Here is a 55,528-nt window from a genome sequence, read left to right as displayed (position 1 = left end):
CGCGAGCAAATCCTGCCCGTTTGCTGTGATCTGCACGACGATGATCGTCGGTCAACTGGCAACCTCTCATTCCTGGTCGTTGAATATCGGTTGGGTCGCTCATCGGTTCCTCATGCCCCCGCATGGGGAGCTTGCTTCCTCACTGGTCTACCCGCCAGTCCGTCCTCCACGAGTCTGATCTCACGTCCTTGAACACGTCGTCGATTCAGCACGGCCGCAGGTTCGCGTCCGTGCTGTAGCGATGGCGATCCATTTGACTGAGGACGAGGTCGCAGACCCGTCCGAATGAGACATTGAACCATGAGAAATTTCACCTTTAACGCGAGGAGCCCGCTCTTCGCCGGCGCATTTCTGTTAGGCACCGCCAACGCTTCGTTGGCGGGAGCGCAGGACTACGAATTCCAAGCCGTCCAGACCGAGATCAAGCAGGGGCCGGCGGCGACCGTGTCCGTACGCCTGATCGACAAGCGCACGGGCAAGACCGTTCCCGACGCCGTTATCTTCACGACGCGGATGGACATGGCTCCCGATGGCATGGAAACGATGACCACAAAGGTAGACCCGGCAACCTCCGGGGAGCCGGGCGTCTACGCCTTTACGACCAATCTTTCCATGGAAGGCGGATGGCGTTTCCAGGTCGCCGCCAAGGTCCAGGGTGAGCCTGAGACCGTCAAGGGCGAAGTCGTCCTGAAGGCTGTCCCGTGAACATCCCGCGCATCATTGCCACGCTCTCCCTCGCCGCGATCGTCGGCGGGGGAGGCTATTGGGCCGGGAAGTACGATGTCGGTGCATTTTTTCAGGGGGGCGTCAAAGGGACCGGGATGGCCGCCGAGGCGGAACCGCGACGCGAAGGAACGGGAGCGGTGATCTATTACCGCCATCCGGACGGGTTGGCCGAATACTCCGCCACGCCAAAGAACACCGATGACGGGCGGCTATTCGTTCCTGTTCGAGCAAGCGAGGACATCAGCCTCGGCCCAAGCGGAGCCGTCGCGCCGTCACCCGATACGGCATCCGTCTCACTCGAGCGTAAAATCTTGTACTACCGCAACCCCATGGGGCTTCCCGACACGTCCAAGGTTCCGAAGAAGGATTCAATGGGGATGGACTATCTTCCCGTCTATGACGGCGACGTCAGCGACAGTTCAACGGTGAAGGTCCCTCTCGGTAAACTCCAGCGGACGGGGGTGAGGACTGCTCTGGCCGAAGTGACAACCGTCAGCCGGAAAATCCGAGTACCCGGGACAGTCACATTGGACGAGCGTAGGGTGAGCATCATTTCGATGCGGGCAGATGCCTTCGTGGAGGACGTGGCGAATGTCACGACCGGCGATGCGATCACGAAGGGCGAAAACCTCTTTCAGTTCTATTCAAAGGAGATCGCCACCGCCGGAGCGGAATACGCAGCCGAGATGCGCAACGGGGCAAAGTCCAACCCTGACTCCGGGGCGGCGCTTCGTTTGAAAAATCTGGGCGTGCCCACGGCAACGATCGGCAGCATCGCGAGCGAGAGGAAAGTGCCGCAAAGTATCGCTTACACGTCGCCGCGTGACGGCGTCGTGCTCGAGCGTATGGCTGTGAGCGGCATGATGGCCGAGGCTGGCGACATTCTTTTTCGCATCGCAGACGTGTCCAGGGTCTGGGTAATCGCCGACGTGCCGGAATATGAGCTAAGCGCGGTCCGCAAGGGAGCCGTCGTTTCCGTGATCGTCCGCAATCTGCCCGGTACGACATTCAAGGGGACGGTCGATCTCATCTATCCCGAGGTCCAGATGCAGACCCGGACGACGAAGGTCAGGATCGAGCTTCCGAACCCTAGCGGCCAACTGATGTCCAACATGTATGCCGAGGTCGAGATCGAAGCCGGATCTGGAAACCCAGTCGTCGCCGTTCCCAACAGTTCGGTCATTGACACGGGCGACCGCCAGCTCGTCTTCATCGATAAGGGCGAGGGCAGGTTCGAACCGATGAACGTCGCGCTGGGTGTCCGAGGTGAGGACATGACCGAGATCACCAAAGGGATCGCCGCTGGCGACCGTGTGGTCGTGTCGGCCAACTTCCTGCTGGACGCCGAAAGCAACCTGAACGCCGCGTTGAGCGCGCTGACAGCGGATGAGGTGAAACCATGATTGCCAACATTATCTCATGGTCCGCCCGCAACTTGGTCCTCATCTTCGTCGGCGCTACTCTTTCCATCGCGGGCGGCGTCTATGCGTTGCGCACGCTTCCGCTCGATGCCATCCCCGACCTCTCAGACGTCCAGGTCATCGTGTTCACCGACTATCCCGGCCAGGCTCCGCAGGTAGTCGAGGATCAGGTCACCTATCCGCTGACGACCTCGATGCTGACCGTGCCGAAGTCTAAGGTCGTCCGTGGGTTCTCGTTCTTCGGCGTTTCGTTCGTCTACGTGATTTTCGAGGACGGAACCGACCCCTACTGGGCACGCAGCCGCGTGCTCGAATATCTGAACGCGGCCGCGAGCCGCCTGCCGGACGGGGTGTCACCGAGCCTCGGTCCCGATGCGACGGGTGTGGGCTGGGTTTACCAATACGCCGTCGTCGCCAAGGAACTGTCGCTGGCCGAACTTCGGTCGCTTCAGGACTGGGTCGTGCGCTTTGCCGTCTCCAAATCCGAGGGCGTTGCCGAGGTGGCCAGTGTAGGCGGCTTCGTCAAGCAGTACTCCATCGTCGTTGACCCGGCCCGCCTGAAGGCCCAGAGCGTCTCGCTTTCCGATATCGCCAACGCGGTCCGCTCCAGCAACCGCGACGTCGGTGGGCGCACGATCGAGCTTTCCGAGTTCGAGTTCATGGTCCGGGGCAAGGGCTACCTGCAGGGCATCAAGGACATCGAGAACATCGTCCTCAAGACGAATGCGGGGGTTCCGCTGCGTCTGTCCGACGTGGCCAGGGTCGAACTGGTCCCAGACGAGCGGCGCGGCATCACCGAACTGAACGGCGAGGGCGAGGTCGCCAGCGGGATCGTCCTTCAGCGAGACGGAGCCAACGCGCTGACCGTTATCGAAAACGCCAAGGAAAGCTTGGCGGCGGTACAAAACAGTCTCCCGGCAGGTACCGAGATCAAGCCCGTTTACGATCGCTCGACGCTGATAGAAGCGGCAATCGAAACCCTCAAAGCCACGCTCATCGAGGAGTCGATCGTGGTCGCCCTGGTGACGATCGCGTTCCTCTTGCACGTTCGCAGCGCGCTTGTGGCGATCATCATGTTGCCTATCGGCATCCTGATGGCGTTCATGGCGATGCGTGCGCTCGGCCTCGGTTCGAACATTATGAGCCTGGGCGGTATCGCCATCGCCATCGGCGCGATGATCGACGCGGCCATCGTCATGATCGAGAACGCCCACAAACATCTCGAGCGTGCGCCACCGGGCAAGCCTCGAACCGAGGTCCTTATCGAAGCGGCGAGCGAAGTCGGCCCCGCGCTGTTCTTCAGCCTGCTGATCATCACCGTGTCGTTCCTGCCGATCTTCACGCTGGAATCGCAGGAGGGCCGCCTGTTCGGGCCACTCGCCTTCACCAAGACGTTCGCCATGGCGGCGGCCGCACTGCTGTCGATCACGCTTGTCCCGGCACTGATGATCCTGTTCGTCCGGGGCCGCATTGTCCCGGAACACAAGAACCCCCTCAACCGACTGCTGATCTGGATATACCGCCCGGTGATCGCTGGCGTCCTGAAGGCCAAGAGCCTTACGATCCTGGCGGCTATCGTAATCCTCGCCGTGACCGTCTGGCCCGTCCAGCACATCGGCAGCGAGTTCATGCCCAGTCTCGACGAAGGTACGCTGATGTACATGCCGACAACGCTGCCCGGCCTGTCGGTGACAAAGGCTGCCGAACTGATGCAGACGCAGGACCGGATCATCAAGTCGTTCCCGGAAGTCGAGACTGTGTTCGGCAAAGCGGGGCGCGCGCTGACGGCGACCGATCCGGCTCCGACGGAGATGTTCGAGACGATCATCACCCTCAAGCCGAAATCCGAATGGCGACCGGGTGTCACCTCCGACAGTCTCAAGCAGGAAATGGACGCTGCCCTCCAGTTCCCTGGCGTCTCCAATGCCTGGACCATGCCGATCCGCGCCCGCATCGACATGCTGTCCACGGGGATCAGGACACCCGTCGGCGTCAAGGTATATGGCACCGAGCTGAAGGAGATGGAGAAGGTCGCCCGTGACATCGAGACAGTCCTCAAGACCGTTCCCGGAACGTCCAGCGCCTACGCCGAGCGTGTTATCGGCGGATACTATCTCGACATCATCCCTGACCGCATGGCTCTGGGGCGCTACGGACTTTCCATCGACGACGTCCAGGACGTGATCGGGATGGCTCTAGGGTCCGAGGTCGTGACCTCGACTGTCGAGGGCAGGGAGCGGTATGGCGTCGCCATCCGTTACCCAAGGGCGTTCCGAAGCGATCCACAATCCATCGCCAGTGACGTCCAGGTCTCCTTGCCGGGTGGCGGTACGGTACCGCTCGGCGAGGTCGCTAAAGTTAAGCTCACCCGGGGTGCGACGACCATACGGACCGAGAACGGCCAGCTAGCCGTCTATATCTTCGTCGATATCGCCAATCGGGACCTCGGGGGTTACGTAGCGGAAGCCCAGGCTTCCGTTGCAGCAAGCGTCGAGATGCCTCCAGGATATTCCGTCGCCTGGAGCGGCCAGTTCGAGTATCTCGAACGGGCGAAGGCCCGGCTGATGATCGTCGTCCCGCTGACGCTCGCGCTGATCTTCCTGCTGCTCTACCTCAATTTCAAGGCGCTGACCGAGACGCTGATTGTCATGCTGTCCCTGCCGTTCGCTCTGGTCGGCGGCATCTGGATGATGTGGTGGCTGAGCTTCAACGCCTCTGTCGCCGTGGCAGTCGGCTTCATCGCGCTCGCTGGCGTCGCAGCCGAGACCGGGGTGATCATGCTGATCTATCTCGACCACGCTCTCAGGGACGAGAGGGCGAAATGCGAAGTCGAGGGCAGGATATTCGGACGGCAAGACCTCAACAGGGCTATCATGTTTGGAGCTGTCGAACGGGTGCGTCCCAAGATGATGACCGTCGTCGCGATCATGGCGGGCCTGGTACCGATCCTTTGGAGCACGGGTGCGGGGTCGGAGATCATGCAACGGATTGCCGTGCCGATGATCGGCGGAATGGTATCGTCCACATTGCTAACGCTAATCGTTATCCCCGCCGTCTACGGGCTGGTCAAGGGCTACGGATTGACGGGTGCGCGCGAGGAAAAGCAAGTCCCGGCATCCTTGGCCGCAAATCGGATTTGAGAAGGAGAACCACGATGAAAAGAAGAGAATTCCTCTGGACACTGGCAGCCATCGGAGCATTGCCCGTTGTCGGAAAGGCGCGGGCAGCCGGCGAAAGCATGGTTGTCTATAAGGACCCGAACTGCGGCTGCTGCCGTGCCTGGGCCGACGCGATGACGAAAGCCGGGTTTGCCGTGAAGGCTGAAGACGTGGACGACATCAATGTGGTGAAGGACCGCTTTAAAGTCCCTGGCGATCTGCGGGGCTGCCACACCGCAGTCGTTGCCGGATACTACTTGGAGGGCCACGTTCCGCTGGAGGCGGTGACGAGACTGCTCGCGGAGAAGCCTGATATCGCGGGTCTCGCCGTACCGGGCATGCCTTTAGGGTCGTTGGGAATGGGGGGCAGCCCCAGCGCGTCGTACGACGTCATGTCCGTTGGGAAGGACGGCGCTAGCACGCTTTACCAGGCGGTCAGGTCAAAAGGCTAGTTTCTCGTAACTTCGCCTGACGCAATATATGCTCGCGAAGACGCCAGCGCAGCAGTCGCCGCCGCGCCGCCCCATCAGGGTGGCTCAAAGATACCGAAAGTGAATGCGGTTGCTTCAGCTAACAGCCTTCGCGGACTAACATGCGATATCCAGGGAGACACGGAAACCACGATTCGCATTTTCATCGGTCGGCATGTGATGCTCATCACCTTCAGTTCCTGCTATGCGTGCCGGTCGATCGTTCGATGTCGCCGGTGTTGAGAAAATCGAGCAACCGCTGACCGTTGACGATCGTCAGGTTCGGGTTCGCGGCTGCAACATCCTTCGCGCCGGCGCCCGTCCGTCCGGTATGGATGAAGATCCCGCTGCAGTCCCGTGCAGCGAGGACAGCGCTGAAGGCCGCCACATGAGCGCGGTTGATGTGTTTGCCGTATCGCTTTGCCTGTAAAAGGTACGTTTCTCCCTCGATAACCACCGAACCATCCAGCCCGCCATCACCGCTATAGGACGCGTTGCGCCGAACGACATGGCCGCGCCGCTCAAAAGCCTCGAGCAAAAGTTCCTCGAATGTCAGGGGATCGATCTTGCGAAGGTAAGCCAAGCGCTGCGGCATTAGCGGAATGGTGTTGATCTTTGCCAGAACGCGGCGGGCCTGGTCCTGCTTGCGGCGGTGACGTCGCTCCTTGGCCTTCGGCCGGAGCAGCCGTCGCAACAGCAGAGCGGCCGCAAAAAGCGCGAGCGCGGCCGCAAGGATCATTATCTCAGAGGGCTGCATGCAGCCCTGCCCTACGGACGCCTGCGGCGGCTTTCCCTGTTATGGTCTGTGCGATGACTGCCAAGTGTTGCTCAACCCTCGCCGCTGCGGTCGCGGCCCCCATCCAACGCCAACCCAATGAGACCGAAATAGAGGCGCGGCTTACGCCGCGCCCCTATCTCAGCGGCCCGCCGTGGGTGTCGGTTTTTTCTCCATCGAGACAACCAGCTTGAAAATCCGCTCAAGACCTTCCGTGTCGAGCTGTCGGATTTCTGAGATCGTATTTTGCAGGAGCCGGGAATGTTCCTGATTTTCGCCCCATAGATGCGGAGCGGCAGGGGCTAGGATTTCCTCTGGCGTGGCGTCCAGAACTTCGCAGAGATGAATTAGCCGGGAGACGGTCAGTCGGGAAACACTCGTTTCGTACCGATGATAGACCGCGTTACTCAAGCCAAGCAGGGGAGCGATTTTAGAACGTGACAAGGACCGTTTATCGCGGGCCTCCCGAATGCTCGTACTGATTTTGTCGTAGAGTTCCGCATTCAGATGGACTTTGCCGTGATAGGGCTTCCGATAGACCGGCTTTTCAAGATCAGGATCCTGGACCAGCTGTAGGCCGAGTTGTTCAACCCAGTTTTCTATCGTTGGACCTGCCATGGTTTTACCGCGCTGTAATTTCTAAGCCTGATTCTTTGTTACCGAATTGGCTATGTGATAGGAACCCAGAAACATAGGTTTTCGGCTAAATTTGGCGCATCGCTTCGCGACCCCGCTCTATGCCTTCGGCACGGAGCCGCTGGAAATGCGTCTCCGCCCTGCGGGTAACGATCGCTTGCGCAGCGCGGCGGTCGCCGCGAAACAAATAATGATTTGCGCCATATTGGGCTATTCACTGGCATTTACAGTTTGATCGCAAGATACCATATTGCATCAAACCGGTCAGGTTGTGACAGGACACTAGCCCGTTCTGCCATGCCGGCAGGGGGCCGCTCTGCCTCGAAACAGGGCGGCCCCTTTTTATTTCTGGGGTACCAACGTCGTGGATATTTTCATTCCAGCAGTCATCGCTTTGGCCGGTTACGTATGGCTCGTGTTGAGAGCGAACCGAACCTTCCACGCCATTCGCAAGGAGCGGTTCGAGCACACAAATCCCGCTGGCGTTCTGCAATTCGACACCTACGAAGAGTTGCGCAAATTCGAGAGCCGCGAAGCCAGCAATCAATTCTGGATCAACGTCGCCGCCGTGCCTGGCGGCGTTATTCCGCTGGCCGCTATTCTCGCCATCATCGCGTCGATCGCTGAGATGTCCTCCTGAAGAACCCTTCCGCGTGGGTAGATCAACGGTGACACCTTCGGTGTCCTGCTTGCTGGATGAGGGAAAGAGGAGCGCTGCCCTCTCTCCCTCGCAAGCGAAAAAACGGTATCCCCGTCCTTCCTTCGCGCTTTGCGCTCCGTGCAGGATCGCCGCTTACGCGCCGACCCTCCGTCTTCGCCTTCGGGCGGGCGAACCCCCTCCGTTTTATTCCCTTGCCACCCTCTCTCCCGCTGCTCCGCGCGAACTCGGGAGCAGGAGCGGGGCTCCTGCCCACGAGGGGCATGAGAAGACCGCTTCGCGGAAATGGAAGGGCTAGACATGACCAAAGCAGCAACCGTTTACCTGTTGGACCCGGAGGCCGGGACCATTCAAACCGTCGAGATCGATGCGCGCAGCGCCTTTGCTCAAACCTACACCTTGATTGGATGCGAGCTGGTTCAGGTGGTGCCGTTCGATAGCCACCATGTGCTCGTCATCGATGAGGACGGGTTACAGGACGGACTAACATCCTTCACCATCGCAGATGGATACCGGCAGCCATTGGCCGGGAAAATTGTCCTTGTCGGTGCACAAAACGGCGAACACTTCACGCCTCTCCAAATCACCATCGAAGACGCCGCCAAGCGGTTCACCGTCTGCAAGCCGGTGCTTGATCCGGTTTTTGCGTCAATCGATGAGACGACCATGAAGGGGGTTATCCTTGCCGGATTTCTGACCGGCCTGCAAACGCGGACCACTCGCACCATGCCCACCGTCAAGGTGGGAGTGAAGAAATGAGCATCACCATTGCATTCTTCGAGCGGGAAGCCGCCGACCGCGTTTTGGAAATCGTAGCAGACACCTTCGCCGCCAAGATCGCGGCGAAGGACATCGAGCATAATTTCAGCTGGCTCACCCACTCGCCCGAACGTCGCGCAGACCGCGAACTTGAGGCGCTGGCCCAGCGGCTGAACGATTTTGCCAACTATGCCATGGACCTTTGGACGGAGGCCGCGACCCCTATTCCCGGTCCCGAAATCGAGGCTTTCACGCGACGGCACATTGACGTCACCCGCAAATATTGGGCAGCGGAAAGCCGTTGCGCCAACTGGATGATAACCGGCCCTGCCCGCTTTCCCGTTGCTCGCAACGAAAAGCGCATGCGGGTTTCCGACGCCCGCCGTGCCGATATCGCCGCCCATGCGGAAAATGCCCGCAAGGCAATCAGGCGCAAGGCATACCCGCACAGAGCGGACGGTGAGCCGATCCGCTCCGGCGACCCCGAAGCATTTCAGCGGATCGCATCGCGCATCGAGGACCTGGCCTTGTCCATCGACAGGATGAAACGCGCCAACGCCATTATTCACCGGATGGAAAAGGACCATGCCAGCGAAGCCGACATATTGGCTCGCGTGGTGTCGGAGACCGGCTTGCAGGAAGAGCAGGCGGCACGGGGCATTGCGCCGTGGCAGAGCAGGCGCGGCTTTTGCACCACCAACACCCGCGCCGAGCTTCGCCGCATGCAGCAGCGCCTAGCGCGCCTCGTGGCGATGAAGAAGCGCGGCGACAGGTCGGAGGAAGTCGAGACGGAGGCGGGAGCCGTGGAGGTGAAGGAAAACACCGAAATAGCCCGCATCCAGATGATTTTTCCCGGCAAACCCGACGAGGAAGCCCGCCGCATCCTCAAATCTCATGGCTTCCGTTGGTCGCCCTCGCAAGGCGCGTGGCAGCGTCACCTTAACGAGGCGGGACGCTATGCCGTCAAAACCGTCTTGAGCAAGATCAGCGGCGCTAGCGCCGCTTGATGGGACAATACCGCTGTTCAGATAACCATTGGCCGCGCCGATCGCGCGGCCCTTTCATCAGGAGGACTGACATTGAGCCGATACCCTATCACCGTAAAATCGGAGCTTCAGACCGATGAAAAAGCCGTAATCGGTTTTGATCCGCCGTTGCGCACGTACTTTTTGCAGGCGTTTCCTGACGAGGCGACGGACGCTTGCGCGTTGTGGCTTGGGGGCTTCCTTGAAGAGTATCCGAGCCTTGAATCTATCATCGATGCGGCTCGCGCCGAGGGCTACACAGTTCACGGCCTGCCCCATGATGTCATCATAGCCCTGACCAAGGAAGGCGGGACGCCGACGCCGCCGAGCATCGGCGAGCGGCTTGGGATCGTTCGCTAACCGACCAATCGGAGCTGATGTTTTTTGGGGCCGGTTTTACCAGACTGGCCCCATACCCATTTCGCAGGTCGGACCCGTGCCGCATCGAGCGGCCCAGGTCCAAGCGAGGGGAGCCCTTGCCCCTCCCCTCGGGCTCCCCTCCCACCCGGTCTTTTCAGTTCTGGGCCGCGTAGAAGAGGGCAAAATTGACCGTCAGCATGACGACGACCGTGCCGATGAAAGCGAGAAAAAAGACGCCGATTTTTTTGAGTAGGCTTTGCGGCTGCTTCTTGCGGCTAAACGCAACGACGCCTGCCGCGCCTGCCGAAATGCCGATGATGGCCGGGAGTGACATCATGTCTTGGACCTTTCGAATGGTCGCACGAGCCCGCTTGTGCGGGAATCCGTGCTTGATTACGATGTAGTTCAAGACGTTCTTAAAGTTGCGCTTCCTAAAACGCCGCAAGGTTAGGTCACGCATGCAGCGACGTTTTCCACCGAAAGACCGGGAAATGATTGCGAGCATATGCAATTCGGGATATTATAATATCCTCGAAAGGATATGTATCATGCCGCTCTACATCAAAGATCCGGAAGTCGATACGCTCACCGAAGAGCTGATCCGCTTGACCAAGACATCCAAGGTTGATGCCGTGAAGACAGCGCTTAGGCGCGAGATCGCCAGCCGCAAGGGCAGCTTGCCCATGCGCGAGCGCCTGGCCAAGTCCCTCGCAATGGCGCGGGACGCTGGTCCCTTTGCGCCGGGGGATCACAAACGCGAAACCGATGAAATGTGGGGCGAAGACTGATGCTGTTCGTTGACGCTTCCGTGGCCGTTGCGATCCTTGCCGGCGAAGACGATGCCAGCGAGCTGATGCAGCGGCTTGAGCAGCATGACGGCCCCTTTTACGTGTCGGCCGTGGTTCGCATGGAAGCCTCGCTTTCGCTGACGCGGCGCATGGCCGAAGCGACCGGCCGCGACCGGCCTGCGACCCCTGAGATGCTCGCGACAGCGCGCAGGATGGTCGATCAATTCTTTGCCGACCTTGAAGCCAAGGAGGCGATGATCTCCGGCGATGTGGGCACGAAGGCGCTGGACGCCGCGCAGCAGTTCGGGAAAATCGTCAATCACCCGGCGAAGCTCAATATGGGCGATTGCTTCACGTATGCCTGTGCCAGAGCCTACCGCACCAAGATTGCCTACAAGGGAAACGACTTTGCCGAAACCGATCTCGGTTGGTGATCGTCAATAGCAACGCGTGAGGTAGTCATGTCTGAAGATGTATCGCAAATTTTCTACACATATTCTCCATGCCGATGGGCCGAAGGCGAACGACGCTGGAAAGATGACGACGCAGGCTTTGATATGTTCGACACATATGAAGCTGCGAAGGAGGACGCGCTACAGCTACGAGAAGACATCGTGCGTCAGGGCGAAACTGAGTGGACACCTGTCCAGATCGAGAAGCTTGTCCTCGCCCCCATGAACAGGGAAAATCTGCTGCTTCTTTTCAATTCGGGCTTTGAGGCCGCTGTCATCGATCACGAAGTATTGGACGTGATCGATTAAGGTCAGCCACGACGAGCGGGATTTTCACATCCGGCGTGGAGCTCCGAGGAGCAAATCCATTTCCTTGGGCGTCAAAACATTGCCGGTTTTCAGAATGTAAGCTGCGATATAGGTCAGCTTCTCATTCACCTCGCTCTCACCCTGCGGCCTGTAATGGAGGATTGCTTGTCGGCTTTCCGCTTCTTGCCTCATCAGAGCGTCCTCACACTGACCGGCGTCTGCCATCGCGTGGAGCGTGGCAATGTGCTGATCAATCAACTCCTCGAGGCAAGTTTCAATGGTCTCCTTGCACACGAGCGCTTTGTGCGTGCGATGACGGGATGAGCGTGGATCGGATGACGACAAATCTATCATGGCTGAACAACTCACTGATCTATGAGCGTCCTAGCGTAGACCACTGCTTGCGGATGAAGGCACGATACACTACGAAGTTCCACGAAACGAAACGAAATCAGCGCCGGTAAGCCTTTGGAGAAGAACGGAAAGTTTTTCATCGCGCCCCCTAAGGATGGGCGTGATTTCAAGGAACTGTTCAAGGACCTAGCCGCTGCGGGGGCTGGACGCCCCCTGGACAGCGACGGCTTTCCATCGGGTCCGTGGACGCCGGAGCTTCTGGCCGAAGCGATTTCGCAGATAGATTCCAATCATGTCGGCGTCGATTTGCGAACGGTACAACTCTGGTTTCAGGAGAACGACAAGGGTGTAAGCGCCGCCAACATTCGCTGGCTTGCGAGGGTTTTCGGATGCGCTGATAAGCAAGCGACGAGCGAATGGCAGATGGAGCTCAGCGCGGCTCAATCCCGATTGGTCGCCAAGAGGCGGGATTCCAAAAAAGCAGACAGCCGTCTCAGTCGCATTCTTGATGTTCCTCTAGCCGAGCTCGAGGCCGTCGAAATCGTCTATGCGGCGCAAGGCGATGCGCAGACCAAAAAGCCACGCTTCAGTCTCGGCCGAATGTCGGAAGCGGTCTTCACGCGCGGCTCGCCCCTGAATCTGCCCGCTTCGGTCTTCGCAGGCGCGTCGGCTCTCGGGTTCTTGGCCTATATCCTGGGCATACACAGCGCGATCTACACCCGCGCCGATGGTATTGTTAAGCAGGTCGGGTTTCTTTGGGCACCCAACTGGACCTTTCTGTTCATGGTCCTCCTGCCCGTGTTTTTCGTGATGGTCACGGAGCTTCTGGTTTACTGGAAAAACAATGGCCGGATGGTGCTGGCAGGCCATGGTGACAGGATCCGGAGCAACCGCGATTGGGAACATCACCTCAAGGCCTATTCCTACTCCTATTGGGCCGTTTTCGTCATCTGCATTCCCTTTGCGGGTATCATCCAGTGGATCGCAGTGGATCTGATACCGCTGCTAAAGGGCGGTGGCGACTACGCGATAAGTTGGGGGACGTTGGCGCTTATTCGGCCCGAGGTGGTCTCGGTCCCAATATCGGTCGTTTTCACCGGCCTTGCATATCTCTACATGTGCCTCTGCTTCTATCTGCTGTTCGCCGGGCTGATCTTGCTCCATACGATCCTCCATGACCTCTGGACGATTGAGGGTGCCACACGGTTGCGTCCAGATGAGTTTGAGCGGGAAGCCGGGGCGATTGCCCTAAGAGTGATGGAGGGAATATTCCGGTGCACCACGGTTGGTATTCTGGTCGCCATCTGCATGAAGCTGCAAAGCGCCTACCTCGCCTCGAACGGCAAGGACATCGTGGCGTGGCTCGTGAACGATAGCTCCGTTGTCTTTGACGGATACGCAAATGGCCGCAATGGCTTCCACTACAGAATGCCAACGCATTTCAGCAGTCTGTTGGTGGCGATCTCGTCCTGTGTAGGCTTCCTGTTCGGGTCAGTTCGGTTTGCTAGACGCTTCCACATGCCGCTGTGGCGGATGTCGGCGGTCGTCGCGTTGCTCATCGCAACCTACATGCTGATCGATGCCTTTGACGGCTTCTCGATCCTCCTTGGTATCGCAACCCTGCTTGCGACATACGCCCTCTTCGATCCGGAGTTCGGGCGGTGGCGCGCAGACGAGATAGAAAGCGATCAACGTGTTTCATAGCTGGCTTGATGGTTGGGACGAGCGGCGCGCGCAGCGTGGTGACGAGGCCAAGAAGGCAACGTCTTTCGTGATCGACGCCGATCGCGCCTTTCCCGGCGCGCAGAGTACTGCGTCTCTGGAAGAATTTTGTCTGCTTGCCGACAAGGCCGCTTCCGATCCGGGTTTCTTCGAGCGACCGAGCGAGAGCGCTGACGGCTTTGACCGAAATGATGGATGGCTCAAGTTCCCGTCCGACATCGCGACCGATGTCGACGAAAACAATACCGTCTGGGCAAAAATCACGGAAAGCGCGTCCAGCAAAAAGGCATTGGTGATTTTCCACCACTGGAATGCAGATGCCCGCAATGCCCAGATCGCGACGTTTTTTTCAAAGCGCGGCATTACCGTGATCGAGATCGCGATGCCCTATCATTTCGAGCGCAGCCGTCCGGGCTCGCTGTATGCCGACTACATCCTCAGCGCCAATCTCGGGCGAACGCTCCAATCCATGAGGCAAGCGGTTTGCGATGGCCGGAAAGTCATTGGCTGGCTGCAAAGCGAAGGCTATCGCGAGATTTCGGTTCTCGGCATGAGCCTGGGCTCTTGGGTCGCAGGATTGATCGCGGCGCACGAGCCCGCCGTGTCGAAAGCCTCGCTGTTTCTGACAGCCGGTAGCCTTGCGGATATGGTTTGGACAGGACGCGCGACACGATCCATTCATGAGAGCCTTGCACCCCATATCCAGCTGAACGATCTCAGAAGAGCGTGGGGACCGCTCAATCTGGAGAACTACGCGCAAAACTTGGCGCGGCCCGATTTAAGGCTTCACATTGTCCTCGCGAAACGAGACACGGTCGTTTTGCCCGATCTATCGTCCCGATTTATGCAGAAGCTCAAGAGTGTCGGCGCTTCGCCTCACATCATGGAACTGAACTGCGGGCATTATTCGCTTGGTATTCCGCCTTACATCCTGCTGGCTGGCCTCAGCTTGAACAGGTTCCTGTCGCGCTGATCAGTTCCACCTTCATGCCTGCTGCGCGCACCCGCTGACCGCGTCGAGCAGCCAGCAAGTGCAATGAGGGAGCCCCTTCGGCCCCTCCCCTCAAACTCCCCTTCTCCCGCACGATGACGACCGAGTGGTGAGCTGGCGGCTTGCCCATATGAGTTCGCGGATATGAAGCAGCCCAGTAACACTTGCCGTTCGCCGGCCCGCCAAACTCATTCTTGATCCGGCCAATATACCCCACGCCGTCGAACCCCTGCCAATCCTAATCAGCCGGCGGGTCGCGCTCGTCGAGCTGCGTCCGTTTCCATTGGCAGCGGGGTTGGTAGGGGCTTCGCCTCGACGCACTTCCACAGATCCTATGTGAGACCTAATGGTCTGGCGGAATGTTTTTGATCCAATTTCGTTAATTCTGGGGTTGAGCCGTTTGTTCGATCTGCTTTGGCTGCATCGCTTTCTCAAATCTCGACAGAAAGCTATCCCCCACGCCGGAAGCAGCAGCGACTAAAATGACCAAAACAGTAATTGCAAGCGTTAGTAGCCAACCGATGACATTCGTGAACAGAGCCATACCAAAGCTCGTTTTAGACGAGACATGGCTTTTCACTCGGCCTTCTACTTCTTGCAGCTTGTCGATTATAGCACTTTGCTGGATGCCCTCGCGGGCGTCTTCCAAAACGCTTGACGCGAACGCACTAAGCTTCTGCTCCGCCGATGAACGGTATAACGCAACAGCGACGACGCCTGGGTTACGTTGTGCGGAAGTAGGGTGCTGCCCTTGGAGGGCGTCTTCAGCGATCGTTTGCTTATAAAGCGCGTAGGCTAACAGCCCGACGACGTCGTCGGGACCATTGACCATATTCTCGAATGCCTTGCTGTAAACTTTTCCATCTGCTTCAGCAGACGAAGAGGATGCTGCAGTCACTTATCATCCCTTCTTGGCGCTATCGATCGCGCGATCGAAAGCATCCTTCCGCATGTGCTGGATCTTCTTTCCGTCAGGAAGAGTGAAGGTCTGAAACATGGGGGACCGAGATTTCTCAGAATCGCGACCTGTGTCAGATCCTGCCGCACCACGCGGGCCGACAGGCTGGAACTGTCCGGTCTTACTGTCGCGACCACCTTTGAAAAAGCTCATGTTTTAGGCTCCTTTGATGACGTTATACCTTGCTCCTCGGTAAGTTTAAATGGGGAGGGTTCGATGCAAGACAAATAAAAACATGCAACGGCGCGGTACGAACGCGAAGCCAAAGGCAAGTCGGAGGGCATAGGGTCATGAAAAGAGAAACGTCAGGTTCAGGTCATTGAGAGCGATGCGGTGCGTTTATGCCGGAGGAAGTCGGTCCCGGCTTCCGCTTCGCGGCGCAAGCTAAGCCTCCTGCGGCTTCCTTTTTTCCGGCAAAAGCGCGTCGAGAATTCCCGCTTTCCCGGCCTGAGGAACGGCCGTCGCTATGCTGAAAGCTCCGATACTCTTCATTGCTCGTTTGGCTCACGGCCAGGGCGACTGGTGATAGAACTAGCTGACGCTCAAAACCTTCTGGCCGATGTATGTACCAACACCACCACCTATGGCCGCTGAGACCACCGTGACCAAGTGCGACGCCTCAAGACTCTGGGCACCCCACACAGATAAACCGGCAAAAAGTCCACCAAAGAGACAGGCAAAGAACGGTTTCATGTAAACCTCCTATCCTCATTTTCACCCGCAATAGTGGCCATGTTCCCGCGATATTGCAAATTCGACAGACAGAAGTCACCTTTGCGCGTGCTGGCGGGCCGCCGTACACTTTCTCATTTGGCTGAATCACCACGAACCAGATCTGCCCGGTAAGCGGAGCGCCCAACACTCGGAGTGCAGCGGGCAGATCGATCCTGGGAACCGGCCCGCCGGTTCACTTCTGCAATGAGCGTCCGAAAAGCGGACGCGCGATTTTTACACATTTCCGCTCTTACGACAGGTCGCGGATCGCCCCAATGGGCAAGCGCGCAAGCGCTGTCCCTCGTCTGGAAAAACGGTTTTCACCGCCGAGCCGGCGAACCTTCCGTGTTTCCCTCCTCTGGACCCATGACCCGCTCCACCCCCTGACGGGAGCGGGCTGCGCCCTCCCCCTTCGTTCCGCCGGATGTGGGGGCACATCCTACGGAACGTAGGCAGAGGCTTCGCCCACTAGCGGGGCTTGCTCCCAAGGAACCGGGAAAACTTTGGAGATTGACCTATGACCGAGATTATCAGCATTCCGCTTAGCAAGCTTGATACGGACCCGAAAAACGTCCGCAAAACCTACAAGGCCGAGGGCGTCGAAAGCCTCGCAGCCTCCATTCTCGCCAATGGCGTTGTTCAGAATATCGTCGTGCGCAAGGCTTCCAAGGGCCGCTATTTCGTTACGGCGGGTGGTCGTCGGCGGGCTGCTCTCTTGCTCCTTGCCGAGCGCGGCCAGATCGCAGCCGATTATGCCGTGAACGCTATCGTAAAGACCGCCGACGAGGCGACAGAGCTTAGCCTGACCGAGAACGTGCAGCGTGAGGAAATGCACCCTGCTGACCAGTATGTGGCGTTTCAGGCCATGGTCAACGAGGGCAAGGCCATCGCGGATATCGCTGCGCGGTTCGGTGTCACTGAAATCATCGTTCGCCGCCGTTTGGCCTTGGCGAAGGTCTCGCCGGTCTTGCTGGCCCTGTTTCGCGACGACGAAATGACGTTTGAGCAGCTGACCGCCTTCACGGTCTGCGATGATCATGAGCGGCAGGAACAGGTCTGGGAGTCTCTTGATCGATGGAGCCGCGATGTATCGCGGATCAAGTCGGCACTGATGACGGACGAGATTGCCGGAACAGACAAGCGTATCACGTTCATCGGTGGCCTTGATGTCTATGAACAGGCAGGTGGCGCAGTTCGCCGCGACCTGTTCGATGCGCAGGGAGGCGGGTTCGCGCTCGACGTAATATTGGTTGAAAAGCTGGTCAGCGAGAAGTTGGCAGCGGTAGCCGAGCCGTTTTTGTCGCAGGGCTGGAAATTTGTCGAAACCCACATGCAGCGGCCCGACTGGATTTTCGGCGTTCCTCGCGTCTATCCGAAACAGATCGAGCTTTCCCCTGATGAACAATCGGAACGTTTGCGCCTGTGCGCCGAGCACGATGAACTCGTAGAGCTCATGGACCGTGACGAGGGCGAGGAAAGCCATTCCGAGCGCATCGATGCCATTAGCGCACGACTGGATGAACTGGACTCGATGCAGGAAGTCTTTTCCGACGAGGACAAGGCGAAAAGCGGGGTGATCGTTTCGTTGGACTACTACGGAAGGGCGGATATTGCCGTTGGCATCCGCAAGCCGGGTGATGACGAACAGACCGAGCAAGCGGAAACGGAGGATGACGATAGCGGGTCCGAGGTTTCCGAGAAGGGTGAGGAAGTCGGCCCGCCGAAGATCGTCCACTCTGCTGTGCTGGTCGAAGACCTGACAGCGCAGAAGACCGCCGCGCTCCGCGTCGAACTTGCCAACAATCCCGATGTTGCTCTGGTCAGCGTCGTTCACGCCATGCTGCTTGATCTTGTTTATCCCGGCACCTATGGCCGTTCGCGAGGAATGACCGCGTTGCAAATCGCCGTGACGCATGAGCGTCTGCAAGGTTCGATGAAAAGACCGGATGCAAGTCGGGCGACCGAGGAATGGGACCGGATTGCCGAGAACTTCGGTTATCATCTCCCCGGCGAGCCGGAAGACCTATGGGAGCATCTCCTCGATAAGCCGCAGTCGGAGCTTCTGGGACTGCTGGCCTATGCCGCTGCGCACACCCTTAACGCTGTCGAGACGAAACATAGCTTCCGCAAGGACGCATGCGCCCACGCCGACCAGATCGGGCGCACCCTAAAGGTTGAAATGACCGACTGGTTCGAGACGACAGCAGAAAGCTATTTTTCGAGCCTGAACCGGGCAGGCATTCAGGCGGCGGTGGCAGAAGTGAAAGGCGCTGATTTCGCTTCGCGTGTCGCAAGTATGAAGAAGGCCGAGGCGGCGGCCTTTGCCGAAACCGCAATCAAAGGGTCCAACTGGCTTCCGTCGCTGGTGCGGATCGCGCCTGATCCGAAGGCCGAGAAGGATCAGACGGAACTCCGTTCGGAGGATGAGCAACCCTTCCCGATGGCAGCGAAATAGCCGCGCTGCTGTCAGCCGGTCACGTCCTCCAGCGTGACCGGCTTCCCTCTCGACACGAGGCAAAGCCATGTTCGATCAAGTCCCCGACCCCACCAAAGCAGCGGAATGCTGCTGCCAATTGATTCAAGCGTACCTGTCCGATCCCGAGCACGTGGATTGGAGTGACGTTCAAACGGCAGTTAACACGGCGCTGGAAGCTTTCAATCTTCCGCCCACGTTCTTCGAAGAACACTTTTAAGCCGTTTGATTCTTGGTTTGTACCGCCCCGCCCGTCTTTGGTCCGACACCAGAGGCGGGCGTTCTGTTGTCCGTAAAATTAGTGCAATACGGAGATGAAACCCCGCTTCTTAGGGGCCCGGATCGTCGCGAACCGCGCCCCTCCGTTGAGAGGAGGCCCAGGCCCCCTCCTCTCAAACTCTCCTTCCCACCCGTGGTCAAAAGCCTTCGAAAGGTGCTCTTAATCGAGAAGCTGCGCCAATTTGGTAACTCAGAGGCCAAGTTGAGGTGCATGTGAATATGACTATGAACCCTTGATTTATAGCCGTTGTGGGGGAATTAACGCCTCTCTATGGCGAATGGAAACTGAGCGAGCGCACAAATCTTGCGCCAAGTTGGATAATCAAGCTATGTATTGCAACTAGCCGGAATCACCTACTGCTCCGGCTCGCACCGTTTTTAATCCAAGTCTGGAGAACACGCAGGCCCAGAAAAGAGAAAACCGCTCCCGAGAAAACCCGGAAGCGGTCTGCAAAAAAACCAAATAATTAAGCAGATTTGTTTTCGCAGACCACCCTTCCCCTGTCAATAAGAAAAACGCCTTCTCGGTGAACGGCGAAGCCTTGTCTGGTCCCTTAAACAGGAGACAGGACAAATGAGGGAAGCCCTCACGAACAAGCGGCTAACTGGCCGCAGAATGACAAAGGAGAGAGCCGAGTTCCGGCGACTGGCACAGTCAACGGAAGTCGGAACGGTGACGCGCGGCCAGTTGGCGGTGTTGTCACAGAGCCTTCCATGCACTGGCCTAATTACCAGTACCGAAAGCCATCTGCTGACTGTGATCATCAACACCGCCCGTGGCGACGCCTTCGACAAGGGCGGGCGACCCATTGTGTTCAAGTCCAACAATCAGCTGGGGTTCGAGATTAACCGCTCACCTGGTCGTGTCAGCCGGATCCTGTCGAGGTTGTTCGACGCCGGGCTCGTTACCATGCAGGACAGCGCGAATTTCAAGCGCTATCCGATCAGGGACGGCGAAGGCGAAATTTCAGACGCGTGTGGCATCGATTTGCGTCTGCTGATTGCCCGCTACCGTGAGCTCGACGCCCTAGTGCGGCAGAAGCGAGAGGAGAAGCGCGCCAGCGATGCCGCTGCCCGCCGCTTTCGCGACGCACTCAGGAGCGCCCGTTACGCGCTGGTGAATGCCGCCGATTTGACGAAAACCGCCCTCGCGAGCCTTGCATCTCGCATCGACCGTGTCGCTGCCTTTGTTGGTATCGCCGGCAGAGCGCCCGCTTTTGTTTTGAGGCGTGCAGCGAGCCTGCTGGAGTGGCTTGTTGGACGCTCTCTCAAGGCATCGAGGCGGCCGCAAAGTGTGTCTGATTATGATAATATGACATGCACGAATGTCGAAAACGACATGCACAAACAGATTACAAACCCCCATCCCTTTGACTTGAGTAAAGAGGAACGGCGTCCGGCTCACGCCGGACAACACAATTCGGTTAAGGCTGGCTACGCCAGCAAGAGGGCTTTTGAAGAAAGCCTGACGAGAGGGTCCGACCCAGACAATAGGCAATCTCGCCCGCAGCAAGGAATTGTTGCTCTTGATGATGTGTGGAGGGCGGCGCCATCGTTGAAAGACTATTTCACAACCGCGCCACGCAGCTGGTCCGACCTTGCCCGCATCGCCCCGCAGATCTGCCGTTTGGCGGGTATCTCAGAGGACGCGAGGCTTCGCGCCGTCGATCAAATGGGCCAGCAGGTCGCCGCGATCGCCGTCGCGGTTACGTTCGAGAAACATTCTCGCCAAGAAGTCAGCTCGCCCGGAGGGTATCTGCGTGCCATGACGGACCGGGCGGCATCCGGTGACCTTCATCTTTCGCGTTCCGTCTTCGGGCTTGCCGCCCGCAACTCTATGGAGGCCTTAAATTGAGAAAAAACCTCGTTTTTTCGGCACTTTTGTTCGCCCTGCTGTTTTCACAACCTGCCGGCGCGGCAGAGTATTCCGGGCAAGCACGCGTGATCGATGGCGACACCTTTAGCATTCGACAGCAGCGGATCAGGATCGCGGCGATTGACGCCTGCGAGCGCTCGCAAAAGGGCTGGAAGAATGGAGCCGAATGGGCGTGTGGTGTGGAGGCTCGCAGCTATCTTTCTCGCCTTATCGACGGGAAGCATGTCACATGCACGATCATTGACGAGGACCAATACCGTCGCCTAGTCGGACAGTGCTTCATCCAGCAAACCGATATCGGCCTTGAAATGGTGAAAGCCGGCCAGGCGCGACTTCTGTTGCAGTATCTACCGCGAGGCAACTCAATGCCTCTTGACGCTTACCATCAGGCCGAAGACAGCGCCCGTGCCAGACGTTTGGGCCAGTGGGCGGCCGAGATCGATGCGCCGAGCAATTATCGCCGTTCCAGTTCTCATCAGTAGCCCAATGACAATTGGATCAGGAACCGTCGAGAACCGCTTTTGGTAGCGCCAAATTGGCTATCTGGCGGGACAAAAAGCCGTTTGTTTCCGGTTGTATGCTTGCGAAAGGTGAATAATATTGGCGCAGGAATATGCGGTTATTGTTGTTGGTCGTACAGGTGATGTTTGGTAGACGCTTTCAGTAGACACCCCTCCAAGGCGGTTGCTCTTGATGCCCGTTCGCACAGCGACGCGGTTTGCGCAAAGCTGGCTGTCTTCCAAATTTCCCCGCCTTCGGCTTCCTCGCGAAGCAAATTTGGCAGCCTTCCAGCCTCCTCCGCTGCGCTTCGGCCTCCGGTGCGCACCGCTTTCCGCTGTGCCTTGTGAACGCTCATCGCAACCACCAAAGAGGAGTGACTACCATGAAAAACATCACCAACTACATCCAGTTCAACGGCGACAACATCGAAACCGCAGACGGTACCGGCCTCATCTCCACCATCGAGCGAGACCTCGAAATCACGGTAACGCCTTTTTCTTCCACCAACGAGAGAGCCCCGACGCACCGCGTTTATGCAACATCTCCCGCAGGTCACAAGCTCGACGTGGGCGGCATCTGGAAAAAAGAGAACGGCGAGGGCAGGCCCTACTACACGATCTCGATCAAGCGCATGGGCTTCAACGCCAATCTAGGCCGGTTCCCCGGCCAGGACGATCCGACCCTTCAGGCAATCATCGAGTGGGAACCACGCGATTGATTGCGCAGAGAAGCCCGGCTCATGACCGGGCCTCTCACCCCGAAATAGCTGAAAATCCGCCAAATAGCTGGATTTTCGGCCCTTTTCGTGTTAGGTTGAACAGTAATTGGAGATTTGTCGATGAACATTCATTCCACCCGTCCCGACCGCTCCCCGGAAGCCGTAGCGGCTCGAAAGAAGAGCACCGATCAGGCTCGCGCCATGAACATCCGCCAAGGCTATCAGGGCGACGACGCTCTGCTCGAAGCGGCGACCGCTGCTTATGTTGCCGGCGATCTCACCCGCGAAGAGTATCGCGCCCGCATCTTGCCGCAGCCCAAGGGCTGATCATTTCATTCAAGTCTCAAGAGGCTCAAGGCCGTCTGCTAGCGCAGACGGCTTTTTGTTGGTTTGCGCATGGCTGAAGAACACCCCAAGGGTTCCTACACTTATCCCAACACGTCAGACGATCCGGATCGCCGGAACGTTCTTCGTAATAAGTTCGGTATCGAATCCAAATCGGAGCTTCGCACAGTGGAGTACCGTGCAACGCAGGACCGAATTTCGGAAATCCTTGAGGGTGATGGTCCCAAGGGGAACTTTGATGCCGCTCATCTCAAGGCGATCCACGGGCACATATTTCAGGATGTGTACGAATGGGCGGGTCATACCCGAAACGAAAGCCCGGTGGTTGACGGAGCTCGTGTCGAGCGGATTGGTGGTCTTTCGAAAGGCGGAACGTCTTTCCTGCATGGTGCTCGGATCGACATGGGTCTGAACGATGCGCTGAAGCCCATCAGCGATCCGCAGGCGCTACGAGCCGCAAGCAGAGAAGAATTCGTTGAGCGGGCCGCAAAAACGCTGTCAGAACTGAACTACGTCCATCCGTTTCGCGAAGGTAACGGAAGGACCCAGGAAACCTTCATCACGGAGCTCGGCCGGCATTACGGGCACGACATCGATATGAGCGTGATCAGCAAAACCCGTATGATCGAAGCGTCCATTGCCACGACAAATGACCCCGCCAGCCAAGCGCTGAAGCACGTCATCGAGGATGCGATCGACCCCAACCGCCGCGAGGCGCTGCGCGGTGCCTTCGCGGATCTGGAGCAGGTCGGCGAGAAGCCTTTCGAGCATTATGTTCGGACTGCCCGCCCGGGCGAAGAAATAGAGGGCCAAGTGTTCGGCCACGACAACCGCGTTGGAACCCTAGTGACCAAGAACGGTATTATCGCTGTCGATCGCGCCGACCTTCCGGAGCGGATTCCGGCCGACGACGAAGAGGTGAAGTTCACCGCCCGCTCTGACTTCAGAACCTTGGGGCGGCCGGCGCAGGAGGCCCAAGCGCAGCCTCAGAGCGTCGAGCAAAAGGCTGAACAAGCACCGCAGCCGTCAAATCAAAACGCAGAGCTCAAGGCCCTCGAAGCGCAGCATCTGGCAGCCCGTCAGCAGCAGAACGACCGGGACGACCGGGATCGTTAGCCCGGCTTCCTACCCGTTGCAGTACCGGCAACCGCAGCGCCGTTAGCGGCCCCTGCTCCCTTGTGTTTGCCGTCTCCCGTTTCGTTGGGTGATTGACGGACAAGCTACGATAGCCCCTCCCCCATTCAACCGCTTCGCGGTCCTCCTCTCCGTTGCGGCCCTCCGGGTGCATGGGCTCGTCTCGGCTATCTCCGTTTTTTGCCGTCAACCAACGAAAAGGAGACGGCTATGCAGAGCAAGGACACCTACCAGCGCATCACGGATGCCATCATCGAGTAGCTGGAAGCAGGAACGAAGCCCTGGATCCGCCCTTGGCGCGGAACTGTTCGCCGCTCGCCGGTACCGCAGCGCGCCACCGGCGAAGCCTATCGCGGCATCAACGTGATCATGCTGTGGCTTTCCAGCCAGCTCGCCGGCTACGACGAGAACACTTGGATGACCTACCGGTAGGCTCAGGATCTTGGGGGCCAGGTCAGAAAGGGCGAACAGGGAACCCTCGTCGTCAAGTACGGGACCTTCACTCCGAAGGAGCAGGAAGCCGACGACAAGAGCATCCCGTACCTGAAGGGCTACACCGTCTTCAACGTCGAGCAGATCGATGGCCTACCCGACCGCTTCACAAGCCCGGTCGAAATCATTCCCGAGGGCTCCATACCGCTCCTCGCGAATGTCGAAGACTTCATTGGTCGAACCGGTGCGAAGATCACCTATGGCGGCAAGCACGCCTGCTATCGTCCAGGTCCCGACGCCATTGAGATGCCGGCGCGTGAACGCTTCCTAAGCGAAGTCCATCTCTACAGCACGGTTCTACACGAGCTCGGTCACTGGACCGGCGCAAAACACCGTCTTGATCGCGATCTTTCCGGCCGTTTCGGCACTGAAACCTATGCCGTGGAAGAGCTCGTTGCCGAACTTTCGGCGGCCTTCGTATGCGCAGACCTTGGCGTTGAGCACGATCCGCGCGAGAACACAGCGACCTATCTCGAAAGCTGGCTGAAGGTCCTTAAGCAGGATAAGCGGGCAATCGTCACAGCCGCTGCCAAGGCTCAGGCTGTTGCGGATTACCTCCATGGCCTTCAAACATAGAGGCCCCCTTGCGCTTGCGATCAACTTTTATATAGCTGCCCTCAGCGTCTTTGCGCGTGCAACGGCATTTTCGAAAGTTTACTGCGGTAAACTTGGGCCAAGTCCAGTGTGTATGTTAACTTCTCGTTAACCTTGTTTCGCTTGCCAGACTCGTAGAATCGCGTCTAAATGCACTTTAACGGCTGTTGTAGGCTTTTAAACGCATTTGAGGTTTTTCGCGGTGAATGTCGCACATATCGAAAAGACAGCGATTTCTGAAGTTGACCAACTCATCATTGGTCAGGCGAAGGAACTGTCTGAGAAGTTAAAGCAGCACCGGCTCGAGATGTATCCTCCGCGGGCCATGAAGGACCTCCGGGAGTTTCAGCTCGCAGAAGCCGCACGGTATGTAGGCGTTACTAGTGGCTACCTAAGGAATCTCTCGCTAGAGGGAAGGGGCCCAACGCCTCAAGTTACACCATCAGGCCGCAGGTCCTACACCGCGGAACAGATGGAGGAGATGCGTCAGTTTCTTGAGCAAAGTGCGCGACCTGGAACCCACTATATCCCGCATCGCCGAAATGGAGAAAGGCTTCAGGTAGTTGCCGTCGTGAATTTTAAGGGCGGCAGTGGTAAAACGACGACTGCAGCACACTTAGCGCAGTTCCTCGCTTTGTCTGGGCACCGGGTCCTGGCCGTTGATCTCGATCCACAGGCGTCGTTGTCGGCGATCCATGGCTTTCAGCCCGAGTTTGACGTGCATGAAAACGAGACGATTTATGGCGCGATCCGCTATGATGATCAGCGCCGTCCCCTTCGAGATATTATCCGTAAGACAAACTTCCCAAATCTTGATCTTGTCCCGGGCAACCTCGAACTGATGGAATTCGAGCATGATACACCACGTATCCTAGCGCAGGGGCAAGGCAGGGACTACGGGCGCATCTTTTTTGCGCGCCTTGATGAAGCATTGACGTCAGTCGCAGACGACTATGACATTGTTCTTATCGATTGCCCGCCCCAGCTTGGCTTTCTCACCATGAGTGCGATCTGTGCGGCGACCGCTGTTCTCATCACCGTTCACCCACAGATGCTTGACGTCATGAGCATGTGCCAGTTTCTGCAGATGCTTGGGGATATTCTAAGCACGTTGAAGGATGTCGGCGGAAATATGAACCTGGACTGGCTTCGCTACCTCGTCACCCGGCATGATCCTCAGGACGGTCCGCAGGCACAGATGGTGGCATTCATGCGTTCAATGTTCAAAAATCACGTGCTCTTGAATCCAATGGTCCGCAGCGTAGCGATTTCAGATGCCGCTATGACAAACCAGACACTGTACGAGGTTGAGCGTAGCGCTTTTACCAGGGCGACCTATGACAGAGCGATGGAAGCGATGGATGCGGTAAATGGCGAGATCCTCGAGTTGATCAACAAAGCGTGGGGAAGGAAATGAGGATGCTGAAGTTTACTGCAGTAAACTCATTTGGTGGAGAGCGGCATGGCTCGTAAGAATTTGCTGTCAGGCCTTCTTGATGATGCGGATAAAAACCCGCCGTCTCTACCAATCTCTGACGGCCCTCCCACTACCTTACGTCCGACAACCAGAGGTCTCGGCGCACTGGGCGCAGTGACGCGTAGCATCGATGAGCTCGCGGCACGGGCGGACGCTGCCCGAGATTTGGAAGAAAGACTAGCGGCAGGCGAAACAATTGTCGATTTGGACGTCAATCTAATCGACAGCTCATTTATCAGCGACCGTGTTGGCATGGATGAAACGGGCTTCAGAGAGCTCGTTGAGGCAATTAGGGCTCGCGGACAGGATTCTCCAATCCTTGTGCGACCACATCCCGACAGAGCTGGGCGGTTCCAGACCGTATTTGGTCACCGTCGCGTGCGTGCCGCCAAGGAATTGGGAGTTTCTGTCCGGGCAGTCGTCAAGAAGCTCGAAGATAGAGACCATGTAATAGCTCAAGGACAGGAAAATTCGCAGCGAGCGGACCTGTCTTTTATAGAGCGCGCCCTGTTCGCCCGTAATCTCGAACTAGGTAATTTCGGCCGCGACACAATCATGCTCGCTCTCGGTGCGGATAAAACGACCGTGTCGAAGATGCTTTCGGCGATCGAAAGATTTCCTGAGGATATCCTGGCAACGGTAACACAGGCGAGGGCGCCAGGCCGTGACCGCTGGTATGGGATCGGCGCTGCATTGGGGGACCCTGCGATTGCCGCAAAGGCTCGAAACCTACTTTCCCATGACGATTACGTCGCAGCTTTGCCGGAAAGCCGGTTTGAAATGCTCGAACGTTTGATTCCGAAAGAGATGAAAGTCTCAAAGAAAGGTTCGACGGACCAAGAATGGGTTAGTCCGAAGAACTTGATAAAAGCAACCATCAAGAACAACGGCTCGGGTGTGACGATTGCGCTAAAGCCATTCAAGAATTCTGGTAAGGCGTCTGCTTTCGGCACTTACCTGACTGAAAACCTTGATCGTCTGTTCACAGCGTTCGAGAATGATCAACCGGAAAGTGGAGACTGAACCGCAAAAGAAAAAGGCCCCCAAAACGATACCGTCGTGGAAGCCCTTCTCGATACTAAGCACATCTAGAATCGCATTTCCCCGAATCCCAGTCAAGAGTCTTTGGCGCTGTTTTGGCGAGCGGACTTCTTTTGCCTTCGTGAAGGGCTGAAGAAATGCAAACAGGAAATATAACGACGCCCTTTGGGCGGCGGCCAATGACGCTTGCTCTGGTGAAACGGCAAATCGCCTTCTCCGAGATCAAGCAGGGCAAGAGTGCTGACAAATGGATGATCTTTCGCGACGTCAAAGAAGCGCGGGAGCTCTTCAAGTTGCCCCCTTATTCGATAGCGGTGCTTGATGCACTGCTGACGTTCTATCCGGAAAAAGAATTGCGCCAGGACGCGCAGTTGGTTGTGTTTCCTTCCAACGCGCAGTTGATGGTGCGCGCTAACGGAATGTCGGGAGCTACCCTTCGTCGACATCTGGCAATCTTGGTCGACATGGGAATGATTGTCCGCAAGGACAGCCCCAATGGCAAACGATACGCCCGCAAAGACGGATCAGGGGAAATCGAGCGCGCATTCGGATTTGATCTTTCGCCGCTTTTGGCTCGATCCGAGGAGTTTGCGTTGGCCGCTCAACAGGTGGCGACCGATCGCCGCGAATTCCTCAAGGCCAAGGAGAGCCTTACCCTGTGCCGGCGGGACGTTCGAAAGGTTATAAGCGCCGCGATCGAGGAGGGGGCTGAAGGCGACTGGGAAGCGATAGAAGCAGTCTACCTCGACATAGTCCGACGGATCCCCCGCACCCCGTCAGCTTCCGACCTGGCGAAAATCCTCGACGAGATGCAGCTTCTTTACGACGAGGTCATCAACCGGCTGGATTTGATGGATAATTCGGAAGAAATAAGCACCAATGGTGCTCACACAGAGCGCCACATACAGAATTCAAAACCGGAATCCATCAATGAACTTGAACCTAGCTCAAGAAACGAGCAGGGCGCGAAGCCGAGTGAAATCAGTAGACCGAAGAGGGAGCCGATAAAGGCATTCCCACTCGGTATGGTGTTGAGGGCTTGCCCGCAGATAAGCGATTACGGGCCGGGCGGCCAGATCGCAAGTTGGCGAGAGCTGATGTCAGCCGCTGTTGTCGTTCGCTCGATGCTCGGCGTCAGCCCGAGCGCCTATCAAACCGCCTGCGAAACCCTGGGACCCGAGAATGCCGCCGCTGTCATGGCCTGCATTCTGGAGCGGGGGGGCCAGATCAACTCGGCAGGCGGTTACCTCCGTGATCTGACGCAAAGGGCGGAGAAGGGTGAGTTTTCCCTCGGCCCGATGCTGATGGCCTTGACGCGCGCCAATACCGGGAACGATCGACAGGCGGGATGAGTTGGTGATATTCGGCCCTGTTTCCGTCTCACGCAACACTGGTGAGGAAGTTATCCAGCAGGACGTTGAACTCCTTGTGCCTTTGCCAGTGGAGACCGTGTCCGGCATTTTCCACGCAGACAGCGCCGCGGTTCCAGAGGTTCCCGTAAGTCAGCTTGTCGATGTAATCGAGATTGATCACTGGATCGTCCGCGCCGTTGACGATGGCCAGCGGAACGGCAGAGGTCTCGACAAGAGCGCGCTGATCGGAATGCCTTCCGGCAAGGGCTGCATCGATCATCAACTCGCGCGAGCGTCCGTCCGTTCGTCTGACAGCGCTTTTCCAGAACGTGTCGTGGACGGCATCCGATCCGAGCGCCAACGCAACGACCATGTCGATTTCTTGCTCACTCAGGATCTGTTTTCCCGTGTAGGCGAACTCCGGATTGGGAAGAAATCCGAGCGCTGCACCTTCGGGGCCAGGTGGGATTGGCGGTGTGCCGAAGATCATCGTGCCCGCGGTATTTTCCGGCAGGAGCCTCATAAGTTCCAGGGCGACGTGGCCGCCGAGAGAGTGGCCGAGTATGGCGAAACGACCGACGCCGAGTGCTTCAATCACTTCGCAGATGGCACCGGCGTATCCGTTGAAATTGTACGTGCGCAGCGGATCAATGGCGTCGGAAGATTGACCATGGCCCGGCAGGTCGACGGCGATGACCCGGCGTTTTCCGGCAAGGGCCTCGATCTGGAAATGGAATGTTTCCCTGCAGACGGAATTGGCGTGGATCATAAGGAGGGGGATTTCACTGCCGGCTGTGTCGAAGACTGCGATCCGTCCATGGGATGTCTCGATCGTTTTTTCACTCATCATCAATGCTCCGTGTTCACTTTCAGTTTCTCGTCCTGACCGTGTTGCCGAAGGACCTAAACGATCTCTGTGACCACAATCTGAAGCTCGCTTCATGTGATACCCGTAAGTCACCATCCGGCGAGATCCCGCCCGCCTGAACGTTAGAGGCCAATTTTCCAGATATTGGGCACATGAGTCGACTTTTACGAAAGTGTTTCAGCCCCCCTTAAATTCACGAGGTTCATAGAATTCCATATTTCTCACGGTGATATTTATGCGTCGTATTGTAGAAAAGTCGATTGTAACCGGATTGCTCTCGGTGTTGGCCTCGCTGGCGATCTCGTTCAGCATTGTCCCGTGGTTGGGCGGTCAAGTTGCGGGCGCGGGCCTGCTCATGACCATATTTTGTCCGCTGGCCATATCGATCCCGGCGTCGGCGCTGCATTTCACCCAGTCGGAAAAAGTGCGACGGGCAGAGGCAGCGACGAAAGAAGCTCTGAACAGATTGGCCGATGCCTATGAAACCCTCCGTATTCAGTCTCGCAGCGACGGCCTGACTGGCGTACTGACAAGAAGCGCATTCATGGAAGATCTGGCTATGACAAGCCAGCGAGGTGGGACCGGAGCCCTGCTGTTCCTGGACCTGGACCACTTCAAGTCGATCAATGACCGGTATGGTCATGCGACCGGTGATGAGGCTCTTCGCTGCGCTGGACTGGTCCTCGCGAGCTTCCTGAGCGAAACGAATTTCGCGGGACGCCTTGGCGGTGAGGAATTTGGTCTGTTTCAGAGCGATCTGGCGTTCGAACAAATGCGCGGTCGTTGCGAGGAGGTTCGGGAGGAAATAGCCCGTATCGTCTTGAAAACACCTTCTGGCACCCGGGTGCAGATCTCCACGAGCATAGGTGCGTGTTATTGTCGACAAGGCTTTGATCCATCGGACTGCCTGAAGGCAGCGGATGAAAACCTCTATCAAGCGAAAACCCTTGGCCGAAACAGGGTCATTGCGTAAACCTCGGATCGAGGCGAAGTCTGGACTTCCTTCGTGACGTATGTGGTTCGTCTCTCGATCAAACGACCAACCGTGCAGCGCGTCCCATCTTCCGTTCGGTATTATTGTAGTAGCCCGACGCCTGCGTCACCGACTTGTGCAGGGACTGCTGCATCGCCTCCGGCAAGGGGATACCGCGGTTCGCCGCCTCGGTCAGATACCCAGAGCGAAGTCCGTGTGCAGAAAACTGCGCCGGGTCCAGCCCGGCCTGCTTGATGCGCGTTTTCAGGATGAGATTGACGGATTGCGGCGTCATTGCCCGCCGATCGAGATTGCCCCACTGGTCGATCCGCCGAAAGACGGGTCCCGCTTCGATTTTCGCCTCTTCAAGCCAATGCTTAAGTGCTGTCACGGGGCGGCCGATGAGCACGACATGTTCATTGTCATCAGCCGACGTGGTTTTGGTGCGGCCGAGTTGGATTGTCAGGCAGGGGAGGAGAGGGGAGTGCTCGTCGGCGGGATTGGTGCGGACCGGATCCTCGTTGACAAGATCCTCGACGCGCAGCCCCGCTACTTCGGAGCGCCGACGGCCGCCGGATGCGAAAGCCATCAGCAGCAGCGCCCGGTCACGCAGGTCGACCAGCCGATCGCCGGCGCAAGCCGCAAGTAGTTTGGCAAGGATATCACCGGTGACAGCCTTCTTGCTTTTTCTCTGTCGCGGTTGATTGTTAGCCCGAACCGCCAAGCGGAGTGCGCTTTTCAGCGACGGGCCCGAAAACGATCCGCTCACGCCACGCCAGCGCGTCAGGATCGACCAGCTGGTCAACCGACGACGAACGGTCGCCGGTGCATGCGGGCCGATACTTCTCAAGAGCCCCTTGGCGCGAAGCGCGATGGCCACGTCTTCAGGCATGCCGTGATCGGGATTGTTTTCACGCTCCGCTGGATTCCACAGATGGTGGGCAACGAATTTCAAAAGCAGGCTTTCGGGTGCCGGCCAGGGGAGGGGAGTGCCAGCCGCCAGAGAGCACCACGCCTCGAGATAGGCAAGGTCGGATGCAAGGGCCCGCATGGTGTTGTCGCCCATGCCTTCGCTGGCCAGATGCTTGAGCGTCGCGACGTCTTCATCGGTCAGAAGTTCGGCGAGCTGGTCACGGCGATCAAACGGCAGGATGGCATCGAGCGCATCCAGTTCCTCTGCACGCTTCAGAACTGTCTGGTCTGCCGCAGGCACGATTTGCGAATTTTCCTTCATCTCACATGTCCTGTCGATATCGCGAGTTTGCAAATGTTCCGGAAATCCCGTATATTCCGGAACAAAGGAGTTTTATCATGACATCCACGGTTACCGCTGCGGCCGTTTCGAAAAATTTCGGGGCTTATCAGGATGCGGCCGTTCGCGAGCCGGTGATCATCACCAAGAATGGTCGGCCCCGCACGGTTCTGATCGCCTATGAGGACTATGTGCGTCTGGCAAAGCGTGATCGCCGGGTCGAACTTTCGACGATGCTCGCTGAAGATGAGCTTGATGCTATTGAAGCATCGCAGATGGAGCAGGGTCTGGATCATCTCAATGCCGAACTGTTGACGGATAAGCATGCTGCCGACTGAACCAAAGCTTGGCTGGCTGTTTCGATATTCGTATCTCTGGCATTGGCAGCATCTCGAAGGCCGTGAGGAAGGCGACAAGGACCGTCCCGTGCTGGTTCTGGCGATTGTTGCCACACTGGACGATGGGACGCCCGCGGTGCGGGTTTTGCCGGTACGCATTCGCCGCCATCCGATCCGCAAGACGCGGTTGAAATCCCGGCTGCCACCAAACGGCGCCTGGGACTTGACGACGAGCGCTCGTGGATTGTTCTGACAGAGAGTAACCGTTTTGTCTGGCCCGGCCCGATGTCAGGCCGATGGACAGTGAAACCGGCTATTACGGCGCGCTGCCACCGGCCGTGTTTGAAGAGGTCAAGCGCCGGTTTGTCGAATTGGCGCGGGCGCGACGTCATCGTGCGACGGCCCGAAGCGAATAGCTGTCCTGTGGCGGCGTCATTTTCCATCCCGTTTTGGTCGTTGCAGCCGTGATTTGCTACGACTTTACAGCGTCTTGGAGTCGAAATCCATCACTATCGATACATGAATATTATCGATGGTTAGAACGCCAACCCTCAATCATACGATGTGAGGAACTGTAATATTCAGATAGAGTTCCTGTAGCAAATCATTTACTATGATTTCAATGGCTTACGATCTCACGAAAATCAACATGACTGCCCTGATGCGACCGGCGTTCGAGGCCGGTGTGGCTTTTAGCTCCGGATTTCAATTGAAGGGCTAGGCGGAAATTCCGACATCAAAATCTCCGCTTACGATTTCATGCGGGGAAGGGGAGGGGGCCAGCTAAAGCCCTGAAGCTTTGGTCAGATTCACGCGGAAGCGATCCCGCCGGCGCTGATATCTGCGGGTCATTTCCGCGGAAGCATGGCCAAGCTGTTTTTGGACGTAGCGTTCGTCGACCTCGGCAGAGGAGGCGAGGCCAGCGCGAAGGGAATGTCCAGAGAACTTGAAGGCCCGCTCGATCTCGCTGAGATCGCCGCGAACGCCTGCGGCCATTGCGGCCCGCTTCACAAGCCGCGCCACCTCTTTGTCGTTCAGTCGCTCCGAGCCAACGGCCTTCCCTTGTCCCGTGACGCGGCGAAAGAGGGGGCCATGAGCCAGCTTGGCAAACTTGATCCAGGTCTCGATCGCGGCGACTGGACAAGTCGCATCAGACGAGCCGCGACCGACCTCGACCTCTCGCCATCCGGTTTTCCCGCGCAGGGTGACGAGCATGCCCTTGTCGAGGATCTCGATCCAGCCGCGCCCGTCTTCGGTCTGGTCTGCCTTCAGATCAAGACCAACGATCTCGGAGCGGCGAAGACCTCCTGCAAAGCCGACGAGCAGCATGGCACGGTCGCGCAGACCGCGCAGCGAACCGCGGTCGAGCGTTTCGACCATGGCGATGATATCCTCTGCCATGACCGCCTCCTTCTGCACCGGCGGCTTGGCATGGCTGTTGCGGATCCCCGCCATAACGGTTGCGATGTGCCGGTCCCTACGATCAAGGGCGAGCCCGCGCTGCGCATAATTCCATGACAGGGAGGAAAGGCGGCGCTCGATTGTGGAAACGGAATTGGCCTTGGCTCCTCTCTCGGCCGTCCCGGAGGCGCAGGCGGTAATATAGAGCCCAACGGTTTGCGGGTGTGGCGGGAGCGGAGCAAGATTTGACCGCCGGCACCAAGCAGCAAAATGCTTCCAGTCGGAGGCATAAGCCTTGCGGGTATTGGCGGAACTCGCGGCTTCGACATAACTCCGGGCGCGATCAGCAAGGCTTGCAAGATGGGCGAGCGTCTGATCCTGACCGGCGGGAGAGGAGAGGGGGCTGTGGCCTGCCACCTCCGGCGCGGAAACATCACCGCCAGAAGCAGTGCTGAGAGACGGCGCTGAGGTCTCCTCGACGTGAATTTTGGTGTTTTGCTCGATGATTTGGGCCATTTCTCTATAATGAACAATACGTCCGATAATGCAAGATTATCGGACGTTTTATCTTCGCGATAGGCTGTGCGGTTTATAACGAAAAAGTAGCACAAACTGCACATCTGATTTATGCTGCTGCGTATGGATTCGATCACATCTTCGTTCTCTGCAACCTCCACATGGACCGGCTACCTCCCAAGCTGGGCGCTGGCGCGTGGCCGTGACATTGACGAGCTGGATGCTGCTTTTGCCGCAGGTATCGCGCTGAAATCACTCGACGATTTAATCCGTTCGGATACACCATGGATAGGCTGCTGGCGCGATCGTCTTGCTCTCAAGTCAGCCGCCGTCGCGGCCAGGATGCTCGGTCGCAACGAGGAAGAGCCCGCGCTGCGGGACGCCGTTTTGTTGATGCCCGTGGACGGTGATCCCGGTCCTGCCGGGAAGCTGTTTTTGGCCACACGAATGCTGTCCCGCCGGATCGGCATGCCGGGCACATCGTTTACTAAGGAATTGGCCACGCTTCTATCGATCCGTTGGGACGACGATCTTGCCTTGGTCCCAGATCTTGTCGATTCTGCCATCCGATCCGGACGTTCGGCACCTTTCGCGGTGGCGGACCTTATAATGGCGATTTCTGCGGCTCGCCCGGACGCAGAAGTGTTGGCACTTGGTCTTGGCGAGATGGTGCTGGCTCAGAAGCTGAACTGGTCGCAACCGGTTCCCCTGTTGCTACCCGAGCGCTTTGGCCCAGCTTTCCGCACCATCGGTGGCCGGGGTCGCGTGAAGCCGGGTGAGTCAGCCTATTCGAAAGCAATCTGCATGGCGATTGTCGATGGCGCCGAACTGGCACTGCGTTCCGCTGCGGAGATCGATCGCCGCGCTAGCCGCTTGTTGGCCATCGCAGCCAAAGTCAGGACCAGAGGAGCTGAACCGGTCATCCGTCGGCTGTTGAACGAAGACGCTGTATCCGCTTCGGCAGCCGGGGCCAGCCTGTCACGATGGGCGGCAAACCGGCTGTTCGAGCGGCTCGAAGGCTTTGAGGCGATACGCGAGCTCTCGGGCCGGTCCTCCTTCCGAATATTTGGATTGTGACAATGGCAGGAGCGAGCGCAGCTAAACGCCGCCGTCAAGCCGGAGGACGCAAGCAAGAGCTCCTGTATGATCGCGAGCTACTGGACTTGCCGTCGGAAATGCGCTGGCGGGAATGGATGATGCGCGTCGAGGCGGTCATTTTTGCGTCCGCCGAGCCGGTCAGCCGCGAGACTCTGGCGCGGGTGGTCGGCAAAGACTGCAGCGTCGATCTGCTGATCGACGACTTGGTCGGAGAGCTGCGAGATCGCCCTTATGAACTGATCTCGGTCGCAGGCGGGTGGCAACACCGGACCCGACCAAGGTTTGCCGAGACGATCCGCGCTTCGTCCGCGCCTACGCGAGGCGGTGTGGCGGCGTTGTCTGAATTTGAGGCGATGGTGCTGATAGCTGTCGGATATTTCCAGCCGATCACGCGCGGTGAGTTGTCAAAGTTATTTGGCAAGGAAGTCAGCCGCGATACGATCGGCGGTTTGCGTGGAGCAGGTTTTATCGGCTCCGGCCCACGGAGCCCTACGCTGGGCGCGCCATATACCTATGTCACGACGCCATATTTCCTCTCGGCCTTTGGCATGGAGACCTTGCGGGACCTGCCAAACATCGAGGCGCTGGAAGACGCTGGTCTCTTGAGTAAACAGGGTAGCGCCGTGGATACTGACCCGGCCGCCGGAGACGACATGTTGGAAGATTGACAGGTTTGGGCTTGGCGCCGCGGTAGCGCACATCGGGCTGCCGCAAGAACTGCGGTTGTTTTTGACAACCGGCATTCTTGGCGGTTTTACGACCTTCTCGACGTTTTCGCTGGATGCTGTAGGGCTTTGGGAAAGGGGAGAGGCTAGCGCCGCCATCCTCTACGCCAGCGCTTCTGTCATCCTGGCATTCATTGCAATGTTCGCTGGCATGGTGCTGGTGCGTGGTATGGCTGGAGGTCAAACGGCATGAAAAGTATTTTTCTCGGCTGGCCCTTCTGGGCGCTATTATCGGCTGGCTTTGCGGCAATGACGGCTATCTTCGCAAAAGTCGGGGTCGAAAACGTCAATTCCGATTTCGCGACTTTCATTCGCACGATCGTCATTCTGGCGGCCGCCGGGATGATGGTCTATGTCACCGAAAATTGGCAATCGCCGGGTACGGTGTCCGGCCGTAGCTGGGTATTCCTTGTTCTATCAGGCCTGGCAACCGGCGCGTCGTGGATCTGCTATTTCCGGGCGTTGAAACTCGGTGATGCCGCACGCGTTGCGCCGATCGACAAGCTCAGTGTCGTCTTCGTCGCAATCTTCGCCGTACTCTTTCTAGGGGAGCGTCTGTCGCTTCCCAATTGGCTTGGCGTCTGCCTGATTGCCTGCGGCGCTATCCTCGTCGCTTACCGAGCCTAGAGCAGATCCGATGTCGAACCCACTTTGCCTCCCGATATGGCAGGTCTGGTACGCGTGGCACCCCGGTTCTGCCCGAGGATGATCGCGTATTCTGACTGGAGTATGTTTGGAGGCGATGGGATACGACGGCACGGCGATGATGGTATCGCTTGTTCGGAGCCACGAACAAAAAGACGCGGAAGCTGCGTCGCAGGAAACCTGAACCAGGAGGAAAACCATGCACATTGTTGCACTCATCCCACATCCTAAAACAGCCCTTTCCAGCCTGCTCATCGCCGACGCTGCATCAGCGGTCGAACCGGGATCAACAATCACGGCGCTCCATGTTTGCGTCGATCCCGCCAAGATCGGAGGCAGTGTAGAGGAAGTCGACATGCAGGAAATGCGGATCCGCGATGAGGGCACGGCCTTTCAGCGACGGAACGAGGTCAGAAAGATCTTCGAGGAGTGGTCGGCAGGGCGTGAACCGTCGCCGGCTGGCGCCAAGGTCGAGTGGGTGGAAGCTGATGGTGGAGAAGAAGACGGTGTCCGCAAACATCTTGGATCAGCCGATCTTGTGACCATCGCCCACCCGCAATCGATGGACGGCGGCGATGCCCTGCATGCGGCGCTCTTCGATCACCATAGGCTGGTGGTTTTTACGCCGGATACTAACGGCACTCCGGTTTCTTTCGGCCGCTCAATCGCCATTTTCTGGAGGGACGATGACGGAATACGTTCTTGCCTTCAAAAGGCCAGAGCTTGGCTCCGCGCTGCTGATACGTTGATAATTCTCGCAGCACACGAGAACGACATCTCAGAGGCGGTTGCGTTCTTTCAGACATTGCATGTCAGCGGGACAGGGCGGCTGCAGACCTCCGTGGCGAAAAACGCCGACGATTTTCTGGAGAAGGCCAATAGGGGCGGCGCGGATACGCTTTTGATGGGCGCCTACCGTCATGGCCTATTCCTCGAGACCGTCTTTGGCGGGGCCACGAAGACAGTGATGGATCACACAAGTTTGCCCGTGTTTCTCAGCCATTAGGCCTACGTACGACACATCCTCCTGTAGAACTTCGCCCTTGGAATCCGTTCTACCAGCCAAAGGGAGTTCAATATCCTTGAGCGCGGTGAGCGAGGAGAAAATTATTTTGCTGCCGGGTGGAATAACGCGTGATTGCCAGCGTCTCTCTCCTGTCATTTCAACAAGGAGATTATACTATGCGCAAAACAGTTCTGATGGCTCTGCCGCTCGCTTTTCTCATGTGCACCGGTGCAGCCCTTGCTGGCCCTGCCATGGACATGGCCAAAACCCGTATCGAAGCGATCGCCAAGGGCGATGTCGCGACAATCACCAAGGACTACGGTAAGGATCCTTCCCTTGCCTGGATTGGTGGTCCGCTCGACGGCACCTATGCGTCGGAAAAGGCGATAGCTGAAGTCTGGACCAAATTCTCGACGGCACAGGGCGAACAGACCGCCACAGTCGGCGAAGTCTGGGAGGCAGCCAATCCGAAGGGCGCGACCGTTGCAGCAAATGTTGTCTTTGCCGGCAAGAACAAGGTTCCCGTTCTCTATATCATGACCTATCGTGACGGAAAACTTGTCGACGAAATCTGGCAGGTTAACCCGCCTGCAAAGTAAGCCGAATGGTGGCCATGCCAGCATCCCCGGTATGGCCACCGATCCGAAGGGCTGATGATGTCGACAATGGCGATGCGACTGGAGGCGGAAATACCGGCACTGCGACGCTATGCCTTCGCGCTTCTGCGCGATCACAACCGCGCCGACGATCTCGTGCAGGATTGCCTCGAGCGTGCGATATCACGCTGGTATCTGCGTCGGACCGATGGTGACCTGCGGGCATGGCTGTTTACCATCATGCGAAACCTGCACATTTCGGCTGGACGCCAATCCCAGCGACGGGGGCCACACCACGAGCTCGATACCGTCACGCTCCCCGGATCGCCCGCCGATCAGGATCATGGCATCGCCGTACGCGATATACTCGAAGCGCTCGATAGGCTTTCCGACGATCAAAAATCGCTTCTGCTTCTGGTTGGCGTCGAGGATCTGTCCTATGAGCAGGCTGCCGCCGTCATTGGTGTTCCGGTAGGAACCGTGATGTCGCGGCTGTCGCGCGCCAGGCAGAAATTCCGATCCATTCTCGACAACAAGACGCCCGTGACCTTGCGAAGGGTAAAATGATGAACACCGGTTCGCCGATTGGCGAAGATGATCTTCAGGCTTACATCGACGGAAAGCTGACGCCTGACCGGCAGGCGCTTGTCGACGCCTATCTTGCTGGTCATCCTGAAGCGAGCGCAAGGGTCACGCAACAGCTTGCGGATCGGGAAGCTTTGCGTGTGCGGCTGTCTGAGAAATTCTCGGAGCCCATTCCAGCGCGGCTGCGCATCGCCAACCTTCAGTCCAATGCAGCTTTGCGAAGACAAGGTTGGTATCGCTCCGCCATGGCAGCTTGCATCTTCTTGGGAATGGGCCTGGCCGGTGGCTGGTGGCTAAAGCCTGAAGGCGTGCAAATCAACGCAGCGCGATTGTCCGAGGCGGGTTTCGCCGCGAACGCATCTGACGCCTATCGGACCTTCGTGGTCGAAGTAGCCCATCCGGTCGAAGTTGGAGCGGATGACGAGGCACATCTGGTCACATGGCTGTCGAAGCGATCCGGCCGGGCACTGACGCCACCGAACCTTTCGGCATTCGGGTATAAGCTGCTCGGCGGACGCGTCCTTCCGGGCGGTGGCGCTGCGGCTGCACAACTCATGTACGAGGATGACAAAGGCGAGAGGCTGGCCGTTTATCTACGCGCCGGCCAATCAGCGCAGACAGCGTTCACGTTTGAAGAGAAAAACGGCGTGTCCAGCTTTGTCTGGGTGGATCAGGGGTTCGATTTCGCGGTATCCGCCTCGGTCGATCGGGCAAAGCTCCTTCCGATCGCAACTGCGATCTATCAAGGAATGATTTGAATCCGGTCAATCTCAGTGCGGTATCAAAAATGACTGCGGCATTGTAAGAACGCCGCAGTCAACTTGTTTTGGGGTTGCCCATAACAGGTAGCCAAACTGTTAGTTGCTCTGCAAGACCGCATTTGCTGACGGTTCTGTTCCCTCAACGAGGATAACCTTAGGTGTCTTGGAGGCTTCGCCCGGTTTGACGATGGAGCGGGTCGGACTGGTGGCAGATGCCATCGCGGCACCTTTGGCATCCGTCTTGAACGCCACGATCGGTTCCGGCTGACCTTCGAACAACAGCGCATAAGCCGTGTCCGGCTTCAATTTCGAAACGCTGAGATCTACGATATCGATCAGGCCAAGATTGCGCGAGACGACCATTCCGCCGCCTTGCGCATCTGCGGCAGGCTTCAGCATAAGTGTGATGTTCTCCGGCATGTCCTTGCGTGGTTCAAGGTTTTGGCGGCCATCGCCTGTCGGGACCGCATCCGGAACGTAGATCAGCGCTTGTGGGGCCTGGCCTGAGGGGATATGGGCGATCTTCTCATTCTTCTGAGTGTCGATCACGTCCACCGCGTCGCCGTTTTCGAGGCCAACAAAGACGCGGCTGCCGTCGCCCGAACCCCAGACACCGTGCGGCAAGGCGCCGACGGGAATGGTGGCTATCAGCTTGGCCTCGTCGTCCAGCGTGTAGACTTTCACGACGTTCTCGCCGCCGATGGTCACATAAGCCAGAGTTCCGGCGGATGTGTCGGCGAACGCCAGATGGTTGGTGATCGGACCGCTATCGATCACGCCCTTGACTTTCAATGTCTTGGTATCAATTCGCGTCACCTTGCCGACATCCTTGTGGGTTAGCCAGGCTTCCTTTCCATCTGGCGTCACCTGAATGAACGGCGAGAATGGCGAGACCACCGGAATGGATGCAAGCAGCTTTTTCGACGCGACATCGAACACCTGAACGACCGGATTGAAGCTGTTGGCCACAAAGGCGCGCTTGCCGTCTGGCGTAAAGATGGTCATGCCGGGACCGCTCTCGGTCTTGATGCGATCGGTCTCCTTGAATGTCTTCGCATCAATGACCGAAAGGTAATCCTCGCCACGCACGGTTGCCCAGACGTGTTTGCCATCCGGCGTGAAGAAGGCCTCGTGCGGGTTGCGGCCGATATAGGCGACACCTTTGATCTTGTTTGTCGCGGTATCGATGAAGGTCACGGAATTGGTCACCGTCGAGACGGCGACGATGGTACGGTGATCCGGCGAGAAGCCAAGGCCGTGGACGTTGACCTCACCCTTGTAAAGCGGGCTCAAGACATTCGGGCGTGGGTCGCCGAGCTTGATCAGGCCGAGAAGCGTGTTGGTCGATGGGTCGATGACAGATACGGTGTTGCTGTTCTGGTCAGCAGCATAGACCCGGTCCTTGGATTCGGGCAGGGCAAAGGCTGGCGTGCTCGCCATCAAGGCGATCAGCAGGGCTGCGGAACGTTTCATTTCGAAGTCTCCGGGTTGGCGGCGACGGAGCCGCGCTGTTGTGTGAGCATCGAATTCATCAACTGAATTTCGTAAGCCTGCTCTGTGATGATCGACTGGGCGAGGTTTCGGATTTGCGGATCTTGGGTGGTGAGCAACACGGCCTTGGCCATGTCGATGGCGCCCTGGTGATGCGGGATCATTTGCGCCAGAAAATCGTGGTCTGGATTGCCTGTTTCGGGTACCGCCATCATGCCGGTATGCATTTTGTCCATGGCCACCTTCATGCTTTTCGAGAACGCAGTTGAAGGGCCGCTATCCTCCATGCTCATCGCCGGTTGGTGGTCGTGGAACTGCTCAGCAGTTGCACTTCCCATAATGGCAAAACTGGCAACAAGTATGAAACTGTAAACGCGCATGGCGGAATCCTTTTGGCTTTAGTGGATAAGAACGCTGTGGGTCGCCGTTTATTCCACTGCTCATCCGTATTTGTTCTCACGTCGGCGTGAGCGGTTGGCACGCGCGGTGCTATACCGGTCTGCGCGAAGAACGACGGAACGCGGATGGTGACTCGAGGCGTGCCGAAATACGGCTTGTTCATATGCCGCCAAGAGGATCACGCGTGTTGGATCCAATCGGCCTGTGAACGATGTCTGAAGGACGATACTCGCAGCGGATTGCGGTATGGAGAATGAACGGCCGGTTGGAACAGGGCGAAAAAGCAGACATTCTAAGCCGTTCGACGACGGCGCCCAGTCGTCCGTCTTTTCAGAGGAAAACCAGCCTGGTCGATCGTAGGAAAACTTCCTACAGGGAATTCCGCCACTCTCAGATTTTGGTTTCACTCCAGGCTGGCGGTGGCTTTCATGACTGCTTTGGCGACCTCGTTGAAACTCATTTTAATCCGAACCTGTTGGCCGTTGACGAAAAACGATGGCGTGCCGGCGACTCCGAATTTTTTGTTCGCTTCGGTTGTCGCAGCATTGAGCTTGTCGAGATAGGCCTGATCGGCGACAGCGCGATCGAAACCTGCGCGGTCGATGCCCATGCTAGCGGCGATCTCGCGCAATGCATCCTCGGCGTTGGCGGCGCCGGCAATCTCATCGAATTTCGTCATGAAGGACGATACCGTCTCGTCGAATTTGTCTCGGCCCCGCGCATTCGCCAGCATGAAGATAACGGCATCCACCGAGTTTCGCACGAAGGGCCGGTACGCGATCTTCAACTTACCCGATGCGACATATGTATCCTGCAGTTTCGGCAGGTCTCGTTCATGGAAGTCGACGCAGTGGCTGCAGGTTGGGGAGGAATAGACGACCAGCGTGACTGGAGCGGTCTTCTGCCCAACGAAGCTGTCTTGGAATACGGCCGGGGTCATCAAATCCTGCACGGGTTCGGCCTCGGCCGATGTCACGCATCCTAAGGCAATGCCGACGATCACGGCCATCATACGAAACGTCATGTCTTCTCCTGTTCGGTTACGAGAAAAAACACTCCGGCATGAGCAATGCCGGAGTGTTTCGATCATCAGTCGGCCTTGAGGCAGGGCGAGACGAAGAGCGAGCGGTCAAGAGTGCCCTTGATCGTCTTGGCCACGACCAGCAGCCACATGCAGACAAGTGCTATAACAAGAACCGCGCCAAAGATTGCGATAGACGACATCGGCACCATCGTTGAGAGACGAAGCGTGGCGACGGCGAACACGCCAAGCGGGAAGGTATAGCCCCACCAGCCGATATTGAATGGAAGGCCCTCGCGAAGGTAGCGCAGGGTGATCAGGACAGCAGTCGCCAGCCACCAGATGCCGTAGCCCCACAGGAGGATCGCGCCGAGGAAGCTGGCGCCACCGAAGGCCGGAGCAACGCTCGCCAATCCATTCGCCGACAACACGGCGGGTCCGGTCTGGCTCATGACGAGAAGACCAAGCGCACCGGTTCCGATCGGGCCGAGAGCCAGCCAGCTCGAGGCGGCCATGTTGACATGCGGAAGCTTGTGGACCGTCATGCGCAGGAAGAGGATGACGAGAACGCTCATGGCGAGCGGGACCGAACAGGCCCAGAGAACCAGGCTCGTCATCAGCACCGTCAACTGCGTCTGAGCATCGCCGATATGGGGCAGAAGCAGACCACCGCTGACGGCCGCTACTTCGCTTGCCACGATCGGCAGCAACCAGACTGCGGTCATCTGGTCGATCGAGTGCGACTGGCGCGTGAACATCATGAACGGGATGGCGAGGCCGCAACAAAGCGACAGAGCGACGTCAAACCACCAAAGCGTCGTTGCGATCGACACCGCCGTGTCGCCGATATGTGGGATGCCATAGATCAGGAAGCCATTGATGATCGTGGCCAATCCCATCGGAATGCAGCCGAAGAACATCGACACGACGGAATGGGAAAAGACCCGTCTTGCCTCTTGGAAATAGAGCAGCCAGCGTGCCGCGTAGAGCGTTGTGCAGGTTGCAAACAGCAGGATATTGAAGAGCCAAAGCGCCTGACCCATCGCGAAAAGCCCCGGATGCCCAGGAAACTGTGCGAAGGCGACCGAAAGGATGCCGGTGCCCATAGTGGTCGCGAACCAATTTGGCGTAAAGTTCCGTATGACATGGCCTTGCATAGGAACATCCGAGGCTGGCGCTACCGGCTCCTTGAAGGCAACAATCTTGTGCATCGAATTTCTCCTGATCGTCGAGGAGAAAATACGTGGGTACAACGATTAGTTCCAACGCATAGTTCAGGATATTTCAATCGCCGTTTCCGATTGATCTAGATTTGCGGCGGCAGCTTCGAAAGCCGCGTGAAGGCGGTCGCGCAGCGTCCGCGAGGTATTGATCAGCGTCGGGCTCGGATGGGGGCAGAGGATCACCTCGATGCCGGCATCCACCAGTACATCTTCAGCACCACTCGCCACCGCGCCCGCCAGGACGGCGACACGTAGGTTCGGCAGCAGCGGCAGAAGGCCTGCAAGTCCCTTGATGCCCTCGCGCCGCTCGCTGGCCACGATCGAGCTTCGGGTTGCGCGGACCCACGGGACCGTATTCCACAGAACGATGTCCCGGCGCGATATCCCTGCGCCAGTCAGTGCCTTGCGCAGGTTCTTCGCCGTGCCGGTCGGGTTATCGATCGAAACGAAACGCTGGCCGCGTTCAACCGGACTTGGTCCAGGCGTCTCCAAAAGGATCAGCAGTCTTGCGCTGATACCGCCATCGTATGGATCGAAGTTCGGCATATCCCGGTCGGAGTTGAGCTGAACGTGCTCCCGGAAGGCGTTCAATGGCTGCATATGCGCACTGTCAAGCGCGGCCAACCGCTCCTCGCGTCGATGCTCGTGCCAGAGCGTATCAGGTCCGCGATAGGTCATCGTGTCTATTCCGACAACAGGGCTTCGAACGCATCGGCCGCCTTGGAGCGATACCGCTCCTTATGCCGGAGCAGGAAGAATGGGCGCGGAAGCGGAGAAGCATTGGCCTCGACCAGCAGGCCGCTGTTGAGTTCGGTCTGGGCAGCACTTCGCGATGTCAGTGTTGCCCCCATGCCGGCCTCGACTGCGCCGAGCACGGCCTCGTTTCCGGGCAGGACAATTGCAACGTTCAACGCCTGCAGCTTCAATTTCTCTTTCGTCATCATCGTCTCGAAGGCGAGCCGTGTTCCCGATCCGGGTTCGCGAAGAACCCATGTCGCGTCTTCAAAATCGGCCTTTCCGAGCTTTTTGCCTTTGGCCCATGGATGAGTTGGCGACACGACGAGGATCATCTCATCCGTGGCGATCATGCGCGACGACAAGGCCGGTCTGTCGACCGCGCCCTCTACAACGCCGAGCTCAACCCGCCCTGCCTCAACCGCGTCGCCTACCGCCTCGGTATTGCCGATCCCGACGTCGAGACCGAGACCAGGATAGCGTGTGTGGAACGTCGCAAGCCTGGAGGGCAGCCAATAGGCGCCAACAGTCTGACTCGCCATAACCGACAATTCCCCGCGCAAAAGTCCGGCAAGGTCGCTTAGCGCAGACTCGGCGGCTTTCGCTTCAGCCAAGACCTGAAGTGCATGCTCGAGAAAGATCGTTCCGGTTTGATTGAGAACGATAGAACGACCGATCCGGTCGAACAAAGCCACGCCGTGCCGTTCCTCAAGCGCGATGACCGCAGCACTGACGGCCGACTGCGTCATGTTCATCGCTTTGGCAGCCTTGGTGATGTGCTGTTGGCGGGCGACTTCGGCGAAGATGCGCAACTGGTCGAGGGTCATGAGGATAGCAACCTTGAATCGGCTCCGAGTTATAATCGATTTATCCGAATGTTCGTAGCAAAATTATGCGATGGAACTGATGCAGAATGGCGCTAGTTTTCTCCTACCAGACACGGAGGAAATACCATGCTGAAATCCATCATCACCGGCGCGGTGATGCTTGGCGCCACGACAGCACCAACGCTTGCCGCCGATATCCACGTCTATGGTCCCGGTGGACCACTCCCTGCCATGAAGGAGGCGGCAGCCGCCTTCGAGAAAAGCTCCGGCAACACGGTGATCGTTACCGCCGGCCCAACGCCGCAATGGATCGGCAAGGCTAAAGACAATGCCGACCTGATCTTCAGCGGCTCAGAGACGATGATGTCGGATTTCGTGAAGGCGATGGACGGCCAGATCAAGGACGCCGATGTCGTACCGCTCTACTTGCGTCCTTCCGCTATCCTGGTGCGTCCGGGGAACCCGGAGAAGATCACCGGCCTCGCTGATCTGTTCAAGCCCGGCCACAAAGTGCTTGTCGTCAATGGTGCCGGGCAGAACGGTCTTTGGGAAGACATGGCCGGCCGGACCGGTGACATCGAGAAGGTGAAGGCCCTTCGCGCCAACATCAGGACCTTTGCCGCCAACAGTGCCGAAGCCAAGAAGGCCTGGACCGAGGACAAGTCCTTCGATGCCTGGATCATCTGGAATATCTGGCAGGTCGCCAACCCAGAACTCGCAGACGTCGTCGAGGTCGAACCGGACTATCGCATCTACCGAGACACCGGGATCGTGCTGACCGAGCGCGGAGGCAAGAATGCCGACGCCAAGGCGTTTTCGGAATTCCTTCAGGGCACCGAGGCCAAGGCGATCTTTGCCAAGGCCGGCTGGACCACGCCCTCGAATAACCTTATCCCGTCTCAGGAAAGATAATGACAATGCAATCCACTCCCAAAAAGATCGCCGTGACCGGTGCTGCCGGCCAGATCTGCTATTCCCTGCTGTTTCGATTGGCGAATGGTGACCTTTATGGCAAGTCGCAGCCGATCGAACTGCGGCTGCTCGATTTGCCTCAAGCCCAGGACGCCGTTCGCGGCGTCGTCATGGAACTGGAGGACTGCGCTTTTCCGCTGCTACACAGCATCGTCACGACCGACGATCCTCGGCAAGCGTTTGACGGTGTCGACGCAGCGTTTTTGGTCGGGTCCCGGCCGCGGTCAAAGGGAATGGAACGGCGAGACCTGCTTGCAGCGAATGCAGAGATCTTTAAGGTGCAGGGGAGGGCGATCAACGAGGTCGCCGGACGACAAGCTAGAATTTTGGTCGTTGGCAATCCGGCCAACACCAACGCTTCCATCCTGATCGCCAATGCGCCGGACTTTAACCCAAGGCAGGTCAGCTCGATGATCCGGCTTGATCACAATAGGGCTTTGACTCAACTGGCGCGCAAGGTCGGCTGTGGCGTCGGCGACATCGATAAGCTCGTGATCTGGGGCAATCACTCGCCGACCATGTTTGCCGACTGGACCTACGCAACGGCTGCCGGCAGGCCCCTGCCGGACACCATCGGCGACGACCATTGGTACAAGGAGGTGCTGATCCCTGAGGTCGCAAGGCGGGGCACTACGATCATAGAGGCGCGCGGCGCGTCCTCTGCAGCATCTGCCGCCAATGCAGCGATCGATCAGATGCGTGATTGGATGCGTGGTACTGATGGGCGCTGGACATCGATGGCTGTTATATCGCAGGGGCAGTATGGCATACCGGAAGGGCTTGTGTGTGGCGTACCTGTGATGTGCAAGGACGGTGACTATAGCGTCGTTGAAGGTCTCGATCTGGACGGGTTTCAGAAAAGTATGCTGGACAAAACGATAGAAGAGCTTGTCGGCGAGCGCGACGCTTTATCCTGATATCGCGGGATGCGGAGGCTGGCACAAAAGATGTGCGGAGATTGCACGCCTATTCTCCGCCTAATTTTGGAGAATAGGCGCCAGCCTCAGAAGAGGCGAATGCCACCACGACGATCAGCGAGCTGCAGTTTGACGGGCCGGTTCGATTTTATCTTTCATAATCCGCTTTGACCGCCGAATGGGAAGGACGAAGCCCTCATCCAGATAGGCGTCGTCGGGAATGAAGCGCTCGAACAAGCGTATCCGGCTGGAAACCGAGTCGGTAGAACTGCGATCAAATCTCGTCGCCAAGGCCATTTCGGCGGATTGTTCGTCGCAAGGATATTCGCCACTGTACCGATAGAACGATTGATTATCTGTTCAAAGTATTGCGCTTCAATTGTCACCGGCACCTTGGACGCCCGCCGCAGGTCATAAGCGCAAGAGGTGCAGACATGCTGGCCGACAAGCCGTGGCTGAGCGAAGGCAGTAATTCCGCGGTGGCACGATGGGCAACGGTCGCGTAATCCGCACCCGTGGATAAAGCAGGAGATTCTAGTCGAGTGTCGCCATCGCCTCCGAAAAATATGGGGGCTGATCAGAACCGAGGCACGCAGGACAGAATTGCAGCCACGTCGAAGCAGCACGACGGGCTTTGATGACCAGTGGTAGCGGCATGTGTCTGTAATCACATGGCTGCAAGGCCATTGACGACAATCGGTCTCTCGCAATTCCATTGAGGCGTGGCCGTAAACAGCCATATTTTCCTGGCGGCGAATCTCACATTAAGTGCCAAACAGAAGCCAGAGTCTCAAATTAAATGCCAAGTCTCAAATTAAGTGCCGGGCTATCTTACTGAAACTGTTAGGACTGGAATCTCACGATTAAATGCAAAACGACACCTTCAACATCGTGCATTCCTCCCCCTTGAAGTTTTTTGACGGTCTTAAGCCCTGTAGGCGACGAGAACGGCGCCTCCCGCGATCATCACGACACCGAGCCAGTTCGGGAGCGTCAGGCGCTCACCGAGAAGCAGCACAGCGAAAATGGACACGAACACCACGGACAGCTTGTCGATCGGCGCGACGCGGGCGGCGTCACCAAGCTTCAGCGCCCGGAAGTAGCAAATCCAGGATGCGCCCGTGGCAAAACCGGAAAGTACAAGAAATAGCCAGCTTCTGGTCGAGACCGTCGACGGCTCCTGCCAATTTCCGGTGATATAGACCATCGCGCCAGCGGCCAGCAGGATGACGATGGTGCGAATGAAGGTGGCGAAGTCGGAATTGACGTTTTCGACGCCGATCTTGGCGAAGATCGCCGTCAGGGCTGCAAAGCCGGCCGAAAGGAGGGCCCAGAACGTCCAGCTTGTAAGGAAGATTTTCATGCGGCTTGTCCATGTCCGGCCATCCGGATCAGCATGAGGCCGACAAAAAGTCCCGCCATCGACAGGACCAGCGAAAGAGCGACATATCCGGCAGCAACACCCCATTGCCCGCGTTCCCACAGCGTCACGGCATCCAGCGAAAAGGTCGAGAAGGTGGTGAACCCGCCGAGCAACCCGGTGGTCAGGAACAGGCGCAACTCCTGTGGCAGGCCTGAGCGAAACACGAAAAATTCCGTGAGCAGGCCCATGACGACGGAGCCGACAACATTGACGGTGAGTGTGCCGTAGGGAAAGCCGAAGCCGAACAGGCGCGCCGCTCCCATGTTGACGGCGTGCCGGAAAACACCACCGATACCTGCGCCAAGGAAACGATCAGATAAACCAAGATCGCGCCTCCTTCAGGATGTCGTGACTTTGAGCGCTTCTGCCGTTTCGACGTCGTGATGGACGACATCCCACTGTTCCAGGTGCTTGTAGACGATCACCTTGTGTTTCAGGACCGCGCCATGGGTCCGGCAGAACTCTTCGAGCTGGTCGCGTGATGCAATCATCTCGACGCACATAGTCAGATCCGGATTGGGGATCTCGAAGCCCTCGTCCTGAAGCTTACCGCTGTTCGAATAGCCAAAATGCGTATGGTGCGCGACGGCATTCTTGATGCCGGCCGACTTCGCCTGCACGACCAATTCCCGGTAAAGAGGCTTCGATCCGAACCAACCGCCCTTGCCGGGCGTCTTCTCACGCGGCTTCATGTAGATACGGACCATGCCAATTTCGGTAGAATGCAGCTTGTGTTGCTTCACGATGATGGGCCTTTCGTTGAGTGTTGCGGTTGTGGCGATCGACCGGAGACGGACCTTTCCGACGATTTCGCCGAGGCTCTGAGTCCGCATGTCACGCATGTGGCGAACCGAGATGTCGGGAGGAATATCGTTGGCGGCAGCGGTTTTCGGAACGCCGACGCGCTGCGACAGGTAGATGCTGGAATGGCCACTGCACAGATAGGCAACGAAGCAGGCGACAGCGAGGTAGACCGAATGGGTGGCGCCGAAGAGCTCAATCCCCATGATCATGCAAGCCAGCGGCGTATTAGTGGCGCCGGCGAAGACGGCCACGAAGCCAAGTGCCGCAAAAAGATCGACCGGTGCGCCGAGAACACCGGCCAGCGCACTGCCGAGACCTGCGCCGATGAAGAACAGCGGTGTGACCTCGCCGCCCTTGAAACCGGCGTTTAATGTGACGATCGTGAACAGCGCCTTCCAGGCCCAGCTCCAGTAATCCACGTGATTGGGACGGAAAAAGCCTAGGATCGTCGCGTCGTCGGGATTGGGGGACCAGACACCCAGACCGAGATATTCCCGCGTACCGAGGAGGTAGACGAGGCCCAGCAATATGGCGCTGGCGAGTACCGGACGCAGCGGCGCATAAGGCAGGATCGCCTTGTAGGCGGACGACGCGAGGTGGGAAAGTTCGGCGAAGAAATGGGCCGCCAGGCCAAAAGCCAAACCGGCAGTGACCACTTTGAGCAGGAGGAGGGCATCGAGGTGGAAACCGACCGCTTCTCCAACGCCGCCGAGATAGGCAATTGCGTAGTGGGTGTGGCCGATGCCCCATGCATGGCAGGTCCAGTCGGCAACGACGGCAGCCAGCAAAGCCGGCAACAGGGCCTCATACTGCATCCGGCCAATGGTCAGGACTTCGAGCGCGAAGATCGCGCCGGCAATGGGTGTTCCAAACACCGCACCGAAGCCTGCAGCAATGCCGGCCATTAGCAGAATGCGCGCATCGCCCGGCGTCAGCTTGAACATCTTGCCAAAAGCGCTGGCCAGGCTGCCGCCGAGTTGGACCGCGGTTCCCTCGCGACCGGCCGAGCCGCCGACGAGGTGGGTAAGTACGGTGGTGACGAGGATGAAGGGCGCCATGCGCAGCGGCACGCCGCCGCCCGGCTCATGGATCTGGTCGACGATGAGGTTGTTGCCACCCTCCGCCGATTTACCGAATTTCTGGTAGGCCCAGACCATCGCAAAACCTGCGACAGGCATGCCGTAAATCAACCAGGGAAATTCGAAACGAAGCTCCGTTGCCCGGTCAAGGCTCCAGAGAAACAGGGCTACGAGCGAGCCGACGGCAGCAGCCATCGGTACGACGATCACGATCCATTTCGCGAGGCTACGGACCTGGGCGATACGAAGTCCGAAAAATGCAGAAAACGCCATCAGATGGACGCTCCCGCACGGTCACATTTCGTCTTGGAGGACAGGTACAGAATTCTAGGCACGACTCTACTCCTTCGCGTGTTGCGCGTTGAGTAGGAGTCATCAGCTTCATCGGGGAAGCGGTTCGGCGTAATGCCCGGCAGAATCCATTACCGTTGTGACTTCAATAGCCAATTGATCCGAATAATGTCAATCCCACTCACCATGGTGAGCGGGATTGCTTGGCACGGTGGCCACATCTTCGACCTGAACGCAGTTTTCTAAGTGATACCGATTTATCTCAGCACATATTTGGGGGGTGCGGAGGTCGGAGAAGGTCGCGGGAGAGTAATAGCAACTCAGACCGCACGCCTCGCTCGCCGGCCCGAGACGGTCAAAAAGACCGCACCCAAAAGACCGGACACAAGCGACCCCATCAGGATCCCGATCTTGACGTGATCCTGTACAACTGGATCGCTGAAGGCCAGCAGGCCAATGAAAAGGGACATCGTAAACCCGATTCCACACAGCAGGGCCACGCCGGTCATCTGACCCCAACTGGCGCTCGCTGGAAGATCGGCTAGGCCCAGTCTTACCAGAACGACCACTGTTCCCAGAACGCCGACCAGCTTTCCGAGCAACAGGCCGGCCGCTACGCCCATTGTGAGCGGCTCTTCGAAGACCGACATCGATAAACCGGCAAACGAAACACCTGCGTTGGCAAAGCCGAAGATCGGCACGATCGCGAAGGCGACCGGCTTGTGCAGCAAGTGTTCGAACCTGTGCAGAGGTGATTCATCGTGTGTGGCCTCCGGCGTCCCCGGCGTCAGCTTCAGCGGTATCGTCAACGCCAGCAAGACACCTGCAAGGGTGGCATGCACGCCTGATGCGAAAACCAACACCCACAGGACCGCGCCGAGGGCGAGATAGGGCCAGAGGGCCTTCACGCCCATGCGATTGAAGATGATCAGATTTCCAACGACGAGGCCCGCGCCAGCCAATGCGAGCAGGTTCAGTTCCGCAGTATAGAAGAGAGCGATAACCACAACGGCGCCGAGATCGTCGATGATGGCCAGCGCCGCCAGAAATATCTTCAGCGATGCGGGAACACGATTACCGAAAAGGGAAAGGACCCCAAGAGCGAAGGCGATATCGGTCGCAGTCGGGATTGCCCAGCCACGGATAGCTGTCGGGTCGCTCCAGTTGAAGTAGAGGTAAAACAGTGCCGGAAACAGCATGCCTCCTGCAGCAGCCGCGCCTGGCAAGACGCGCCGGCTCCAGCTTGAAAGCTGGCCGTCGAGCATCTCGCGTTTGATCTCCAGGCCAACCAGCAGGAAGAAGACGGCCATCAAGGCGTCGTTGATCCAGTGCTGGATGCTCAGCGGGCCGACATAGACGTGCAGCACATGGAAGTAGCTCTCTGCCAACGGCGAGTTCGCCGTGGCAATTGCCAGAGCAGCAACTGCCATCAGGATGATGCCCCCCGATGCTTCATTATCGAGGAACTGACGGAGAGTGGATTGAATGCGGCCCTGAGAAAATGTCGAAGACATGGGTTCGCGCTCCTTGTGAGAGGTTGATCGAAGTATCCGTCAATTTCGGGGGAAGCCCGCAGCGCACGCAGCACGCACTGTAAGCTTTAAACTAGGGTATTTGCTCGACGATTTCCAGCAGATTCGGCCCTATAGGGGCTTGGCCAGACAGCACTATCGTCATCACGCATTATTCGTACGCAAACGCGATCTGCAAACTTTTCGAAGCATCGGATTCGCGTCGAGCTGGAAAAGTTGAGCAGCGAGCCGGAAGTGTGGGTCATCACCAGCGTGGGGATTTGCAGCAATCGTGCAAGGAAAACGCGCTGATGTTCTGGAGTGACACTCGCCCCGCGGCACATCTGATCAATGCGATAATCCACCAGGTGCGCTGCAACGCTGATGATGACCTTTGACGCCTTGCGCAAATCGAAACCGCAGTGGACGCAAAAATGCTGGGGAACAAGCTTGCTTTGACCGTAGGCTTCGATACGTCTTTGGCAGGATGGGCACCGGTCGCGCAAGCCGCAGCGGTGGTGGCGGCAAGATACTTTGGTCGCCAAACGCCAGCTGCGGCGAAAATATGGATGCTCATCGCCAGCCAGGCATTGGGGGCAGTACTGCAACCAGGTTGAAGTCCCGCGCCGACCGCTGTTTCGTAACGGCAGCAAGAGCTCCGTCGGGATGCCACTTGCCAGGGTCATTGCCACGATCTGAGCGTGGGATACACCGGCATTTGCGCGAAGCAGGTTTTCGATGTCGCTCGAGGGTCTGAAATCGATGGCTGGTGACCACATGCCAGATCCAAGTCCGAAGACGCGGGCGAATCCACGTGGTGCAACACCGTTGGCATAAGCAAGGCGGTGCAGCCAGCTCGACAGCAATTCGTCGGTTTGCGGTAAGACGTCGATGGGCCACTGGTCGGAAACGACGTGACGGTATCTCCGTTGTATGCTGATTGTCGGGATACCAGCATCGCCCATCGTCATAACAGGTTGTCCCGTAAAGCCGGTAGGCGCCGCTGCGATATTGGTATGTGCCGCAGTTCGACGATGCCCGCCTTGGTGATACGTTCGGCTCCGGATTGTACCGCCGCGACGGCCGCTCTTGTGACGATGGTGACGGTCTCGCCTATCAAACCTTCCGATAACCTGAAGATAAGCCGCGCCGACGGCTCGCTGGACAGATCCGAGATCCTGGCAAGTGGCAACGCTGCTTCAAGGCTATCGAGCAACATCAGATAGGGCTCATCGTATTGCCATCGCGGGACTGCGACCAGATCAAAACGGCTTGCCATCTCGCTGGTGGCGTTGAGGAAGTCGTAGACGGATACGTCCCCGATCAGAACCGGGGCGATGTCATACTGACGGCCGATTCGTCGCAGGAATGCAAAAATCGCCTCGATGTCGCGCGCCCGTCCGCGCAATGCGTTGTGAAACTCGTCGAAGATCAACACCTTTGGCTTGAGATTTGCCAGCAAGTGATCCAGCTGTTCCGCCTTGCGGCTGACATTCCAAATGTCGCCCCCAGGAGCGTGGAGCGCCTGGAGAATGCTCGCGTAGAAATGGCCAAGGCCCGCGCCCTCTCGCGTCTGGACCATCCAAAGCTTCTGCTGGACAGATGTTCGCAGGTGTTCGACGGCAAACCGCTCCGCAATCATCGTCTTGCCATTGGCATAGGGGCCGACCAGCATCAGGCCCTGGGTTCGTAATGACGGCGGTCTTGAGAGTAGCTCGGTGAGCCGTATATGGCTGTCTTGAGCAACCTGATGTCCGATCCATCGTGGGGCACGGATGTAGGCGATCCGCTCATCCTGGTCGCGTTCAAGGTAGGATCGGACATGGTCGAGCAGATGGTCCGACATGCCATGCTACCAGTCTTCGACCGGTAGTCGGCTTTTCTGACGGGTGGGATGAGGTGAGGCAACGCGCGCCTGTTCCTGCATAGCCGCATAAGGCTTCTGCGACGCGCCCGCGTGGATACCGCGGACAGCAGTTCGCAACTGGCGTCTGGGTTGTTTCGCAGTCCCGACGATAGCAGCGATTTCGCGGCGAAACTCCACCCTTGCAACACTTGAGCGATGGTTTGCATCGCGCCGGCGGGCGCGCTCAGCCTCATGTTCCCATAGCGTCAGCGACGTAAGCCTGCCATCGCGCCGTTCGACGGGTCGGAAGTGTCTGCCTTCCGGATCCCGGACATAGATATGGCTGATGTCTCGAGGGTCATATCTTACTTCCAGCTTTCCCAGCCGGTCGCGCTGCGGAATGAGGCCGCCAAGCCATGACGCGTAATAATGTACGGCAAACATGCTGATCCCCTGCGGCGACAATCTTCTTTCCGTACCCGGCAGAAACGACAATAGAACGGTGTGTGGATCGTCATTGAAGCGCGGTAAAGCTGCGTTGTTGCGCTGCCACTCCGTATTCGGCACATTCAGTGTCTTGGTGTTTTCCTGCCGGTTGTGATCGAGGATGGCCAGCGCAACGCACCGCTCCAGGTCCGCGAATCCGAGACAGGCGCGCCGTTCCGAGGGATATTCATCGCGACCAACCACAGACCTTCCGGTCGAACCGCGATAGGTGGCGAGGATAGCGTTGAGTTTGCCCAGCAGTCGTTCGACCACGCCGCCTTGATGCACTCTTCCGCGGTCACGATATCGAATGCGGATGCCATAATCGTCGCAGCCACGCTGGAAAGCGTGCCCCTTGAATTCCATCGCCGAGTCGGTGACGAGTACCCGAGGCCTGCCAAATGTCGACCAGGCATGAGCAAGGCTACGGTTGGCAAGCCATTCGTCCTTCGCGCACATCGCATGGGCAAGGCAAAGTCCGACCGACAGAACAGATGGTTTCTCCAAAGTCAGGCAGAAACCTAAAATAACGCGTGATGCCACATCGGTCACGATCGTGAGATAAGGCCGACCCACAAACACGCCAGTTCCGTCAACGACCTCCACGAAATTGATATCAGCCGGAGTGTGATCGATCTGACAGACGTCGAGCGGGTGAGTTGCGTGAATATATCCTGGTCGTGGCCTCAGCCGGAGCAGGTGTTTCGGATTGGCTGACCGTTTCTTGGCGATCTCTTCAGCGCTAAACAGCATCGGGATACGTCGGGCAACCGTAACGTATGACGGCAAGGTCAGCCCGGCTTCCTCGCAACGAGCGCGGATTTCAGCCACGACCGGGGCAAGGGGCGGAGCTTCCAGTGTCAGCCATTGCTCGCGCAGTGTTGTCGCTATGATTGCTTCAAGTTTTTCTGACAGCCGCTTGCGGCGGCTTTTTGCGGTGCGCGGGAGTAAGGCTGTCACCTTCCTGTCCATGCGATAGCGGACGAGGAGATTGTAGATTTGTCGCCGCGTTAGCCGCAACTCGGCCGCCGCGCGCGAAACGGCCACCTGCTTCGGCCCGATGCCATCAAGGATCTTGTCCAGTTCGCGGGCCATGCGGAGCGCGACTGACCAATGCTCATCTGAGATCGCGCGTGTCGCCGGCAATCCCTGATCATGCAATTGCTTTGGCATGGGCAGAC

At 58.0% G+C, this 55,528-nt stretch carries 59 protein-coding genes, 2 pseudogenes and 1 riboswitch (1 of these 62 only partly in view); of the genes and pseudogenes, 38 read left to right on the top strand and 23 right to left on the bottom strand.

From position 1 onward, the window contains the following. From RQI55_RS21295 to RQI55_RS21275, 5 genes are all read left to right on the top strand, one after another. Window positions 1-178 carry the final stretch of a hypothetical protein gene (locus tag RQI55_RS21295; RefSeq protein WP_071207852.1) on the top strand. The gene continues 197 nt to the left of window position 1, outside the view, so only the last 178 of its 375 coding nucleotides appear in the window; the start codon falls outside the window, past its left edge; the stop codon is at window positions 176-178. Between the two features lie 122 nt (window positions 179-300). Next, the gene (locus tag RQI55_RS21290) at window positions 301-705 is read left to right on the top strand and encodes a FixH family protein (RefSeq protein WP_071207854.1); all 405 of its coding nucleotides are present in this window, start codon (window positions 301-303) and stop codon (window positions 703-705) included. After that, window positions 702-2,129, top strand: coding sequence for an efflux RND transporter periplasmic adaptor subunit (locus RQI55_RS21285; RefSeq protein WP_012653061.1), 1,428 nt, complete (start codon window positions 702-704; stop codon window positions 2,127-2,129). Before RQI55_RS21290 ends, RQI55_RS21285 begins: the two co-directional genes overlap by 4 nt. Further along, window positions 2,126-5,287, top strand: coding sequence for an efflux RND transporter permease subunit (locus tag RQI55_RS21280; RefSeq protein ID WP_071207581.1), 3,162 nt, complete (start codon window positions 2,126-2,128; stop codon window positions 5,285-5,287). Before RQI55_RS21285 ends, RQI55_RS21280 begins: the two co-directional genes overlap by 4 nt. A gap of 14 nt (window positions 5,288-5,301) precedes the next feature. Then, window positions 5,302-5,757, top strand: coding sequence for a DUF411 domain-containing protein (locus RQI55_RS21275; protein WP_012653063.1), 456 nt, complete (start codon window positions 5,302-5,304; stop codon window positions 5,755-5,757). Between the two features lie 211 nt (window positions 5,758-5,968). Here the strand turns inward: RQI55_RS21275 and RQI55_RS21270 are convergent, their stop codons facing one another. Continuing rightward, on the bottom strand, window positions 5,969-6,514 hold the full coding sequence (locus tag RQI55_RS21270; protein WP_139192322.1) for a restriction endonuclease: 546 nt from the start codon (window positions 6,512-6,514) through the stop codon (window positions 5,969-5,971). A 177-nt stretch (window positions 6,515-6,691) separates the two neighbouring features. Next, window positions 6,692-7,168 (bottom strand): helix-turn-helix domain-containing protein, encoded by a 477-nt coding sequence (locus RQI55_RS21265; protein WP_173994566.1) that lies wholly within the window; start codon window positions 7,166-7,168, stop codon window positions 6,692-6,694. A 382-nt stretch (window positions 7,169-7,550) separates the two neighbouring features. Between RQI55_RS21265 and RQI55_RS21260 the strand changes: the two genes are divergently transcribed. The 4 genes from RQI55_RS21260 to RQI55_RS21245 all read left to right on the top strand — a co-directional run bounded on the left by RQI55_RS21260 (window position 7,551) and on the right by RQI55_RS21245 (window position 9,988). Then, a complete protein-coding gene (locus tag RQI55_RS21260; RefSeq protein ID WP_173994565.1) occupies window positions 7,551-7,826 on the top strand; it encodes a hypothetical protein in 276 nt (91 codons plus the stop codon). A 318-nt stretch (window positions 7,827-8,144) separates the two neighbouring features. Beyond that, entirely contained in the window at window positions 8,145-8,603 is a 459-nt protein-coding gene (locus RQI55_RS21255) for a DUF3846 domain-containing protein (protein ID WP_311273474.1), read from the top strand. After that, entirely contained in the window at window positions 8,600-9,610 is a 1,011-nt protein-coding gene (locus RQI55_RS21250; protein ID WP_236762245.1) for a hypothetical protein, read from the top strand. Before RQI55_RS21255 ends, RQI55_RS21250 begins: the two co-directional genes overlap by 4 nt. A gap of 72 nt (window positions 9,611-9,682) precedes the next feature. After that, a complete protein-coding gene (locus tag RQI55_RS21245) occupies window positions 9,683-9,988 on the top strand; it encodes a hypothetical protein (RefSeq protein ID WP_174010498.1) in 306 nt (101 codons plus the stop codon). A 154-nt stretch (window positions 9,989-10,142) separates the two neighbouring features. Here the strand turns inward: RQI55_RS21245 and RQI55_RS21240 are convergent, their stop codons facing one another. Further along, window positions 10,143-10,493, bottom strand: a complete 351-nt coding sequence (locus tag RQI55_RS21240; RefSeq protein WP_311276926.1) for a hypothetical protein — start codon at window positions 10,491-10,493, stop codon at window positions 10,143-10,145. A gap of 43 nt (window positions 10,494-10,536) precedes the next feature. Between RQI55_RS21240 and RQI55_RS21235 the strand changes: the two genes are divergently transcribed. Genes RQI55_RS21235 through RQI55_RS21225 form a run of 3 tightly spaced genes read left to right on the top strand, consistent with a single transcriptional unit; the run spans window position 10,537 to window position 11,537 of the window. After that, entirely contained in the window at window positions 10,537-10,776 is a 240-nt protein-coding gene (locus RQI55_RS21235) for a type II toxin-antitoxin system VapB family antitoxin (RefSeq protein ID WP_012653071.1), read from the top strand. Then, entirely contained in the window at window positions 10,776-11,210 is a 435-nt protein-coding gene (locus RQI55_RS21230) for a type II toxin-antitoxin system VapC family toxin (RefSeq protein ID WP_173994561.1), read from the top strand. The genes RQI55_RS21235 and RQI55_RS21230 overlap by 1 nt, the downstream gene beginning before the upstream one ends. A gap of 27 nt (window positions 11,211-11,237) precedes the next feature. Beyond that, entirely contained in the window at window positions 11,238-11,537 is a 300-nt protein-coding gene (locus RQI55_RS21225) for a hypothetical protein (protein ID WP_173994560.1), read from the top strand. A 24-nt stretch (window positions 11,538-11,561) separates the two neighbouring features. Here the strand turns inward: RQI55_RS21225 and RQI55_RS21220 are convergent, their stop codons facing one another. Then, on the bottom strand, window positions 11,562-11,729 hold the full coding sequence (locus RQI55_RS21220) for a hypothetical protein (RefSeq protein ID WP_234689431.1): 168 nt from the start codon (window positions 11,727-11,729) through the stop codon (window positions 11,562-11,564). A 276-nt stretch (window positions 11,730-12,005) separates the two neighbouring features. Between RQI55_RS21220 and RQI55_RS21215 the strand changes: the two genes are divergently transcribed. Both RQI55_RS21215 and RQI55_RS21210 read left to right on the top strand, forming a co-directional pair. Then, window positions 12,006-13,595, top strand: coding sequence for an RcgA family putative transporter (locus tag RQI55_RS21215; RefSeq protein WP_173994558.1), 1,590 nt, complete (start codon window positions 12,006-12,008; stop codon window positions 13,593-13,595). After that, window positions 13,585-14,586 (top strand): alpha/beta fold hydrolase, encoded by a 1,002-nt coding sequence (locus RQI55_RS21210; protein ID WP_173994557.1) that lies wholly within the window; start codon window positions 13,585-13,587, stop codon window positions 14,584-14,586. Before RQI55_RS21215 ends, RQI55_RS21210 begins: the two co-directional genes overlap by 11 nt. Window positions 14,587-14,983: 397 nt before the next feature. Here RQI55_RS21210 and RQI55_RS21205 read toward each other — a convergent pair whose 3' ends face one another. From RQI55_RS21205 to RQI55_RS21195, 3 genes are all read right to left on the bottom strand, one after another. Next, complete coding sequence (locus tag RQI55_RS21205) at window positions 14,984-15,502, bottom strand: hypothetical protein (RefSeq protein ID WP_173994556.1); 519 nt, start codon at window positions 15,500-15,502, stop codon at window positions 14,984-14,986. 3 nt (window positions 15,503-15,505) lie between these two features. After that, window positions 15,506-15,715, bottom strand: a complete 210-nt coding sequence (locus RQI55_RS21200) for a hypothetical protein (protein ID WP_173994555.1) — start codon at window positions 15,713-15,715, stop codon at window positions 15,506-15,508. A gap of 378 nt (window positions 15,716-16,093) precedes the next feature. After that, window positions 16,094-16,255: a hypothetical protein gene (locus RQI55_RS21195; protein ID WP_173994554.1), complete on the bottom strand. Its 162-nt coding sequence runs from the start codon at window positions 16,253-16,255 to the stop codon at window positions 16,094-16,096. Window positions 16,256-16,793: 538 nt separating this feature from the next. Here RQI55_RS21195 and RQI55_RS21190 point away from each other — a divergent pair. The 11 genes and pseudogenes from RQI55_RS21190 to repC (RQI55_RS21140) all read left to right on the top strand — a co-directional run bounded on the left by RQI55_RS21190 (window position 16,794) and on the right by repC (RQI55_RS21140) (window position 28,558). Continuing rightward, window positions 16,794-18,731 (top strand): ParB/RepB/Spo0J family partition protein, encoded by a 1,938-nt coding sequence (locus tag RQI55_RS21190; protein WP_173994553.1) that lies wholly within the window; start codon window positions 16,794-16,796, stop codon window positions 18,729-18,731. Between the two features lie 67 nt (window positions 18,732-18,798). After that, window positions 18,799-18,969, top strand: coding sequence for a hypothetical protein (locus tag RQI55_RS21185; RefSeq protein ID WP_173994552.1), 171 nt, complete (start codon window positions 18,799-18,801; stop codon window positions 18,967-18,969). Between the two features lie 633 nt (window positions 18,970-19,602). Further along, on the top strand, window positions 19,603-20,883 hold the full coding sequence (repC, locus tag RQI55_RS21180) for a plasmid replication protein RepC (protein WP_173994551.1): 1,281 nt from the start codon (window positions 19,603-19,605) through the stop codon (window positions 20,881-20,883). Further along, the gene (locus tag RQI55_RS21175) at window positions 20,880-21,386 is read left to right on the top strand and encodes a thermonuclease family protein (protein WP_174025999.1); all 507 of its coding nucleotides are present in this window, start codon (window positions 20,880-20,882) and stop codon (window positions 21,384-21,386) included. Before repC (RQI55_RS21180) ends, RQI55_RS21175 begins: the two co-directional genes overlap by 4 nt. Before the next feature lie 401 nt (window positions 21,387-21,787). Then, window positions 21,788-22,123 (top strand): DUF736 family protein, encoded by a 336-nt coding sequence (locus RQI55_RS21170; RefSeq protein ID WP_045232554.1) that lies wholly within the window; start codon window positions 21,788-21,790, stop codon window positions 22,121-22,123. 120 nt (window positions 22,124-22,243) lie between these two features. Then, window positions 22,244-22,450, top strand: a complete 207-nt coding sequence (locus RQI55_RS21165; RefSeq protein WP_012653082.1) for an antitoxin VbhA family protein — start codon at window positions 22,244-22,246, stop codon at window positions 22,448-22,450. 69 nt (window positions 22,451-22,519) lie between these two features. After that, window positions 22,520-23,584 (top strand): Fic family protein, encoded by a 1,065-nt coding sequence (locus RQI55_RS21160; RefSeq protein ID WP_311273475.1) that lies wholly within the window; start codon window positions 22,520-22,522, stop codon window positions 23,582-23,584. A gap of 279 nt (window positions 23,585-23,863) precedes the next feature. After that, window positions 23,864-24,670 (top strand): annotated as a pseudogene (locus tag RQI55_RS21155) (ArdC family protein). Window positions 24,671-24,890: 220 nt separating this feature from the next. Continuing rightward, window positions 24,891-26,105, top strand: a complete 1,215-nt coding sequence (repA, locus tag RQI55_RS21150) for a plasmid partitioning protein RepA (protein WP_174043519.1) — start codon at window positions 24,891-24,893, stop codon at window positions 26,103-26,105. Between the two features lie 45 nt (window positions 26,106-26,150). Continuing rightward, a complete protein-coding gene (gene repB / locus RQI55_RS21145) occupies window positions 26,151-27,188 on the top strand; it encodes a plasmid partitioning protein RepB (RefSeq protein ID WP_174043518.1) in 1,038 nt (345 codons plus the stop codon). Between the two features lie 155 nt (window positions 27,189-27,343). Further along, window positions 27,344-28,558: a plasmid replication protein RepC gene (gene repC / locus RQI55_RS21140; protein WP_311273476.1), complete on the top strand. Its 1,215-nt coding sequence runs from the start codon at window positions 27,344-27,346 to the stop codon at window positions 28,556-28,558. Between the two features lie 28 nt (window positions 28,559-28,586). Here repC (RQI55_RS21140) and RQI55_RS21135 read toward each other — a convergent pair whose 3' ends face one another. Further along, the gene (locus tag RQI55_RS21135; protein WP_311273477.1) at window positions 28,587-29,408 is read right to left on the bottom strand and encodes an alpha/beta hydrolase; all 822 of its coding nucleotides are present in this window, start codon (window positions 29,406-29,408) and stop codon (window positions 28,587-28,589) included. A gap of 298 nt (window positions 29,409-29,706) precedes the next feature. On the opposite strand from RQI55_RS21135, the gene RQI55_RS21130 reads away from it, so the two are divergent. After that, window positions 29,707-30,399 (top strand): GGDEF domain-containing protein, encoded by a 693-nt coding sequence (locus tag RQI55_RS21130; RefSeq protein WP_311273478.1) that lies wholly within the window; start codon window positions 29,707-29,709, stop codon window positions 30,397-30,399. Between the two features lie 58 nt (window positions 30,400-30,457). Here the strand turns inward: RQI55_RS21130 and RQI55_RS21125 are convergent, their stop codons facing one another. Further along, complete coding sequence (locus tag RQI55_RS21125) at window positions 30,458-31,633, bottom strand: site-specific integrase (protein WP_311273479.1); 1,176 nt, start codon at window positions 31,631-31,633, stop codon at window positions 30,458-30,460. Window positions 31,634-31,710: 77 nt separating this feature from the next. Between RQI55_RS21125 and RQI55_RS21120 the strand changes: the two genes are divergently transcribed. Together RQI55_RS21120 and RQI55_RS21115 are read left to right on the top strand one after the other, a co-directional pair. Further along, the gene (locus tag RQI55_RS21120; RefSeq protein WP_311273480.1) at window positions 31,711-31,989 is read left to right on the top strand and encodes a type II toxin-antitoxin system Phd/YefM family antitoxin; all 279 of its coding nucleotides are present in this window, start codon (window positions 31,711-31,713) and stop codon (window positions 31,987-31,989) included. Continuing rightward, window positions 31,976-32,405: pseudogene (locus tag RQI55_RS21115) on the top strand (plasmid maintenance toxin (PemK-like)). The gene RQI55_RS21120 and the pseudogene RQI55_RS21115 overlap by 14 nt, the downstream one beginning before the upstream one ends. A gap of 367 nt (window positions 32,406-32,772) precedes the next feature. Here RQI55_RS21115 and RQI55_RS21110 read toward each other — a convergent pair. Further along, window positions 32,773-33,906, bottom strand: a complete 1,134-nt coding sequence (locus RQI55_RS21110) for a site-specific integrase (RefSeq protein WP_132449789.1) — start codon at window positions 33,904-33,906, stop codon at window positions 32,773-32,775. A 123-nt stretch (window positions 33,907-34,029) separates the two neighbouring features. On the opposite strand from RQI55_RS21110, the gene RQI55_RS21105 reads away from it, so the two are divergent. The 8 genes from RQI55_RS21105 to RQI55_RS21070 all read left to right on the top strand — a co-directional run bounded on the left by RQI55_RS21105 (window position 34,030) and on the right by RQI55_RS21070 (window position 39,319). Next, complete coding sequence (locus RQI55_RS21105; protein WP_311273481.1) at window positions 34,030-34,983, top strand: DUF1403 family protein; 954 nt, start codon at window positions 34,030-34,032, stop codon at window positions 34,981-34,983. A 2-nt stretch (window positions 34,984-34,985) separates the two neighbouring features. Further along, entirely contained in the window at window positions 34,986-35,672 is a 687-nt protein-coding gene (locus tag RQI55_RS21100; protein WP_042617842.1) for an SMC-Scp complex subunit ScpB, read from the top strand. 55 nt (window positions 35,673-35,727) lie between these two features. After that, window positions 35,728-35,922 (top strand): CrcB family protein, encoded by a 195-nt coding sequence (locus tag RQI55_RS21095; RefSeq protein WP_052496826.1) that lies wholly within the window; start codon window positions 35,728-35,730, stop codon window positions 35,920-35,922. Continuing rightward, a complete protein-coding gene (locus RQI55_RS21090; protein WP_042617843.1) occupies window positions 35,919-36,356 on the top strand; it encodes an EamA family transporter in 438 nt (145 codons plus the stop codon). The genes RQI55_RS21095 and RQI55_RS21090 overlap by 4 nt, the downstream gene beginning before the upstream one ends. A gap of 217 nt (window positions 36,357-36,573) precedes the next feature. After that, a complete protein-coding gene (locus tag RQI55_RS21085; protein WP_042617844.1) occupies window positions 36,574-37,380 on the top strand; it encodes a universal stress protein in 807 nt (268 codons plus the stop codon). 176 nt (window positions 37,381-37,556) lie between these two features. Then, entirely contained in the window at window positions 37,557-37,979 is a 423-nt protein-coding gene (locus RQI55_RS21080) for a hypothetical protein (protein ID WP_042617845.1), read from the top strand. A 57-nt stretch (window positions 37,980-38,036) separates the two neighbouring features. Further along, entirely contained in the window at window positions 38,037-38,543 is a 507-nt protein-coding gene (locus tag RQI55_RS21075; protein ID WP_042617877.1) for a sigma-70 family RNA polymerase sigma factor, read from the top strand. Next, complete coding sequence (locus tag RQI55_RS21070) at window positions 38,540-39,319, top strand: anti-sigma factor (protein WP_042617846.1); 780 nt, start codon at window positions 38,540-38,542, stop codon at window positions 39,317-39,319. Before RQI55_RS21075 ends, RQI55_RS21070 begins: the two co-directional genes overlap by 4 nt. A gap of 99 nt (window positions 39,320-39,418) precedes the next feature. Here the strand turns inward: RQI55_RS21070 and RQI55_RS21065 are convergent, their stop codons facing one another. The 6 genes from RQI55_RS21065 to RQI55_RS21040 form a co-directional block, all read right to left on the bottom strand. Beyond that, window positions 39,419-40,795, bottom strand: a complete 1,377-nt coding sequence (locus RQI55_RS21065; protein WP_092937832.1) for a YncE family protein — start codon at window positions 40,793-40,795, stop codon at window positions 39,419-39,421. Further along, window positions 40,792-41,193 carry a DUF305 domain-containing protein gene (locus RQI55_RS21060; RefSeq protein WP_311273482.1) on the bottom strand — a complete coding sequence of 134 codons (402 nt, stop codon included), beginning with the start codon at window positions 41,191-41,193 and terminating at the stop codon, window positions 40,792-40,794. The genes RQI55_RS21065 and RQI55_RS21060 overlap by 4 nt, the downstream gene beginning before the upstream one ends. Window positions 41,194-41,615: 422 nt before the next feature. Continuing rightward, window positions 41,616-42,221, bottom strand: a complete 606-nt coding sequence (locus RQI55_RS21055) for a thioredoxin domain-containing protein (protein WP_311273483.1) — start codon at window positions 42,219-42,221, stop codon at window positions 41,616-41,618. 80 nt (window positions 42,222-42,301) lie between these two features. After that, window positions 42,302-43,444: a TDT family transporter gene (locus RQI55_RS21050; RefSeq protein WP_082249874.1), complete on the bottom strand. Its 1,143-nt coding sequence runs from the start codon at window positions 43,442-43,444 to the stop codon at window positions 42,302-42,304. A 63-nt stretch (window positions 43,445-43,507) separates the two neighbouring features. Further along, on the bottom strand, window positions 43,508-44,134 hold the full coding sequence (locus RQI55_RS21045) for a uracil-DNA glycosylase (RefSeq protein ID WP_042617849.1): 627 nt from the start codon (window positions 44,132-44,134) through the stop codon (window positions 43,508-43,510). A gap of 5 nt (window positions 44,135-44,139) precedes the next feature. Then, window positions 44,140-45,018 (bottom strand): LysR family transcriptional regulator, encoded by an 879-nt coding sequence (locus RQI55_RS21040; protein ID WP_042617850.1) that lies wholly within the window; start codon window positions 45,016-45,018, stop codon window positions 44,140-44,142. Window positions 45,019-45,144: 126 nt separating this feature from the next. On the opposite strand from RQI55_RS21040, the gene RQI55_RS21035 reads away from it, so the two are divergent. Further along, entirely contained in the window at window positions 45,145-45,930 is a 786-nt protein-coding gene (locus RQI55_RS21035; RefSeq protein WP_042617851.1) for a substrate-binding domain-containing protein, read from the top strand. A 5-nt stretch (window positions 45,931-45,935) separates the two neighbouring features. After that, window positions 45,936-46,907 (top strand): malate dehydrogenase, encoded by a 972-nt coding sequence (locus tag RQI55_RS21030; protein ID WP_042617880.1) that lies wholly within the window; start codon window positions 45,936-45,938, stop codon window positions 46,905-46,907. A 925-nt stretch (window positions 46,908-47,832) separates the two neighbouring features. Here the strand turns inward: RQI55_RS21030 and RQI55_RS21025 are convergent. The 7 genes from RQI55_RS21025 to RQI55_RS20995 all read right to left on the bottom strand — a co-directional run bounded on the left by RQI55_RS21025 (window position 47,833) and on the right by RQI55_RS20995 (window position 55,520). Then, window positions 47,833-48,270: an EamA family transporter gene (locus RQI55_RS21025; protein WP_110807941.1), complete on the bottom strand. Its 438-nt coding sequence runs from the start codon at window positions 48,268-48,270 to the stop codon at window positions 47,833-47,835. After that, window positions 48,267-48,593 (bottom strand): fluoride efflux transporter CrcB, encoded by a 327-nt coding sequence (gene crcB, locus RQI55_RS21020; protein WP_082249875.1) that lies wholly within the window; start codon window positions 48,591-48,593, stop codon window positions 48,267-48,269. Before crcB ends, RQI55_RS21025 begins: the two co-directional genes overlap by 4 nt. Window positions 48,594-48,668: 75 nt before the next feature. Beyond that, entirely contained in the window at window positions 48,669-50,486 is a 1,818-nt protein-coding gene (locus RQI55_RS21015; protein ID WP_110807942.1) for a voltage-gated chloride channel family protein, read from the bottom strand. An 86-nt stretch (window positions 50,487-50,572) separates the two neighbouring features. Then, window positions 50,573-50,649: riboswitch (Fluoride riboswitch) on the bottom strand. A gap of 175 nt (window positions 50,650-50,824) precedes the next feature. After that, a complete protein-coding gene (gene nhaA, locus RQI55_RS21010; protein WP_042617856.1) occupies window positions 50,825-52,018 on the bottom strand; it encodes a Na+/H+ antiporter NhaA in 1,194 nt (397 codons plus the stop codon). Between the two features lie 86 nt (window positions 52,019-52,104). Continuing rightward, window positions 52,105-52,986: a TniQ family protein gene (locus RQI55_RS21005; protein WP_052496828.1), complete on the bottom strand. Its 882-nt coding sequence runs from the start codon at window positions 52,984-52,986 to the stop codon at window positions 52,105-52,107. Then, the gene (locus tag RQI55_RS21000) at window positions 52,983-53,861 is read right to left on the bottom strand and encodes a TniB family NTP-binding protein (protein ID WP_042617857.1); all 879 of its coding nucleotides are present in this window, start codon (window positions 53,859-53,861) and stop codon (window positions 52,983-52,985) included. The genes RQI55_RS21005 and RQI55_RS21000 overlap by 4 nt, the downstream gene beginning before the upstream one ends. A gap of 6 nt (window positions 53,862-53,867) precedes the next feature. Further along, window positions 53,868-55,520, bottom strand: a complete 1,653-nt coding sequence (locus tag RQI55_RS20995; RefSeq protein WP_311273484.1) for a transposase family protein — start codon at window positions 55,518-55,520, stop codon at window positions 53,868-53,870. Between the last annotated feature and the right edge of the window lie 8 nt (window positions 55,521-55,528).

Source organism: Rhizobium sp. WCS2018Hpa-16 (assembly GCF_031843705.1).
GTDB classification, from domain to species: domain Bacteria; phylum Pseudomonadota; class Alphaproteobacteria; order Rhizobiales; family Rhizobiaceae; genus Agrobacterium; species Agrobacterium tumefaciens_C.
The sequence above is the reverse complement of the archived record's forward strand: the minus strand, read 5'-3'. Positions and strand labels throughout refer to the sequence as shown.

What these genes read in the sequence shown, in the direction of transcription:
- RQI55_RS21290 (WP_071207854.1), top strand. Translation starts at nt 301, where the DNA reads ATGAGAAATTTCACCTTTAACGCGAGGAGCCCGCTCTTCGCCGGCGCA.
- RQI55_RS21280 (WP_071207581.1), top strand. Translation starts at nt 2,126, where the DNA reads ATGATTGCCAACATTATCTCATGGTCCGCCCGCAACTTGGTCCTCATC.
- RQI55_RS21275 (WP_012653063.1), top strand. Translation starts at nt 5,302, where the DNA reads ATGAAAAGAAGAGAATTCCTCTGGACACTGGCAGCCATCGGAGCATTG.
- RQI55_RS21270 (WP_139192322.1), bottom strand. Translation starts at nt 6,514, where the DNA reads ATGATCCTTGCGGCCGCGCTCGCGCTTTTTGCGGCCGCTCTGCTGTTG.
- RQI55_RS21265 (WP_173994566.1), bottom strand. Translation starts at nt 7,168, where the DNA reads ATGGCAGGTCCAACGATAGAAAACTGGGTTGAACAACTCGGCCTACAG.
- RQI55_RS21255 (WP_311273474.1), top strand. Translation starts at nt 8,145, where the DNA reads ATGACCAAAGCAGCAACCGTTTACCTGTTGGACCCGGAGGCCGGGACC.
- RQI55_RS21250 (WP_236762245.1), top strand. Translation starts at nt 8,600, where the DNA reads ATGAGCATCACCATTGCATTCTTCGAGCGGGAAGCCGCCGACCGCGTT.
- RQI55_RS21240 (WP_311276926.1), bottom strand. Translation starts at nt 10,493, where the DNA reads ATGCTCGCAATCATTTCCCGGTCTTTCGGTGGAAAACGTCGCTGCATG.
- RQI55_RS21235 (WP_012653071.1), top strand. Translation starts at nt 10,537, where the DNA reads ATGCCGCTCTACATCAAAGATCCGGAAGTCGATACGCTCACCGAAGAG.
- RQI55_RS21230 (WP_173994561.1), top strand. Translation starts at nt 10,776, where the DNA reads ATGCTGTTCGTTGACGCTTCCGTGGCCGTTGCGATCCTTGCCGGCGAA.
- RQI55_RS21225 (WP_173994560.1), top strand. Translation starts at nt 11,238, where the DNA reads ATGTCTGAAGATGTATCGCAAATTTTCTACACATATTCTCCATGCCGA.
- RQI55_RS21220 (WP_234689431.1), bottom strand. Translation starts at nt 11,729, where the DNA reads ATGAGGCAAGAAGCGGAAAGCCGACAAGCAATCCTCCATTACAGGCCG.
- RQI55_RS21200 (WP_173994555.1), bottom strand. Translation starts at nt 15,715, where the DNA reads ATGAGCTTTTTCAAAGGTGGTCGCGACAGTAAGACCGGACAGTTCCAG.
- RQI55_RS21195 (WP_173994554.1), bottom strand. Translation starts at nt 16,255, where the DNA reads ATGAAACCGTTCTTTGCCTGTCTCTTTGGTGGACTTTTTGCCGGTTTA.
- RQI55_RS21190 (WP_173994553.1), top strand. Translation starts at nt 16,794, where the DNA reads ATGACCGAGATTATCAGCATTCCGCTTAGCAAGCTTGATACGGACCCG.
- RQI55_RS21185 (WP_173994552.1), top strand. Translation starts at nt 18,799, where the DNA reads ATGTTCGATCAAGTCCCCGACCCCACCAAAGCAGCGGAATGCTGCTGC.
- repC (WP_173994551.1), top strand. Translation starts at nt 19,603, where the DNA reads ATGAGGGAAGCCCTCACGAACAAGCGGCTAACTGGCCGCAGAATGACA.
- RQI55_RS21170 (WP_045232554.1), top strand. Translation starts at nt 21,788, where the DNA reads ATGAAAAACATCACCAACTACATCCAGTTCAACGGCGACAACATCGAA.
- RQI55_RS21165 (WP_012653082.1), top strand. Translation starts at nt 22,244, where the DNA reads ATGAACATTCATTCCACCCGTCCCGACCGCTCCCCGGAAGCCGTAGCG.
- RQI55_RS21160 (WP_311273475.1), top strand. Translation starts at nt 22,520, where the DNA reads ATGGCTGAAGAACACCCCAAGGGTTCCTACACTTATCCCAACACGTCA.
- repB (WP_174043518.1), top strand. Translation starts at nt 26,151, where the DNA reads ATGGCTCGTAAGAATTTGCTGTCAGGCCTTCTTGATGATGCGGATAAA.
- repC (WP_311273476.1), top strand. Translation starts at nt 27,344, where the DNA reads ATGCAAACAGGAAATATAACGACGCCCTTTGGGCGGCGGCCAATGACG.
- RQI55_RS21135 (WP_311273477.1), bottom strand. Translation starts at nt 29,408, where the DNA reads ATGATGAGTGAAAAAACGATCGAGACATCCCATGGACGGATCGCAGTC.
- RQI55_RS21125 (WP_311273479.1), bottom strand. Translation starts at nt 31,633, where the DNA reads ATGAAGGAAAATTCGCAAATCGTGCCTGCGGCAGACCAGACAGTTCTG.
- RQI55_RS21120 (WP_311273480.1), top strand. Translation starts at nt 31,711, where the DNA reads ATGACATCCACGGTTACCGCTGCGGCCGTTTCGAAAAATTTCGGGGCT.
- RQI55_RS21110 (WP_132449789.1), bottom strand. Translation starts at nt 33,906, where the DNA reads ATGGCCCAAATCATCGAGCAAAACACCAAAATTCACGTCGAGGAGACC.
- RQI55_RS21105 (WP_311273481.1), top strand. Translation starts at nt 34,030, where the DNA reads ATGGATTCGATCACATCTTCGTTCTCTGCAACCTCCACATGGACCGGC.
- RQI55_RS21100 (WP_042617842.1), top strand. Translation starts at nt 34,986, where the DNA reads ATGGCAGGAGCGAGCGCAGCTAAACGCCGCCGTCAAGCCGGAGGACGC.
- RQI55_RS21090 (WP_042617843.1), top strand. Translation starts at nt 35,919, where the DNA reads ATGAAAAGTATTTTTCTCGGCTGGCCCTTCTGGGCGCTATTATCGGCT.
- RQI55_RS21085 (WP_042617844.1), top strand. Translation starts at nt 36,574, where the DNA reads ATGCACATTGTTGCACTCATCCCACATCCTAAAACAGCCCTTTCCAGC.
- RQI55_RS21080 (WP_042617845.1), top strand. Translation starts at nt 37,557, where the DNA reads ATGCGCAAAACAGTTCTGATGGCTCTGCCGCTCGCTTTTCTCATGTGC.
- RQI55_RS21075 (WP_042617877.1), top strand. Translation starts at nt 38,037, where the DNA reads ATGTCGACAATGGCGATGCGACTGGAGGCGGAAATACCGGCACTGCGA.
- RQI55_RS21070 (WP_042617846.1), top strand. Translation starts at nt 38,540, where the DNA reads ATGATGAACACCGGTTCGCCGATTGGCGAAGATGATCTTCAGGCTTAC.
- RQI55_RS21065 (WP_092937832.1), bottom strand. Translation starts at nt 40,795, where the DNA reads ATGAAACGTTCCGCAGCCCTGCTGATCGCCTTGATGGCGAGCACGCCA.
- RQI55_RS21060 (WP_311273482.1), bottom strand. Translation starts at nt 41,193, where the DNA reads ATGCGCGTTTACAGTTTCATACTTGTTGCCAGTTTTGCCATTATGGGA.
- RQI55_RS21055 (WP_311273483.1), bottom strand. Translation starts at nt 42,221, where the DNA reads ATGGCCGTGATCGTCGGCATTGCCTTAGGATGCGTGACATCGGCCGAG.
- RQI55_RS21050 (WP_082249874.1), bottom strand. Translation starts at nt 43,444, where the DNA reads ATGCACAAGATTGTTGCCTTCAAGGAGCCGGTAGCGCCAGCCTCGGAT.
- RQI55_RS21045 (WP_042617849.1), bottom strand. Translation starts at nt 44,134, where the DNA reads ATGACCTATCGCGGACCTGATACGCTCTGGCACGAGCATCGACGCGAG.
- RQI55_RS21040 (WP_042617850.1), bottom strand. Translation starts at nt 45,018, where the DNA reads ATGACCCTCGACCAGTTGCGCATCTTCGCCGAAGTCGCCCGCCAACAG.
- RQI55_RS21035 (WP_042617851.1), top strand. Translation starts at nt 45,145, where the DNA reads ATGCTGAAATCCATCATCACCGGCGCGGTGATGCTTGGCGCCACGACA.
- RQI55_RS21030 (WP_042617880.1), top strand. Translation starts at nt 45,936, where the DNA reads ATGCAATCCACTCCCAAAAAGATCGCCGTGACCGGTGCTGCCGGCCAG.
- RQI55_RS21025 (WP_110807941.1), bottom strand. Translation starts at nt 48,270, where the DNA reads ATGAAAATCTTCCTTACAAGCTGGACGTTCTGGGCCCTCCTTTCGGCC.
- crcB (WP_082249875.1), bottom strand. Translation starts at nt 48,593, where the DNA reads ATGGGAGCGGCGCGCCTGTTCGGCTTCGGCTTTCCCTACGGCACACTC.
- RQI55_RS21015 (WP_110807942.1), bottom strand. Translation starts at nt 50,486, where the DNA reads ATGGCGTTTTCTGCATTTTTCGGACTTCGTATCGCCCAGGTCCGTAGC.
- nhaA (WP_042617856.1), bottom strand. Translation starts at nt 52,018, where the DNA reads ATGTCTTCGACATTTTCTCAGGGCCGCATTCAATCCACTCTCCGTCAG.
- RQI55_RS21005 (WP_052496828.1), bottom strand. Translation starts at nt 52,986, where the DNA reads ATGACGATGGGCGATGCTGGTATCCCGACAATCAGCATACAACGGAGA.
- RQI55_RS21000 (WP_042617857.1), bottom strand. Translation starts at nt 53,861, where the DNA reads ATGTCGGACCATCTGCTCGACCATGTCCGATCCTACCTTGAACGCGAC.
- RQI55_RS20995 (WP_311273484.1), bottom strand. Translation starts at nt 55,520, where the DNA reads ATGCCAAAGCAATTGCATGATCAGGGATTGCCGGCGACACGCGCGATC.